Genomic DNA, 42,789 nt, shown 5'->3' with positions numbered 1-42,789 from the left:
GATGCTCAACATGGACCCGCCGGAGCACTCGCGGCTGCGCAACATCGTCAACAAGGGACTCGCTCGCTACGACGCGGTCGCCGCGCGACACGCCCCGCTGGCCGAACGGATCCGGCCGCTCTCGGTCGAGCTGCGCCAACACCTGACCGCCTTCGCCGCGGGCGCGTCGCACTCCGCGCCGCCACCCGGCGCCGCGCCGGAGGACCCCGCCGCCGCGGGCACCGCGATCGCCGACTGGGCGCAGCAGGCCTCCGACGAGCGGCTGACCGGACTGGACGCGGTCTCCCCCGAACTCGCCCGCACCCTGGCCGCCACCGCCGCGTGCCTGGCGGGCCACGCCCAACTGCTTCGGAGCGCATCGTGAGCACGTCGCGGCCGACCCCGTCCGGGTCCGCCACCCCCGAGGTCAAGGCGCTGCGCGACGCGCTGGACGCGGAGCACGCGGCCGTCTACGGCTACGGCGTGGCCGGCGGTCGGTTGACCGGTGCCACGCGCACCCAGGCCCGCACCGCGCTGGACACGCACCGGGCCCGCCGGGACGCGATCGCGCGGCTGGTCACCGATCGGGGCGGGGTCGCGCAGCCGGCGGCGCCCGCGTACACGATCCCGTTCGCGGTGGCCACGCCCGCCGACGCGACCCGGCTCGCGGTGTACCTGGAGGACGGAGTCACCCTGCATCTGGGCGAGTTGGTGGCCGCGGCCGGGGCGCCGTTGCGCAACGAAGCGGCGGGCTGGCTGCGCGAGAGCGCCGTGTGGGCGGTGCGTTGGCGGGGCGCGAGCACCGCGTTCCCGGGGCTGCCCGCGGCCGGCGACCCGGCGGCGCCGACGACCGGGAGCCGCGCGTGAGCGATCGGGTCGACATCCCGGAGCGATTGACTCGGACCGCACCTCGGTGGTGCGGCGAAGAGGTGGCCCGCCCGTGGCTGGCGGGGCTGCCGAACGCGGTCGTCGAGTACGCGCGGCGCTGGGACCTGACCGTGGAACGGGCCATCATTCCCGGCGGCGCACTCAGCCTGACCCTCCTGGTCCGGCTCGCGGACGGCACGCCGGCCACGCTCAAGCTCGGCCTGATCGACCGCTACACCGCGCACGAGGCGAGCGCGCTCGCGCTGTGGGACGGCGTCGGGGCGGTTCGCCTGCTCGACGCCGATCCCGAGCACGGCGCGCTGTTGCTGGAGCGGCTCCAGCCGGACGTGTCGCTGCGTTCGCTGGCCGAGGACCGGGCGATGCTGGAGGCCGCCGAGGTGGTCCGCAAGTTGTGGGTGGCCCCGCCCGCGGACTGCGCGATCGAGCCGGTCGCGGATCGGGCCGAGCACTGGGGCGAATCGATCCCTCGCCGGTACGCGGACCTGGCCGGCCCGTGTCCCGAGGCGCTGGTCGAGGAGGCGGTGGCGCTGTGCCGCGAGTTGGCGGCGTCGCAGCCGGAGGTCGTGGTCCTGCACACCGACTTCCACCACGGGAACGTGCTGGCCGGCGAGCGGGCGAAGTGGCTGGCGATCGATCCGCGCCCGATGCTCGGCGAACGGGCCTTCGACCTGGGCGCGCTGGTTCGGGACCGGATGGCCACGGTGGTCGCCGAGCCGCGCCCGCAGGCGCTGGTGCGGCGGCGGGTGACCTGGCTGGCGAACGCGTTGGATCTGGACGCCGAGCGGGTGCGCGGTTGGGCGCTGGTCCAGGCGTTGGCGCTGGGCCTGTGGTGCATGTCGGTGGAGGATCCGGCGGGCGAGGACCTGCTGTCCGTCGCGGAGTGGCTGTCCTGATCCGCGACCCGCGGCCGGGTCACCGGGTCACGTGAACGGCAGGATCGCGCCCATCACCGCATAGGGGCGGTTGTTGCCCGGGAACAGGACCGGGCGGGCCAGGTCCCGAAAGCCCAGTTTGTGGTACAGCCGTCGGGCCGGCGTCTGTTCGTCGATCGCGGACAGCAGGATGTGCGACCGGTCCTGACCCTGGCACAGCAGGGTGATCAGGGTGCGTCCGATGCCCTGTCCCTGCCAGCGCGGCAGCACGTGCAGTTCGCCCACCACGAACGAATCGTCCAGCCATGTCCGGTGTCCGGCCCGGGCCAGGTGCGGTTCGATCACCAGGCTCCACCACTGATCGGTGAGGTTGGGATAGCCGTAGCCGAATCCGACCAGCCGACCGCCGCCGTCGAACGCGCCCAGCGAGCGCACCCCGGTAAAGGTCGCGTGCCGCCGCATTATCCGCTGCCGCACCGCGATCTCCTCGTCGGCCAAACCGAACGCGCCGGCCTGGACGTCGACCGCCTCGTCCGCGTACTCGGCGAGATCGACGACCCGGCACGTCCACTCCATCAGCACACGTACTCCCTCGGGTCGGGTCGTCGTCGCCCGGATTTCGGGCGCATCAGAACAGCACGCTCATGAAGGCCCCGGTCTCGGCGAAGCCGACCCGCCGGTAGGCCGCGCGCGCGGGGCCGTTGTAGCTGTTCACGTACAGGCTGGCGATCGGGGCCACCTCGCTCAGCGCGTGCCGCAGTACGGCCGCCATGCCGATCTCGGACAGGCCCTCGCCGCGCCGCTCCGGCGCCACCCACACGCCCTGAATCTGGCACGCGTGCCGGGTGACCGCGCCGATCTCCGCCTTGAACACCACCCGGCCGTCCTCGATCCGGGCGAACGCCCGCCCGCCGGCGATGAGTTCGGCCACCCGGGCGCGGTACAGGGTGCCGCCGTCGCCGATCAGCGGCGAGACGCCGACCTCCTCGGTGAACATCGCCACGCACGCGGGCATCACCAGATCCAGCTCGTCCGGGCGTACCGGGCGCACCAGCGGATCCGGGGCCACCTCGTGCGAGGGTTGGTCGGCGACCATGAGCGGCTGCACCGGCCGAACGTCGCGGGCGGGTCCCCACACGGGTTCGAGCAGGCGCCACAGATCGGCGGCGGCCTCGGCCGGACCGACGATCGACGAGCAGCGCCGGCCCTGGCGGCGGGCCCGCTCGGCGAACGAGCGTATGGCGTCCGGTCCGGCCTCGACCGGAACCAGGTTCGCGCCCGCGTAGCACAGCGACGTGAGCCGACCACCCTCGTAGTAGCCCCACAGTTCGCCGCCGAGTCGCCACGGGTCGACGCCGGCGAGTCGGACTCGGGACGCGACGAAGACGTTCGTGACGGGGTCACGGTCGAGCAGCGCCTGGACGGCGGACAGGTCGGTCCCGTCCAGGACTTTGGTGGAAACCGAGCTCAGCACGTGCCTCACCATGCCATCAGGCGGACCTTGGGGAAATGCCAGTCTTGCGGCACCACCCTATGCAGGTCCGGGCCGCCTGTGCCGCCGGGGAGGCGGCGGAATCGGCGACCTGGCCCGGCGGGCCCTCGGCGGGCGGGTCAGTGGTGCGGGTGCACGATCTCCGATCGGCGCGGTTCCGGGTCGGTCGCGGCGGGGCCGTTGCACTCGATGTCGGTCGCGGGCAGGACGCCGTCGACCAGGTAGGCGGTGCCCCGGTCGTCGACGCACGGGCCCTCGACGAGGTAGTGCCCGTGGTTGCCGTTGCCGCGCACGGTGAGCAGCCGCGACGTGGGCAGCGCGGCGTGCAGGCGCAGAGCCCCTTCGTAGGGCGTCGCCGGATCGCCGACCGACTGGATGAGCAGGACGCCGGGCAGACCGGCCCCGTCGATCCGGGTCGGCGGCGCGGTATTGCTCTGCAGGTACAGGCACGCGCCGGGAGCGGCGATGGCCGCGCCCAGCGCGCCGTGGCGGGCCCGGAGCACGGCCATGTCGCGCTCGAACACCGACTCGTCGGCCGGGAAGGGGGCGTCCGCACAGGCGACGGTCTGGAACACCGACTCGAAGTTGACCTCGTCCGCGGTGGCCGGCTTGCGCCCGGCGAGCAGCGCGGCCGGATCGCCCGAGGCGTAGTCCGCGAGGGCGCCGGACAGACTCGACCAGTCCCGGTCGGTGTACAGCTTGCCGAGCGTGTACTGGTCGAGTTCGACGCCGCCGAACACGCCGGCCGCCGGGTGTGCGGCGAGCCCGATGCGCAGTCGGTCCCAGGTCGCCAGCACGGCCGTGGTGCTGCCGCCCAGGTGGAAGCGGTCGGCCCGGTCGGCCGTCCACGCGGCCCAGTCGTGGCGGCGCGCGTCGAACCCGCGGGCCTGGAGGAAACCGGTCCCGTACCAGACCTTCGTCGGGTCGACCAGGCTGTCGAGCAGCATCCGGTGCACCCGGTTCGGGAAGAGTTGCCCGTAGACCGCGCCCAGGTAGCTGCCGTAGGAGTAGCCCAGGATGGAGAGCCGGTCGGCGCCGAAAGCGGCCCGGACCAGGTCGAGGTCGCGCGCGATGTCCCGGGTGGTCAGGTGCGGCAACAGGTCGCCGGCGGACCTGCGGCAACCGTCGGCGAACGCGCGGGCCGCGGCCAGGTGCGCCGCCCGGCTGCCCGGCAGCGCCGGGTCGGGCCTGGGCACACGGCCGAAGGTCTGCGGGTCGGTGCACTCCACGCGCGTACTGGTACCGCGTCCGCGCAGGTCGAAGCCGATCAGGTCGTAGGCCCGGCGCAGCCGCTCGGGCAGGCCGCCGGCGAGTGCCGCCATCGAGCCGACGCCGGCGGCGCCCGGGCCGCCGAAGTTGACCATCAGGATGCCCTGGTATTCCGCCTTGCTCCCGGTGGCCGCGACCTTCGAGACGCCGACCCGAATGCGCGGGCCGGCCGGTCGTGCGTGGTCCAGCGGTGCCGCGATGGTGCCGCAGCGCTCCCCCGTCGCGGTGCCCGGCGGGCAGTCGCCCCACACGATCGGCTCGATGTCCGCCCGGGCCGGGCCGGCGGCGGTCAGCACGGCGGCGGTCAGCGCGCCCGCCAGCAGGACGCGGACGGCGCGAGTCACGATGCCTCACAGACGGTGTCGCGGCCCGGCGGGAGCGTGCCGTCGGTCAGATAGGCCGAGGCGGCCCGCAGGACGCATGGGTCGGGTTGGAACGCGAGGATCCCGTGGTCGCCCTCGTCGAGCACGGTGATCAGATGCGAGGAGGGCAGCGCCCGGTGCAGCGCGCTCGCCCCGGCGGGTGGGGTGGCCGGGTCCCGGGTGCCCTGCACGAGCAGCACCGGCGGCAGGTCGTGGCCGTCGACGGTCGGCGGCGTCCGGGCGGGCACCGGCCAGAACGCGCATGGTGCGTTCAACCACGTATTGGACCAGGTCACCAAGGGCGCGATCCGGTCCACGGCACGGGTGTCGCGGTCCCACACCGACCAGTCGCGCGGCCACGGGCCGTCGTGGCATTCGACGGCGGTGTAGATCGCGGTGCCGTTGACGTCGTGTGCGGTGGACGGCGCGTACAGCGCGGCCAGCGGGGCCGGGTCGCCTCGGTCGTGGGCGCGCAGCGCCTTGGCGAACCCCGGCCAGGTCTGCGAGTTGTACAGGACCCGGGTGGCGATGTCGCGCAGTTCGGCGGGGCCGACGGTGCCGCCGGCGGGCTCGGTCCGGACGCCGGCGAGCGAGCGGGCGAACAGGTCGTCCAGGTCGGCGCCTTCGGCCGCGACGAGGTCTCGCCAGCGGTCCTGGAAGGCGACGTCCTGGCGCAGGTTGGACCCGTACCAGACCTGGTCCGGGCGCGGGTCGACGACGCTGTCCAGAATCATCCGGTCGACCCGCTCGGGGAACAGGTGTCCGTAGACCGCGCCGAGGTAGGTGCCGTAGGACCAGCCGATGAAGGAGATCCGCGGTTCGCCGAGCGCGGCGCGGAGCAGGTCGAGGTCGCGCGCGTTCTCCAGGGTGCCCAGGTGCGGCAGCAGGTCGCCGGCCCGCTCGGCGCAGCCGCGCGCGTAGGTGCGGGCGCGCTCGATCAGCCGCTCCTCGTCCTGTGGCGTGGCGGGCACCGGGTCCGGCTTCGGGGCCCGCTCGAAGCTCGCGTCGACGCAGGAGATCGGGTCGCTGTGGTGGTTGCCGCGCGGGTCGACGCCGACGATGTCGTAGCTCTGCCGCACCCGTTCCGGCAGAGCGTGCCGCACCAGGTCGGCAAGCCACATGCCGCCGCCGCCCGGGCCTCCGGGGTTGACCACGATCGTGCCGCGCCGGGGCCGGCCGCCCGTGGCCGGTGCGAGCGAGACGCCCAGCATGGTGGTGGGCCCGTCGGCGCGCGCGTGGTCGACCGGGACGGCCAGCGTCCCGCAGCGCAGCCCGGGTGCGGCGACATCGGCGGGGCAGGCGCCCCATGCGATGCCGGGCGCCACCCGCGCGGCCGGCCGGTCGCCCGGGTCGGGTCCGCTCGCGGGAACCCCCGCGGTGCCCACGATCATGCCGGCGACGGCCAGTCCGGCCACGATGATGCGTCCCACGCACGACGCCCCTCCCCCGGGGGCGGCGCCCCGATCACGTGTCTCGATGATCGAGGTCGATTACCGGGGGTAGGGGTGCATCAACGATTTGTCACTCGGGTGGCGCAGTGGATTGATCCGGTCGGGCGGCGCTTCGGCCGGTCGGCGGGATCGGGCCGAGCAGATCGGGCCGAGCGAATCGGGCGAGCCGGAGGGGTCCGGGTGGGCTCGGCTCAGGCGATGTCGACGATCGGGTCGCCGCTGATCACGCCGTCCGCCTGCATCTGCTCGGCGAGCTTGAGGGCTTCCTCGATCAGGGTCTCCACGATCTTCGACTCGGGCACGGTCTTGATCACCTCGCCCTTGACGAAGATCTGGCCCTTGCCGTTGCCGGACGCCACGCCCAGGTCCGCCTCGCGAGCCTCGCCGGGACCGTTGACGACGCAGCCCATGACGGCCACCCGCAGCGGCACCTTGAGCCCGTCCAGGCCCGCGGTGACCTCCTCGGCCAGCTTGTACACGTCGACCTGGGCACGACCGCAGGACGGGCAGGAGACGATCTCCAGGCCGCGCTGCCGCAGACCCAGCGACTCCAGGATCTGGTTGCCGACCTTGATCTCCTCGACCGGCGGGGCGGAGAGGGAGACCCGGATGGTGTCGCCGATGCCCTGCGCGAGCAGCGCCCCGAACGCGACCGCGGACTTGATGGTGCCCTGGAAGGCGGGGCCGGCCTCGGTCACGCCCAGGTGCAGCGGGTAGTCGCAGCGCTCGGCGAGCAGCCGGTATGCCTCGATCATCACGACGGGGTCGTTGTGCTTGACCGAGATTTTGATGTCCCGGAAGTCGTGCTCCTCGAACAACGAGCACTCCCACAGCGCGGATTCGACCAGCGCCTCGGGGGTGGCCCTGCCGTGCTTGGCCAGCAGCCGCTTGTCCAGCGACCCGGCGTTGACGCCGATCCGGATCGGGGTGCCGGCGGCGGACGCGGCCTTGGCGATCTCGGCGATCTTGTCGTCGAACTGCTTGATGTTGCCGGGGTTCACCCGCACCGCGGCGCAGCCGGCGTCGATCGCGGCGAACACGTACTTCGGCTGGAAGTGGATGTCCGCGATGACCGGGATCTGCGACTTGCGGGCGATCGCGGGCAGCGCGTCGGCGTCGTCCTGGGAGGGCACCGCGACACGGACGATCTGGCAGCCGGAGGCGGTCAGCTCGGCGATCTGCTGAAGCGTGGCATTGACGTCGGAGGTCAGGGTGGTGGTCATGGACTGCACCGACACCGGGGCGTCTCCGCCGACGGCCACGTTGCCGACCATGATCTGCCGTGACTTGCGGCGCGGCGTGAGGGGCCGGGCAGGTACGGACGGCATTCCGAGCTGGATCGCGGTCATCTTCGCTTTAGTCCCGTGGGTTCGGCGTGGTGGGTCGCGCTCAACGCTACGCCACCGCACCCGGGTGCGGACGCGCCCGTGCCCCCGTGCCGACCCACCTGTTGCGTGATCGACACAAGCGGGTCGGCGCGGGAGTCGGACGGGACGGACGTATCGCGCTAAGTGAGCTTGACCGGGTTGATCAGGTCGGCGATCAACACCAAAACGGTGAAGGCGATGAAGACCGACGCCACCACGTAGGCCACCGGCATCAGCTTGGCCACGTCGAACGGACCCGGGTCGGGCTTCCTGCGCAGGCTCGCGATCCACCGGCGGACCGACTCCCACCACGCGCCGACCACGTGTCCGCCGTCCAGCGGGAGCAGCGGCAGCATGTTGAACAGGAACAGCGACAGATTGAAGCCCGCGATGATGAAGATCATCAGGCCGACCCGCTGGGACGCGGGCACGTCGAGCGCGGCGACCTCGCCGCCGACCCGGGCCGCGCCGACCACGCCCACCGGCGAGTCCTGGTCGCGCTCGTCGCCCTGGAAGGCCGCGCCCCACAGCGCGGGCACCTTCTGCGGGATGCGCAGCAGGCTGTGGAAGGCGTTGTCGACCATGTCGGTCATCACCGTCACGGACTCCGACGCGCTCTTGCGCTCGATGCCGGTGGCCGGGGAGATACCGAGGAATCCGGTCTCGACGTACTCGCCCTTGATCGGTCGGTGGTCGCCGTCGAGCTTGACCACCCGGTTCCGGGCCAGCACCGGCTTGAGCGTGACTTGCTTGCCGGCCCGGTCCACCACGAGGGTCACCTCGCCCGAGGACTTGCGGATCAGGTCCTGCAGCGTGTCGTAGTCGCGCACCTTCGTGTTGTTGAACGACACGATCTTGTCGCCCGGCAGGAGTCCGGCCGCCTTGCCGGGGGCGGCCGGGTCGTTCGGCGTGCACTTGTCGGTCTTGGCATCGGCCCGGACCACGCACTCGGACACCGTGGCGACGGTCGACGTGGTCGTGTTGATCCCGAAGCCCATCAGGAACACCGCGAACAGCGCGATGGCCAGGATCAGGTTCATGAACGGGCCGGCCAGCATGATGATCGTCCGCTGCCAGGGCTTGCGCTGGTAGAACAGCCTGTTCTCGTCGCCGGGACCGACCTCCTCGTAGGAGGCCTCCCGCGCGTCCTCGATCATGCTGCGCCAGGGCGAGGTGCTGCGCGCCTGGATCTTGCCGGTCGCGTCCGGCGGGAACATGCCGATCAGTCGGCAGTAGCCGCCGGCGGGCACTGCCTTGATGCCGTACTCGGTCTCACCGATCTTCTTCGACCACAACGTTTTGCCGAAGCCGACCATGTACTGCGGCACCCGCACGCCGAACATCTTGCCGGTGATCAGGTGGCCCGCCTCGTGCCAGGCGATGGAGAACAGCAGGCCCACGACAAAGACGACGATGCCGAGGATCGTCATGAACAAGGTCAACGGGGTTCTCCTTGGTGGGCGATGATCTCGCGTGCCCGTCGGCGCGCCCAGTCCTCCGCGTCGAGGACGTCCTCCAGCGTCAGCCGGTTGCCGTCCCCACGTACATCATGCTCGCTCAAGACGGCGGCGACCGTGTCGGTGATGCCGTTGAACTTCAGGTGTCTCGCGACGAACGCGTCCACACACTCCTCGTTGGCCGCGTTGAACACGGCCGGCGCGGTGCCGCCGGCGCGGCCTGCGGCGTATGCCAGGTCGACCGCCGGGAACGCCTCGTGGTCGAGTGGGAAGAACTCCCACGTGGCCGCCTTGGTCCAGTCGCAGCCGGCCGCGACGTTCGGCACCCGGTCGGGCCAGGACAGGCCGAGCGCGATCGGCAGTCGCATGTCCGGCGGCGATGCCTGGGCCAGGGTCGAGCCGTCCACGAACTCGACCATCGAGTGCACGATCGACTGCGGGTGTACGACGACGTCGATCCGGTCGAACGGGATGTCGTAGAGCAGGTGCGCTTCGATCACCTCCAGGCCCTTGTTGACCAGGGTCGCCGAGTTGATCGTGATGACCGGGCCCATGTCCCAGGTGGGGTGCGCCGCGGCCTCCTCGGGCGTGACGTCGACCAGGTCGGCGCGGCTGCGACCGCGGAACGGGCCGCCGCTGGCGGTCACCACGAGCCGCTCGACCTGATCGGCGCGACCGCCGCGCAGGGCCTGGATCAGCGCCGAGTGCTCGGAGTCGACCGGGACGATCTGGCCGGGCTTGGCGATCGCCTTGACCAGTGGGCCGCCGACGATCAGCGACTCCTTGTTGGCCAGCGCGAGGGTGCGGCCCGCAGTCAGCGCGGCGAGGGTGGGGGCCAGGCCGATCGAGCCGGTGATCCCGTTGAGGACCACGTCGCACGGGTGTGCGGCCAGCTCGGTGGCGGCGGTGGGTCCGGCCAGGATGCGCGGCAGCTTGTACTGCCCCTTGGCGTAGCCGCGGCGCTGCGCCTCGGCGTAGAAGGCCAGTTGCAGGTCCTGCGCGGCGGACGCCTTGGCCACCGCGACCACCTCGACCCCGAGTTCGAGCGCCTGTCGGGCCAGCTCGTCCACCCGGCCGCCGCCGGCGGACAGGCCGACGATCCGAAACAGCTCGGGGTGGGCGCGAACCACGTCGATGGTCTGGGTCCCGATCGACCCGGTGGAGCCGAGCAGGACGATGTCCCGTCGGGTGGTCGACTGGTCGGGGGCGGCGAAGGGCGCGTACGGATCGGCCAGGGAGTCCATCCGACCATTGTGGCCCGCGCCGGCCGGGCGCCGAGCGCAGGTCGACCGATTGCCCGCGGTGACCGGCCGCGGGCCGTGCGTGCCGGCGGGTGCGGCCGGCGGGGCGCTCCCGCCGGCCGCGCGTGACTCAGCCGACGGGCCGGTGCACGTTGTCCACCTTGGCCGGGCCGGGCGTCGCGTCGGCGATCCAGGGGCCCTCGGTGGACGGGTCGAGGACACCCTCCTCCAGCCACAGGTGCCGGCCCGCCAGTACGCCTTCGACGGCCTTGACGTCCAACGCGTCGGTGTTGGTCCACAACCGGCCGAACAGTTCGTCCACCCGGATCTGCGCCTGCCGGCAGAACAGGTCGGCGAGTTCGTACGCGGCCCGGCCCTGCTCCAGGTCGCGGCGGCGCAGCATGTCGGCGCGCACGCACACCGCGCTCATCGCGAACAGTTCGGCGCCGATGTCGACGATCCGGCCCAGGAAGCCCTGTTTGCGTTCCATCGCGCCCTGCCAGCGGGCCATTCCGTAGAAGGTGGAGCGGGCCAGCCGGCGGGAGGCGCGCTCGACGAAGCGCAGGTGCGCGGCCAGGCTCGGCGCGCCGACTGGGGCGAACTCGCGGTAGGACGTGGGCACGTGCCCCTTGCCGGTGACCAGCTTGGGCAGCCACTTGGCGTAGAAGACGCCCGCGTCGGCGGCGGCCTTGCCCTTGGCCTTCAGGTCCGCCTCGGGGTCGATGATGTCGCCGGCCACGGCCAGGTGGGCATCCACCGCCTCGCGCGCGATCAGCAGGTGCATGATCTCGGTCGAGCCCTCGAAGATCCGGTTGATCCGCATGTCCCGCAACATCTGCTCGGCGGGCACACCGCGTTCGCCGCGGGCGCGCAGCGAGGCGGCGGTCTCGTAGCCGCGACCCCCTCGGATCTGCACGAGTTCGTCGCTGACCGTCCAGCCCACCTCTGAGGCGTACAGCTTCGCCAGCGCCGCCTCGATCCGGATGTCGCGGCGGTCCTCGTCGGCCATCCGGGCGGTCAGCTCCAGGACCGCCTCCAGCGCGAAGGCACTGGCCGCGATGTAGGCGATCTTGCCCGCGACCGCCTCGTGGCCGGCGATCGGCCGACCCCACTGCTCGCGCTCGCCCGCCCACTCGCGGGCCACCTTGAGCGACCACTTGGCGGCGCCGGCACACATCGCGGGCAGCGAGAGTCGGCCGGTGTTGAGCGTGGTCAGCGCGATCTTCAGGCCCGCGCCCTCGGCGCCGATCCGGTTCGCGGCGGGCACCCGGACGTTGTGGAAGCGGGTCACCCCGTTCTCGATGCCGCGCAGGCCCATGAAGGCGTTGCGGTTCTCCACGGTGATCCCGGGGCTGTCCGCGTCCACCACGAACGCGGTGATCCCGCCGCGCCGGCCCTCGGCCTTCGGCACCCGGGCCATCACCACGAGCAGGCCGGCCACCACGCCGTTGGTGGTCCACAGCTTCACGCCGTCCAGGACATACGCCTCGCCGTCCTCGGTGGGCACCGCGGAGGTGGCCAGTCGGGCCGGGTCGGAGCCCACGTCCGGCTCGGTGAGCAGGAAGGCGCTGACCTCACGCACGCAGCGCGGCAGGAACTCGCGCTTCTGCTCGTCTGTGCCGAACATCTTGACCGGCTGCGGCACCCCGATCGACTGGTGCGCGGACAGCAGCGCGCCGAGCGCGGCGTTGACCGAGCCCACCAGGACCAGCGCCTTGTTGTAGTACAGCTGGCTCAGGCCCAGGCCGTCGTACTCGGTGTCGATCTTCATGCCCAGCGCGCCGATCTCGGCCAGGCCCTTGATCACCTCGTCCGGGATCCGCGCATCGCGCTCGATCACCGTGGGGTCCACCCGGGTGATGAGGAATTCGCGCAACACCGCGAGGAATTCCTCCCCCCGGCGGATCTCCTCCGGATCGGCCTCGGGGTGCGGGTGGACAAGGTCGAGCCGAAAGCGCCCGAGGAAGAGCTCCTTGGCGAAACTGGGCTTGTCCCAGTCCTGTTGCCGCGCTTCCTCGGCGACCTTGCGGGCTTCGCGTTCGCTGACAGGGGGCATGGCGGACTCCTCGCGGACTCGCAGCGGAACCGACGTTGTTACCGATCGGTGTTACCTGCCCGTGCACGTCCACTGAATGCCGAGTGACATCCATTTGTCCAGAGCTGCGCCCACTTGGCGGATCAGCGCCCCACGATGCCTCTCGGCGCCCGGGAACCACACCGCACCCGCGGCGGCGGTCGGCTCGGTGCGGCTGACCACCGCGTCCCGCGGGGCGCAGACCCGTCCGTCCGCACTGAGGAGTAACGCGTACAGATCCACGCGCGGCATCGCCTCGGCGGCCGGCCAGGTCAACACGAGGTCGGTGATCGCGTCCGGTGGCGGCGTACTCGCACCGGGTACCGAAGTGCTCATCCCGCCACCCTGCCGGGCCCGCACACCCGCCGACCTGCGAGTTCGCACATCTGCGGGCAACCCCTCGCGGCCGAACGGGGCACCGGGCACCGAAACGTACGAAAGGGCCCGGCGACACCACCCCAGGTGGCCGGGCCCTTCGTCGATGGGGTGTCTACAGGGCCAGGCCCGTGAGCACCATGACGCGCTCGTACGTGAAGTCGGTCATCGCGTACGTGACGCCCTCGCGGCCCACGCCGGAGTTCTTCGCGCCGCCGTAGGGCATCTGGTCGGCGCGGTAGGACGGGGCGTCGCCGATGATCACGCCGCCCACCTCCAGTTCGCGCTGGGCCCGGAAAGCGGTCTGGATGTCGTGCGTGAACACGCCGGCCTGGAGGCCGAACTCGGAGTCGTTGACCGCGGCGAACGCGGCGTCCGTGCCGTCCACCCGGGTCAGCGTGAGCACCGGGCCGAAGACCTCCTCGCAGGCGATGGTGACGCCGGCCGGGACCTCGCTGAGCACCGTCGGCGCGTAGGCGGCACCGTCGCGGGTGCCACCGGTGAGCACCTTGGCGCCGGCCTGCACGGCCTCGTCCACCCACGCCTGGACCCGCTCGGCGGCGGCGACGCTGACCAGCGGGCCGACGTCGACGCTGTCGTCCTCGGGGTCGCCGGTGACCTGTGCGGCCACCTTCGCCACGACCTTCTCGACCAGGCGGTCGTAGACGGTCGCGTCGGCGATCACCCGCTGCACCGAGATGCAGGACTGGCCGCCCTGGTAGTTGGAGAAGGTCGCGATCCGCTGCGCGGCCCACTCCAGGTCGGCCTCGGAGGACCAGTCGGCGAGCACGACGGCGGCGGCGTTGCCACCCAGTTCCAGGGTGACGTGCTTGCGCGGCACCGAGTCCATGATGCTCCAGCCCACCGGGCCCGAGCCGGTGAACGAGATGACCGGCAGCCGCTCGTCCTTCACCAGCGCCGGCATCCGGTCGTTGGGGACCGGCAGCACGCTCCACGAACCGGCGGGCAGGTCGGTCTCGGCCAGGATCTCGCCGAGCACGAGCGCGGACAGCGGGGTGGCCGGCGCGGGCTTGAGGATGATCGGCGCGCCGACCGCGATCGCCGGGGCGACCTTGTGCGCGACCAGGTTGAGCGGGAAGTTGAACGGCGCGATACCCAGCACCACGCCCTTGGGGATCCGGCGGACCAGCGCGTAGCGACCGGTGCCGCCCGCATCGGTGTCCAGGCGCATGCCCTCGCCGTTGAACCGGCGGGCCTCCTCGGCCGCCCAGCGGAACACCGACACCGCACGGCCGACCTCGCCGCGCGCCCACTTGATCGGCTTGCCGTTCTCGGCGGTGATCAGTCGGGCGATCTCCTCGGTGCGCTCGCCGAGCCGCTTGGCCACGTGGTCCAGGGCCGCGGCGCGCCGGTAGGCGGGCAGCGCGGCGAACTCGTGCCCGACGGCGTGGGCCGCGGCGACGGCCTCCTCTATCTGCGCGTCCGTGGGCTCGAAGACCCGACCGACGAGCCGCCCGTCGTACGAGCTCGTGACGTCGAAGGTCGTCTCGCCGGTGGCCTGTCGGCCCGCCAGCCAGAACGCGTGGGTGGTGGTGGTCACTGCTGCTCCTTCTCCGTCAACGGGTGCCGATGATCCCGGTGACTCAACCGTAGGCCGATCACACGCCCGCGTTGTTGTCCATGTCGGACAATCGCGCTCCGCCGGTACTACGACTTGTCCTCGCGGACCTCGCTCGGATCGCGCAACGCGAACCACAGTTCCGCGCGGGTGTCCGGGTCGTCCAGAGTACGACCGAGGATCTCCTCGGCTCGGCGGATGCGATAGCGCAGCGTGTGCCGGTGCACGCCCAGGTCGCCGGCCGCCGCGTCCCACTGCCCGTGCCGGGCCAACCACGCGCGCAGCGAGCCGATCAGGTCGCCCCGTCCGCCCGCGTCGTGCGCGCGCAGCGGTGCGAGCAGTTGCTCGGCCCACGCGTGCACGGCGTCGCCGTCCAGCAGCGGCAACAACCCGCCGGCATCCTGACCGTGCACGGTCAGCGCCTTCTCCGAGCGCAGGCCCACCGCGTGCGCCCCCAGAGCCTGCCGATAGCCGTCGGCGGCGGCGACCGGCTCCACCGGGCCGGACACACCCGCGATCAGCCCGGGCAGGTCCGCCGGCTCCACCGGCTCGACCGACTCCGGCAGCACCAGCACCGTCGCCCCGCCCAGCTCGCCGGCGAGCGCGGGTGCGCCGGCCCGGACCGCCCGCGCGCACAGCCGCTCCGCGAACGCCGCCACAGCCTGCTCGGGCCCGGTGGCCACCAGCACCCGCCACGGTCCCGGCGGCAGGTCGGCCGCGATGTCGTGGGCCAGTTCGGCCGGGGTCGCCCGCTCGCCGGTGAGCAACAGTCGCAGCAGCGCGGTGCGCATCCGGGCGGCCGCGTCGGCACTGACCCGGGACTGTTCCAGGGCCAGCGTGAGCAGCGAGGCCGCGGTGCCCAGGGTCTGCCGGTCGGCGGTGCGCGGCGGCCGGTCGGTGCCCACCGCCAGGAAGCCGCTGATCCGCCGCTCGGCGCCCAGCGACTGGACCACCACGCGCCCGCCCTCGATCCCCGGCAACGACGCGGAGGACGGCGCGGGCATCCCGCGCAGCTTCTCGATGTCGGCGCGCAGCCCGTCGGTGCGTGGCCGAGCCGTGGCGGGCGCGACCTGGCGCAGCGTGCCGTCCGCGTCGTAGAGCGCGGCCCAACCGTCCAGCCGGGCCGCGAGCCGGCGGATCAGCGTCGCGGGGCCCTCGCGCCCGGCGGCCGCCCGGGTCAGCTCCTGCTGGACCGCGAAGCCGGTGGTGACGGTCTCGTACTGCTCGGCCGCCAGCGCCGACGAGACCACCTTGCTGATCGCAATGAACGGGGTCGGGCGCGGCACCTCGAACACCGGGAAGCCGTGCACCTCGGCGACCTCGACGATCACCGCGGGCACCCGGTCCAGGGACAGGCCCACCCCGATCCCGAGCCCGGCCACCTCGGCCGCCGCGAGCCGCTCGACGTAGGCACGGCGCTCGGCGTTGCTGCGGCCGAGCTTCATCCCGGTGGTGAGCAGCAGTTCGCCGCCCTCCAGGTAGGGCGTGGGATCGGCGAGTTCGCTGGTGTGCACCCACCGCACCTCGCGCTCCAGTCCGCCCTTGCCCGCGAGCACCCGCAGGTCGAGGGCGGGTGCACGGACCAGGGACGCGAGGGTGGGCGGCATGTCGTTGTTGTCCAAACCGGAGTGGGAGAGGCTTCCAGTCTGACTCAGCGGCCGAGATCGATCAGCACGGGAGGGGTTCGCTCGCCCTTTCGGGTGGTCAGGCTGACGACGGCGTGCCGTGTGGGCAGATCGCCGGTGATCTCGGTCGGGGACCAGCGGTAGCGCTCGACGGTGCGGGTGGTCACCCGCTCGGACCGCCCACTCGCCTTCTCGCCGAACAGCGCGCCCAGCACCGAGTAGCGGATCCGCTTGACCAGGCCGCCCTCGGGCGTGCCCATGGTGATCGACTTCTCCTGTTCCTTGGTCATCCCCCAGTATTCGGCGAACAGCTTGGCATCGGTGCGGGACGCGCCCGGTACCACCGCCTTGCAGCCGGCCGCGGCGAACACGGTGTGCCGCAACGCGGGGTCGAGGTCGTCGAGCGAGCGCACCGACAGGACCAGGCCCGCCCGGCGATTGCGGGCCCACTGCAGGCCCTTGGCCGCGTACTCGTCCACCAGCCGCCCCGCGTCGTCGGCGACCAGGCACGCGAACACCTTGCGCGGCCCGCGCTCGCGCCGGGGCGTGGCCATCGCCTGGACGAACTGGGAGAGCACGAGCCGGCCGATAAGTCGGGCCGCCTCGGGGTGCGCGGCCTCGTTCAGCGCGATTCGCACCCGCAGCGGCCGGTCGATGTCGCCGGCCGCGAACTGCTCCCGATCGGATCGGAACAGCTCCGCGACGCCGGGTCGCTCCAGCACCGCGAGGCGCTGCACGAGCATCCGCGCATCGTCGTCGCCGCGCGCCAGCGCGCGCAGCGCCCGCTCGTGCTCGGCGTAGCGGTCGGCGGCCCGCAGCGCGCGCTCCAGTGCGGCGAGCGCGGCCTCGGTGCCGTCCAGCAGGTCGAGCAGCGTGCCCACCTCGGGATAGCGGCCGTGCCCGGCCACGTAGGCGCCGAGCACCTGGCGCAGCGCGTTGCTCGCGGCGTCGCCCAGCCCGATCGCGTTCGGCGGCAGCGCGGCGGCGGCGAGCCGGTCGGCGGCGTCCTCGGGTGAGGCCGCGCCGCCGTACAGGTCCAGACCCGAGGGCGAATCCGGATCGCCGACGATCACTTCGAGGTCGTAGCCGTTCGTGCGTTCGAACTCGTCGCCCTTGGCATCGATCACCACCAACGACGCGGCGCCGGTGAGCGCGCGCAGGCTCATCGTCTCGACCACCGGTTCGAGCAGTCGGCCCGGTTCGCCGGCCCGGGCCGCGCCGACCACGAGCATCGAGGCGCCGAGCACGTCCGGATCGAGGGCGAAGGCGGTGTCCCGGTACAGCGGCGGGTTCTTCGGGTGGTCGGTGCCCACGCCAATCCGCACCTGGCCGGCGAACAGGTCGTGTTCGGCTCGTCGGGGCCGCAGGTCGCGCTGCCCGGAGCGGTGCCGACAGGCGGCGGCACCGTGGTCGGTGATCTCGTCGGCCACGTCCGCGAGGTATTCGGGGTCCGATGCGCCGGCCTTGATCACCCGGCGCAGCCGCAGATAGTCCACGTCCCGCACCCGGCCCGCGGATACCTCGTGGTCGAGCACGTCGGCGGCCTCGTGCTGCCCCGCGTCGCGCAGTTCGGGCCACAGCTCCGCGTCGGCGACCTGCGCCTCCTCGGCCTCGGGCGCGGCCTGCTCGCCCGGGGTGCTTGCGTACGGCCTGATCACCACGTCCCAGCGGCCGAGTACCGCGCCCGCGTACAGAAAGCCGCCGTTGTACAGGAGCCGGACCAGCCACTGCCCGTCGTGCAACAGCCCACGCGGGAAGATCAGCAGCAGCAGCGCGACGAACGGCCGCATCAGCGCGATCCAGGCGACGAAGCCCAGTACCAGGAACAGTGCGGCACGGCGCCACTGTTCGGGACGCGGGCGCCCGTTCAGCTCGGCCCGCCGGTCCAGCCGCTGCCACCACGGGCGCAGGAACGGCCAAACGATCTCGTGCCAGCGGCCGAGGTAGCCGAACAGCACGAGCAGCACCACGTAGAGCAGGTTGTTGAACAGCAGCGGCCACATGAAGGTCGGGATGATCTTCCGGACCAGCCAGACATAGGCGACTATCACCCAGTTCAGGCTGAGTACCGCGATCATCAGCCAGAGCACCGCGCGCCGGACCAACGCCGCCTCGGGCCGGGTGCGCGCGTCGCGCTCGGCCGCCCGCAGTCTGATCTCCCGCTCGTCCCGGCCGTACCCGTACACACCCGGGGCCTCGCGGTGCCGCGGGCCGCGCAGCCACCCGCGCAGGTCGAAGCCGTCGGGATCGATGTCGCGGTCGGCCGCGGCCGGGGCCGGCACCCGCGTTCGGGCAGCCCGCGCGCGGCGGGTCGCAGGGGCGCCGCGGTCCGTCGGGTCGGCCCCGAAGACCTCGGCCTCGACAGCCGGCGACGCCGGGGAATCCGGCCGTTCCACGTCCACGTCTCGCCCTCCCGGAACCACACCCTGAACCGGAACTCAATCTAGGCGCCACACCCGCCGTCGTGATGATCATTCCGGCGCGAGTCCGCGATGTGTTCGGAGTTGTTCTGCCCGATCGGCATTTGTCCATCCCGGACACAAGCAACCGGGTGATTAACCGATGCGGCGCATGCGGCGAACGCGGCCCGGCGCCTAGCCTGCCGATAGGACCGCGGTGCCACCGCGAAACCCCGCCTCGACCCACAGGAGACCAGCATGGGCGCTTCGCAGCCCGGCGGGCCCTCGCTCCCGCAGGAGCGCCGGCTCGTCACCGCCATTCCCGGCCCGAAGTCGACCGAGCTGATGACACGCCGCAACGCGGCGGTCGCGCGCGGCGTCAGCACCACCCTGCCGGTCTTCGTGACCCAGGCGGGCGGCGGCGTGGTCGTCGACGTGGACGGCAACTCGCTGATCGACTTCGGCTCCGGCATCGCCGTGACCAGCGTCGGCAACTCGGCCGAGGGTGTCGTACGCCGCGCGTCCGAGCAGTTGCAGCGGTTCACCCACACATGCTTCATGGTGACCCCGTACGAGTCGTACGTGGCGGTCGCCGAGCAGCTCAACGAGCTGACTCCGGGTGACCACGAGAAGCGCACGGCGCTGTTCAACTCGGGCGCCGAGGCGGTGGAGAACGCGGTCAAGATCGCGCGCGCCCACACCAAGCGCCCCGCGGTGGTCGTGTTCGACCACGGCTACCACGGTCGCACCAACCTGACCATGGCGCTGACCGCGAAGAACATGCCGTACAAGGAGTCGTTCGGCCCGTTCGCCCCCGAGGTCTACCGGGTCCCGGTCGCCTACCCCTACCGCTGGCTGACCGGCGCGGAGAACTGCGCCGAGGAGGCCGCCGCGCAGGCGATCGACATGATCACCAAGCAGATCGGCGCGCACAACGTGGCCGCCGTGGTGATCGAGCCCCTCTTGGGCGAGGGCGGCTTCATCGAGCCGGCCAAGGGCTTCCTGCCCAGGATCGTCGAGTTCTGCAAGGCGAACGGCATCGTGTTCGTCGCGGACGAGATCCAGACCGGCTTCTGCCGCACCGGCCAGTGGTTCGCGTGCGACGACGAGGGCATCGTGCCGGACCTGATCACCACCGCCAAGGGCATCGCGGGCGGCCTGCCGCTGGCGGCCGTGACCGGACGCGCCGAGATCATGGACTCCGCCCATGCGGGTGGTCTCGGTGGTACGTACGGCGGCAACCCGGTCGCCTGCGCCGCGGCGCTCGGCGCGATCGAGACGATGCGCGGCCTCGACCTCAACGGCGCGGCCCGCCGGATCGGCGAGATCATGCTCGGCCGGTTGGGCACGATGAGCGAGAAGTTCGCCGAGATCGGCGAGGTCCGCGGTCGCGGCGCGATGATCGCCATCGAGCTGGTCAAGCCCGGCTCCAAGGAGCCGAACGCGGAGCTGGCCGGCGCGGTCGCCAAGGCGTGCCACGCGCAGGGTCTGCTGGTGCTGACCGCCGGCACCTACGGCAACGTGCTGCGTTTCCTGCCGCCGCTGGTGATCCCCGAGCACCTGCTCGTGGAGGGTCTGGACGTGCTCGAGCAGGCGTTCGCCGGCTCGGTCTGAGCCTGCCACGACACCACGAACCCCCGTCCGTCGGAATGCTCCGATGGACGGGGGTTCGGTGTCTCGGACGAGTGTGGTGTCCGCTGTGGACCGACCGGCGGCCGGCGCGATCAAGTGCCCGCTCAGAGCCGCGGTCGGCGCGGCGCCGGGGCGATCCGCTCGACCATGGTCAAGCCCGGGACGGCGTCCCACCCGCACAGTGCGAGCACCCGCAACATCTGCCGGCTCGCGCCGATCAGGACCATGTGTCCGCCACGCCGGGACAGCGCGCCGGCCTGGTCGACGAACACCCGCAGGCCCGCGACGTCGATGAAAGCGAGCTTGCCGACGTCCACCCGAACGTCGCCACCATCGCGGGACGCGGCGGCCAGCACGCGGCGCACCACGTCCACGTTCGCGAGGTCGATCTCACCTTCGAGTCGCAGGCCGCGCGGCCGTGTCGTGCGCACGACGCGAAGCTGGCGGTCGCTGGTCAGGACCACGCCTATCGCACCCGCGCCCCGACCCGGTCGGGGTTCCACCGAGGAATCGAACACGGCACCGCCCGCCTTGACGCCCTTGGAAACCACCGGAACCTCGGTCCGGCGAACGCGCCCGCTCCCCGCAGGGGCCGGGATGCACGGCACGCGGTATGTCGAGTAATCGGACTCTTCAACCACCTGGCCAACCCTACCTTTGCGTGCTGACAGCAGAGGGGCGATCGACGACATTGCGTCAATGCCACGTCACTCGAGCCACCGTCGATTTGCCCTGCTTACGGATGTTCTCCGCGTACTTGGACTCTCCCGGGTGGTCGGACTCACGCGACACGCGCTGTGACGCCGCTCACACCCTTCATTGTTCCAACGTACAGCGTGTATGTCTCGCCTTCCAGACCGTGGAGAACGTGTGCAGGCTTTGTGTGGAGCCGCGCGTCGGGAACCTGCCGACCTGTTCTCCGCGTATCTTCGAGTGAGATGCACAGACCTTCCACCGACGCCGGCCCTGAGCAAGCCGGCGGCCGCCCCGGGACAACGCCCCCCGTTCCGGGGCGGTGGTCTGTTCACTCACAGTACACGCGCGGCCTCGCAGTGCCGCTGATTCTCGCTTTCACGCTCGCGGCGCTCACCATCCAGGTAGTGGCCGAAAGCGGACCCTCGCTTGCGCTGGATCACACCGTCCGCACCGCGATGCGCGACCTGGCGGGCGCGTCCGGCGCGGCCTGGCTCGACGGCCCCATGCACGCCCTGGCCGACCTGGGTGGGCCGCTGCCCGCCGGGATCGCGCTCGCCGCCGCGGCGCTGTTCGCAACAGTACGAACGCGCCGCGCGTACCCGATCGCGATCGCGGCGGGCAGCGTGCTCGTGGTGATGATCGCGGTGATCGGCGGCAAGGATCTGATCGGCCGGCCGGGACCGAGCGAATCCCCGGTGCCCGCCGACGGGTGGGGCTTCTTTCCGTCCGGGCATACCGCGACCTCGACGGTCTGCTACGGGATCGCCGCACTCCTGCTCGGGCGTGTCGGCTCGGCGCGGGCGGGTCGGTACTGGGCTACGGGCGCGGCCGTGCTGTGCTTCCTGATCGGGTTCGCGCTGTTGTGGTGCGACTACCACTGGCTCGCGGACGTACTGGCTTCGTGGGCGCTGTGCGCGATCGTGCTCCGGGCGGCGGCGCGGGTGGCCGATGCCGGCGGGCTCAGACCTCGCCCGCCCGCCGCACCGCCGTCGCCATCGCCGCGCGGAACCCCGCCATCGTGTTCTCGATGATGGTGGCCACCGACACCACGTCGTGCACCAGGCCGACCGACTGACCCGCGGAGGCGAGCGACGCCTCCATCTCGCCGTCGAAGTACAAGCGGTTGATCGCGTCGAGCGAGCTGTGCGCCGGCCCGCCGGAGGCGGCGAGCGCGCGGGAGAACTCGGTGCCCAGGACCCGCATGGTCGGGCTGCCCGTGCGGTTGACCACCACGGTCCCGGTCTCGTCCGCAGCGAGCACCGCCTGCTTGTAGTGGGTGTGCACCGGACTCTCGGACGAGGCCAGGAACTGGATCACCGGATGCCGGGCGCCGGTGTGCGCGAGTACGCGGTTGACCATGGCCGGAGGCTATCTCGACAGGTGAACGGTGAGAAAACTTTTCCCGCAAGTAATCTGCGGATTACGTACCATCAGATGCCAGCTTAAAGCGCTATTCGATGAAATCTGGGTGTACTGGCTACGGAATCAGTTGCTAACGGGATCTTGACGGGTGATCAAACGGGCGTTTGTATTACGCCGCACCGTTCGGAAAGTGCGAACGGCTCACCATCCGTCCCGGAGGCGATATCCGCACCCCGCTGTCCCGCAGAGGTAGCGCACATGGCTGTTGAAACAACCCCACCGCCGTCCGGGACCCTGACTCCAGTCACTCTCGACGCCGGCGGCGCCCCCGCGCCGCTCAAGCGCTCCATCGGAGTCGTCGGCGGCACACTGCTCACGCTCTCGTGTCTGACTCCCGCGTCCTCGCTCTTCGTGATCGTTCCGGGGATGTTCGAGACCCTCGGTTCCGGCACCGCCTTGGCCTTGGTCGTGGCCGCCGTGCTGTGTGTCGGCGTCGCCTTCTGTTACTCCGAGTTGGGCACCCTGATCCCCAGCGCCGGCGGCGAGTACGCCATGGTCGGCACCCTCATGGGCCGCTTCATGGGCTGGCTGGTCTTCATCATCGCCACCATCGTGGTGATGATCGTGCCGCCGATCATCGCCCTGGGCACCGCCGAGTATCTGACCTCGATCGCGACGATCGACACGATGTGGGCCGGCGCCGCGGTGATGATCCTGGCCACCATCATGGGTCTGCTCGACCTGCGCGCGAACGCGTGGGTGACCGGCGTGTTCCTGGCCCTGGAGGTGATCGCCGCGGCGATCGTCGCCTTCCTCGGCTTCGCCAACGTGAACCAGGCCACCTCGACGCTGATCAAGCCCGAGGTCGTAGTGGACGCCGCGAGCAACACGACGGATCCGCTGAAGATGGGCTTGCTGATCGCGGGCATGGCCGGCGCGCTGTTCGCCCTCCAGGGCTTCTCCACCGCGGTCTACCTGGCCGAGGAGATGGAGAACCCGCGGCGCACGGTCTCTCGCACGGTGTTGTGGACCCTGGGCCTGGGCGCCGTGATCCTGATCGTGCCGACCATCGCGATCTCGCTCGGCGCTCCGGACCAGGCGACCCTGGCGGGCGGCGACATCCTCGGCCTGGTCGAGGGCTGGTCCAACCACGGCATGGCCACCTTCATCGGCCTGTGCATCGCGCTGGCGATCATCAACGCGGGCGTGGTCATGGTCATCCAGAACTCGCGCGTGGTCTACGCCTCGGCCCGCGACCGGGCCTGGCCCGAGCCGATCAACCGGGCCTTCGGCAAGGTGAACCGGTTCGGTTCGCCCTGGGTGTCCACGCTGGTGGTCGGGGTGCCCGGCGCGCTCCTGTGCTTCGTGCCCACGACGCTCCTCGGTGAGGTCACCGGCGTCGCGGTCGCCGCGCTCTACCTGGTGGTGGCGCTCGCCGTGCTGGTCGCCCGGAAGGGCGCGCACAAGAGCACGCAGGCCTGGCGGATGCCGCTGTGGCCCGCGATCCCGGTGGTCCTGATCGTGTCGATGATCTACGTGCTGACCGAACAGCCCACCCGCGCGTTGCTGATCACCGGTGGGGTGCTGCTCCTGGCCGCGCTGTACTGGGTGTTCTACCTGCGTCCGCGCCAGGAGACCCGCTGGAACATCAAGCTGATGGCCGACGACTCCTGATCGTCGGCCGACCGCGGCAACCGCCGCACGCCGTACCGACCCGAGGGCGGTGCCTCCTCCTGTGGGCACCGTCCTCGGGCGCGTCCGGACCCGGCTCAGTCCTCCAGCAGCGCCGTCCGCAGCCGGTCCAGCCGGTCCGCGTCCAGGCCCAGCCCCTGCTCCAGGTAGGCGTCGAAGCCGCCCCAGTGGGTGTCCATCACCTCGAAGGCGCCGCGCAGGTATTCCTCGCGCACCTCCAGGAACGGCTGGAAGAGCTCCAGCAGACCCGGCCGCATCGCGAGCTTGTCGGTATTCGGCTCGTAGCGGTTGCCCGGGTCATTGCTGACCAGGTAGTTCGCCACCGCGTCGTCGGCGCAGACGCCGACGATCCGCTGCACCAGGGCCGCCGCGATCCCGGCGCGGTCCTTGCCGGCCGAACAGTGCACCACGACCGGCAGGCCGTCCGCGTCGAGCATCGCGCGCAACATCCGCGCGTGCCGGTCGACCCGACTCACCACCTGGTCGCGGTAGTCCGCCGCGATCGACTTCTCCGCCCGCCCGTTGCCGAGCCGCTCGCGCAGCACACTCAGGTCGGCGCTGCGCAGATCGCTCCAGAAGTCCGAGTGTCGGGCCGGGTCGGACATCGGCAGGTTCAGCCACCGGGCCCCGGCGGGCAGCACGTCGGCGCCGTCCAGTTCGATGTCGGCCGGGCTGCGCAGGTCCACCACGAGCCGGATGCCCAGGTCGGCGAGGACGGCGCGGTCCGCGTTCGTGGGCTTGGCCAGGTGGCCGCTGCGGAAGTAGCGACCGGTCCGCACCCGCCGGCCGTCGGCGGTGGGCAGTCCACCGATGTCGCGGAAGTTGCGGACCCCTTCGAGGGCGAGTCCGGCATCCGCCTGATGCTGTGTCACGTGTCTCCTCGTGCTGGTCGGGCTGTAGGGAATCGGACTCAGGCGCCGCGAACCGGACGGGGCTCGCCGAACCGGGCCTCGAACCGGTCGTCGCTCATGTCGCGCATCTCCTCGATGGTCACCACGCCCAGCATGAGATCGGTGAGAAAGCGCGGTGCGGGCTTGGCGCGCATCGCGTCGGTGATCGGACCGGGCGCGGTGTGCGCCTCGGATTCGACCCGGCCGTCCGGGTGCAGCGTGAAGGTGCGATAGCCGGGGCCGTCGAAGCGATTGCCGGCGTAGTCGATGCTGTACGTGGTCGAGGGCGCCACGAACACCGGCACCCCGGCGAACTCGCCTTCGAGCGAGCCGTGCAGGTGGCCACCGGAGATGGCTCGGATGTGCCCGAAGTCGCGGAGCAACGCGCCGAGTCGGCCGGAGGGGTCCAAACGCGGGCAGATCTCGGCGAGCGGCGGCTGGTGGACGAACAGCAGCACGTGCTCGGCATCCGAACCGGCCAGGATCTCTCGGATCCGGGCGGCCTCGGGCGCGCTCAGCTCCGGCCCGTCGGCTCGGGTCATCCGGTCGTCGAGGTCGCGGTACACCCCGTCGCCCACGTGTTCGCGGCCGAGCGCGTTGGTGTCCACCATGAGCAGCAGCCATGACCCGATCCGCACCGCGGGTGCCCGGAGCGTCCCGGTAGTGCACGTCGGATATCTGGATCACGTGGATGGCGGTATCGCCGGGTGGGCTGTCTTCGATGGGCATGCGCCGTTCCCCTGTCACGTCCGTAGCGGCCGCCGACTGATCATCTGACGACCCGTCACGCATGCTGCCAGGGAAGGCGTGCGGAAGAAATGGCGAAGCGCCCGGGGTCCGTATCCGGGCCGCGGACGACGAAGCCCGCCCGACCACGTCATTGGGGTCGGGCGGGCTCGTGCGCGTGCTCGCCGAGGCGAGCGAACGTCAGTCGTTGGTCGGGAAGCCCAGGTTGATGCCGCCGTGGCTGGGGTCGAGCCAGCGCTGGGTGACGACCTTGCCGCGGGTGAAGAACTGCACGCCGTCGGCGCCGTACGCGTGCAGGTCGCCGAACAGCGAGTTCTTCCAGCCGCCGAACGAGTAGTAGGCGACCGGAACCGGGATCGGCACGTTGATGCCGATCATGCCGACCTCGACCTCGTTCTGGAACCTGCGGGCCGCGCCGCCGTCGTTGGTGAAGATCGCGGTGCCGTTGCCGTACGGGTTGGCGTTGATCAGCGCCAGGCCCTCGTCGTAGGACTCGACCCGGACGACCGACAACACCGGGCCGAAGATCTCGTCGGTGTAGATCGACATCTCGGGGGTGACGTTGTCGAACAGGGTCGGGCCGACCCAGTAGCCGTCGGCGGTGTCGGCGCCGTTGATCGGGTGCTCGCGGCCGTCCACCACGAGCGTCGCGCCCTGGTCCTCGCCGGCCTGAACGTAGGAGAGCACCTTGTCCGCGTGCTGGCGGGTGACCAGCGGGCCCATCTCGGAGGCGGCGTCGTTGCCCGCGCCGACCCGGAGCTTGGTCATCCGCTCCTTGATCCGGGCGATCAGCTCGTCGGCGATCGGCTCGACCGCGACCAGGGCCGAGATCGCCATGCAGCGCTCGCCGGCCGCGCCGAAGCCGGCGTTGACCGCGGCGTCGGCGACCAGGTCCAGGTCGGCGTCCGGGAGCACCAGCATGTGGTTCTTGGCGCCGCCGAGGGCCTGCACGCGCTTGCCGTAGCGGGTGCCGTTCTCGTACACGTACTTGGCGATGGGGGTCGAGCCGACGAAGGAGACGGACTTGATGTCCGGGTGCTCCAGGATGCGGTCCACGGCGACCTTGTCACCGTGCACGACGTTGAACACGCCGTCGGGCAGACCGGCCTGCTTCCACAGGTCGGCGAGGAAGTTCGCGGTCGACGGATCCTTCTCGCTCGGCTTGAGGATCACCGTGTTGCCGGTTGCGATCGCGATCGGGAAGAACCACATCGGGACCATCGCCGGGAAGTTGAACGGCGAGATGATCGCGACCGGGCCCAGCGGCTGGCGGATCGAGTAGACGTCGATGCCGGTCGACGCCTGCTCGGAGTGCCCGCCCTTCTGCAGGTGCGGAATGCCGCACGCGAGTTCCACGACCTCCTGGCCGCGGGCGATCTCGCCCAGCGCGTCCGAGTGCACCTTGCCGTGCTCGGCCACGATGATCGCGGCGAGCTCGTCCTTCTTGGCGTTGAGCAACTCACGGAAGTTGAAGAGCACCGAGGAGCGCTTGGCGAGCGAGGCGTTCTTCCAGGTGGCGAAGGCGCGGACGGCGACCGAGACGGCCTCGTCGACCTCGGCCACGGACGCGTAGTCGACCGTGCCGGTGATCTTGCCGGTGGCGGGGTTGTGGATGTCGCCCCGACGCTCGGAGACGCCTGTCCACTCCGCGTTGGCAATCCAGTGGGTTACGTGGTTCGTCACGGTCCGACCTTCCGGGGGGATGCGGTTTCGGCGAGGGGCCGCACAAGCCCCGTACGGTGGCCAGTCTTGCTGGCCTTCGTGGAGCGCTTCAAGCTTCATGGTGTCGGCGGTTGGGCCGTTCGCCTTACAGTCCGTCTCGGTCGGCATTGGTGCTGCCCACCCACATGGCCCGTTGCGTCTCGGACGAAGGCTGCGGATCCACCGCGGCGGGGCGCGCGAATCACGGCCCCGCGGCCTCCCCCGGGGCTGCGGGATGACACGCCGGAAGCCGGGTGAGGTGCATGCTCACCCGGCTGCCCGACGGCGCGTCAGCGCCCACGACTTGATCGCGTGTGGTGATCGACGAGCGCGCGAGGAGAGCGGCCGGAGGCCGCCACCGCGCGAAGCGCGTTTCTAACTGTCGAAGCCCATGCCGACCTTGTCGAGGGCCTTGAGCCACAGGTTGCGCTTGCCGGCGTTCTTGTCGGCGCGGTCCATCGACCACTTGGTCATCGTCACGCCCGCCCACTTGATCGGTTCCGGCGGGAACGGGAGGGGCTTGGTGCGGACCATCTCGAGTTCGGTGCGCTCGGTCGGGCGACCGTCGAGCTTGTCCAGCATCACCTCGGCGCCGAAGCGGGTCGCGCCCACGCCCAGACCGGTGAAGCCCAGCGCGTACGCGACCTTGCCCTTGTACGCCGTCCCGAAGAACGCCGAGAAGCGGCTGCACGTGTCGATCGCGCCACCCCACGTGTGGCTGAAGCGCAGACCTTCGAGCTGCGGGAACGTCTCGAAGAAGTGCTGCGCGAGCTTCGCGAACGTCTCCGGGCGCTGGTCCAGGTCCGAGGAGAGCTTGGAACCGTAGTGGTAGACGGCGTCGTAACCGCCCCACAGGATCCGGTTGTCCGCGCTGAGCCGGTAGTAGTGGAACTGGTTGTTCGTGTCGCCGATGCCCTGCCGGTTGTGCCAGCCGATCGCCGCGAGCTGCTCGGCACTCAGCGGCTCGGTCATCATCGCGTAGTCGTAGACCGGCACCACGAACGGCCGCAGCCGCTTGACCAACGACGGGAAGACGTTGGTGCCCAGCGCCACGTTGCCCGCGAAGACCCGACCGTACGCGGTCTTCAGCACCATCCCCGAGCCGTGCTCGCCCAGTTCGGTCACCTTGGTGCGCTCGTAAACGCGCACGCCCAGCGACTCGCACGCGGCCTTGAGGCCCCAGGCCAGTCGGGCCGGGTCGATGATCGCGCAGCCGGTCCTGTCCCAGACGCCGGCGAGGTAGGTGGGCGAGTCGACCTCCGCACGCACCTCGTCCCGGTCCAGGAAGGTCAGTTCGGTGCCGTAGCGCCGGGCGAGATCGATCTCCTCGCGCAGTTCCTCGACCTGGTGCGGCTGGGTCGCGACGCTGAGCTCGCCGGTGCGACGGAAGTCGCAGTCGATGCCGTAGCGCTTGATCGCCGCCTCGATCTCGTCGAGGTTGTGCTCACCGAGCCGCTCCAGTCGGGCGAGGTCGCTCTCCCAGCGGTCCAGCCCGTTGTAGAAGCCGTGGGTCAGGCTCGCGGCGCAGAATCCGCCGTTGCGGCCCGAGGCCGCCCAGCCGATCTCGTGCGCCTCGACCAGCACCACGTCGCGCGAGGGGTTGCGTTCCTTCGCGATCAGTGCGGTCCAAAGGCCCGAGTAGCCGCCGCCGACGATCGCCAGATCGCAGTGGTCGTCGCCGACCAGAGCCGCGCACGGCTCCGGTCGGTCGCTCCGGTCGAGCCAGAAGGGGGTCGGCGCGGCGTCCGCGAGCGAGCGGATCGCCTCGACCGAGGGAGCAGGATCCGACGTGTTCCGGGGACCCATGGGGTTTCACCACTTTCGCAGTGTCCGCCGGGGCCGCCTTGTCGGGCCCCGGCGGTTTCACCGCATAGCTACAGATCTGGGATTGATCATCATTTAACGGGCGAAACTACGCCCGCTGTTTGGCCCGCCGCGAGGCGCGGATCTGCCCGATCATCACGATCAGTACGGCGATCACGAACATCGCCGAACCGATCACGTTGATCTGCGGCGGCGTGCCGCGCTGGGCTGCGCCGTACACGAACATCGGGAAGGTGACCGTGTTGCCCGAGGTGAAGTTCGTGATCACGAAATCGTCGAAGCTCAGCGCGAAGGCGAGCATCGCGCCGGCCCCGATACCGGGTGCGGCGAGCGGCAGGGTCACCCGCAGGAACACCTGGACGGGTGACGCGTACAGGTCCTGAGCGGCCTCTTCGAGCTTGGGGTCCATGCCCAGCACGCGGGCCTTGACCGCGACCACGACGAAGCTCAGGCAGAACATGATGTGCGCGATCAGGATCGTCACGAAGCCGGTGTTGATCCGCATGTTCAGGAACAGCGTGCCGAGCGAGGCGCCCATCACCACCTCGGGCATGGACATCGGCAGGAACAGCAGCGTGTTGATCGCGCCGCGGGCCCGGAACCGGTAGCGGCCGAGCGCGAACGCGATCGCGGTGCCGAGCGCGGTGGCGATCAGGGTCGACAGGACCGCGATCTTCATGCTGACCGCGACCGAGTCGCAGATGCCCGCGACCCCGCACGGCTGCTCCCACGCATCGAGCGTGAAGCCGTTCCAGGTGTAGTTGAAGCGCCCGTTCGGGTCGTTGAACGAGAACATCAGCACGACGATGTTGGGCAGCGTCATGTAGCCGAGCGCGAGCAGACCGAACAGCACGATGACGTTGCGACGCAACCAGTTGACGACGGCCATCAGACCAGGTCCTCCGTCCCCGCCTTGCGGATGTACGCCGTCACCATGAGCACGATCAACAACATCAGGATGAACGACAGGGCGGCGGCGGTGGGGTAGTCCAGCACCCGCAGGAACTGGGTCTGGATCACGTTGCCCGCCATGCCGGTGTCCGGCGAGCCGAGCCACTGCGCGTTGACGTAGTCGCCGGACGCCGGGATGAAGGTGAGCAGCGTGCCGGAGACCACGCCCGGCAGCGACAGCGGGAAGGTGACCTTGGCGAAGGTGGTTCGCGGCGACGCGTACAGGTCGCCGGCGGCCTCGTGCAGGCGCGGATCGATCCGCTCCAGGCACGCGTACAGCGGCAGCACCATGAACGGCAGGAAGTTGTAGGTCAGTCCGCAGATCACCGCGAGCGGCGTGGCCAGCACCCGGTCGTCCTGGGTCAGGCCGAGGAACGCCGTGACGTTGGTGAAGTGCAGCTTGTTGAGCACGTCCACGACGATCCCGTTGTCCGCGAGGATCGTCTTCCAGGCCAGCGTGCGGACCAGGAAGCTGGTGAAGAACGGGGCGATCACCAGCACCAGCCACATGCCGCGCCACTTGCCGGCCTTGAACGCGATCGCGTAGGCGAGCGGGTAGCCGATCACCAGGCACATCACGGTCGCCGCGGCCGCGTACCCGAAGGAACGCAGGAACTGCGGGTAGTACTGGTCGAGCGCATCCCAGTAGGTGGCCCAGTGCCAGGTGAGGTCGTAGCCCTTGGTCAGGTTGCCGGTCTGCAGCGAGGTCGAGCCCTGAACCACCATCGGGATCGCGAAGAAGACCACCAGCCACAGCAGGCCGGGCGCCAGCAGCGCGTAGGGCACCCATCTGCCGCGCCGCTTGAGCTCCGTGGTCTTGGTGTCCGCACCTCCCGTCGTGCCCGCGCCGAGGGTGCCGAGCGCGCTCACGCGGCGTCCTCGCTCGCCTCGGCGATGCCCGCGGTCAGGTCGCCCGACTCCAGGCCGAAGCCGTGCTCCGGGTTCCAGTGCAGGATCACCGTCGCCCCGGGCACCAGACGCGGGTCGCGCTCCATGTTCTGTTCGAACACGGTGAACTCCTGACCCCACGGCATCCGCACCACGTACTGCGTGGAGACGCCGATGAACGCCGCGTCCACGATCACACCGCCGTCGAGGCGGTTGCGGTTGTCCGCGACCTTCGCGTCCGCCGCGTAGGCGATGGTGATCTTCTCCGGTCGGATGCCCATCACGATGCGATCGCCGTCGGCGGCCGAGCGGGCGGCGGGCAGCGCCAGCCGGTTGCCCTGCGCGTCCAGCAGCAGATCGCCGTCGGCGCGCCCGGTCACCTTGGCCTCGACCAGGTTGGACTGGCCCAGGAAGTTGGCCACGAACGTGGTGCGCGGCGCCTCGTACAGCTCGACCGGGGAGCCGAGTTGCTCTATTCGGCCGCCGTTCATCACGGCGATCGTGTCGGCCATCGTCATGGCCTCTTCCTGGTCGTGCGTCACGTGCACGAACGTGATGCCCACGTCGGTCTGGATGCGCTTGAGTTCGAGCTGCATCTGCCGGCGCAGCTTGAGGTCGAGCGCGCCCAGCGGCTCGTCCAGGAGCAGCACCTGCGGCGTGTTGATCAGCGCCCGGGCCACCGCGACCCGCTGCTGCTGACCGCCGGAGAGCTGGGTCGGCTTGCGCTTGGCCAGGTGCCCGAGCTCGACCAGGTCGAGCATGTCCTCGACCTGCTGCCGGGTGTCCTTGATGCCGCGCCGCTTGAGGCCGAAGCCGACGTTGTCGGCCACGCTCAGGTGCGGGAAGAGCGCGTAGTTCTGGAACACCGTGTTCACCGGGCGCTTGTACGGCGGAAGGGCCGTGACGTCGCGGTCGCCGATGCGGATGCTGCCGGTCGAGGGCTGCTCCAGTCCGGCGATCATCCGCAGCGTCGTGGTCTTGCCGCAGCCCGAGGCACCGAGGAGGGCGAAGAACGATCCCGCGGGGATCGTCAGGTCCATGGGTCGGACGGCCGTGAAGTCGCCGTAGTGCTTGCTCAGGCCCGCCAAGGAGACGTCGCCGGAGGCGCCGGCCCGCTGCTGCTCAGTCATGATTCCTCTCGCCGCGCCGCGGGCCCCGAACCCGCTCGCCGGCCGCAAGGGCGGCCGAGAGCTCGCGCTCTCGGCCGCCCGTTCGATGGGGTGCTTAACGATCTCCGAAGATCGTCCGGTGCCAGTCCTTGCGGGCGATTCCCGTGCCGTCGTACATCACGTGCTTGACCTGGGTGTACTCGTCGAAGGAGTACTGCGACATGTCCTTGCCGAAGCCGGAGGCCTTGTAGCCGCCGTGCGGCATGTCGCTGATGATCGGGATGTGGTCGTTGACCCACACGCAGCCGGCCTGGATCTCCCGGGTCGCGCGCAGCGAGCGGAAGATGTCCCGCGTCCAGGCGGAGGCGGCCAGGCCGTACGGGGTGTCGTTGGCGAGCCGGATGCCTTCCTCGTCGCTGTCGAAGGGCAGCACGACCAGGACCGGGCCGAAGATCTCGTCCTGCACGATCTCGCTGTCCTGGGCCACACCGGTGACCAGCGTCGGGCGGTAGAACGCGCCCTTGGCCAACTCGCCGCCGGGGATCTCGCCGCCGGTCACGATGGTCGCGCCGTAGCCGCGGGCGCGCTCGACGAAGCCGGCCACCGATTCCTGCTGGCGGTGCGAGACGAGCGGGCCGAGGTCGGTCGAGGGGTCCATCGTGTCGCCCAGGCGCACGCTCTCGTACAGTTCCGCGACGCCCGCCACGAACGCGTCGTAGAGCGGGCGCTGCACGTAGGCGCGGGTCGCGGCGGTGCAGTCCTGGCCCGAGTTGATCAGCGAGGCGGCGACCGCGCCGTTGATCGCGGCGTCGAGGTCGGCGTCGTCGAAGACCACGAACGGGGCCTTGCCGCCGAGTTCGAGGTGCAGTCGCTTGACGGTCTGCAGCGCCACCTCGCCGACCCGCTTGCCGACCCCGGTGGAGCCGGTGAACGAAACCATCGACACGTCCGCGTGGCCCATCAGGTATTCGCCGACGGTGCGGCCCTTGCCGGTGACCACGTTGACCACGCCGTCGGGGATGCCCGCGTCGACACACGCCTGGGCGAACATCAGCGAGGTCAGCGGGGTGATCTCGGCCGGCTTGAGCACGATGGTGTTGCCCGCGGCGATCGCCGGAAGGATCTTCCACGCGGCCATCTGGAGCGGATAGTTCCACGGCGCGATCGAGCCGACCACGCCGATCGCCTCGCGGCGCACCATCGAGGTGGAGCCGGCCGAGTACTCGCCGGCCGCCTTGCCCTCCAGGTTGCGGGCCGCGCCCGCGAAGAACGCGGTGTTGTCGATCGTGCCCGGCACGTCGAACTCGGTGGTGAGCCGGATCGGCTTGCCCGCCTGCGCGGTCTCGACCCGGGCGAACTCCTCGGCCCGCTCCTCCAGCAGCACCGACAGCCGGTTCAGCGCGGTCGCCCGCTCACCCGGGGTCGCCTGCGACCACTGCGGGAAGGCGCCCTTGGCGGCGGCTACCGCCGCGTCCACGTCCGCGGTGCCCGCGAGGGTGAGCGTCTCGACCTTCTCGCCGGTCGCCGGGTTGGTGACGTCGAAGGTCTCTCCGGACGAGCCCTGCCGCAGTTGTCCCCCGACGAACTGATGACCTTTGCCGAAGTCCTGCACAGGCATGGGAGCCCTCCAAGGGGGTTTTCGATGAGCCGACGGGGGCTGCGTGCGGTGGTTATGCGCGTGAGCCGCGTCAGCGTAGGACGATGCCGTTTCGACACGGGGTGCCGCAACAGGCACATCGACAGGTAGGGCGGTGTGGGCTTTACAGGTCGCCAATCGCCCGCCCGAACCCCGGGGTCGTGGGTCGAACCGGACAGCCACCTGTCACCATGGAAGTGTCGCCCGCCGAGCCTTTTACAGATTGCTCGCGAATTCCCGCTTCCTTCGGGAACCAACCGCCGTCACGGTCGGGTCGTTGTCAGCTCGCGGAGGTTTTCGGATGTTCCCCACGGTCGCCGAAGTACTGGCCCTCGACATCGTCCAGCGCGGCCGCCCGCAGGTGGTCGCGGGTGAACGCGGCCTGGCCCGGCCGGTGCGCTGGGTGCACATCAGCGAGCTGCCGGATGTGACCCGGCTGCTCAAGGGTGGCGAATTGGTGATGGCCACCGGCATCGCGCTCCCCGAGGAGCGCGAGGGCCTGCAACGCTACATCCGTGATCTCGCCGACGTGGACGCGGCCGGACTCGTGGTCGAACTGGGCCGGCGCTACACCGAGCAACTGCCGCGCGCGCTGGTCGCGGCGGCCGAGCAGGTCGGTCTGCCGGTGATCACGCTGCGCAACGAGACCCGGTTCATCGGCATCACCGAGGCCGTGCACGGGCTGATCATCGACGCCCAGTTGGCCGAGTTGCAGGCCTCCGAGGCGGTGCACCAGGCGTTCAACGAGCTTGCGGTCGAGGGCGCCGAACCCGCCGAGATCGTCCGGCAGGCGTCCCGGATGGCCGGGCGTCCGGTGATCCTGGAGAACCTGGCACATCAGGTGCTCGCCTACGACGCGGCCGGCATAGTCGCGGAGACCCTGCTGGAGAACTGGGAGGACCGCTCCCGGCAGCTGCGGCTGTCCACTCGGACCGCCTTCGACGAGCGCACCGGATGGCTGGTGACCACGGTGGGCGCACGCGGCCACGACTGGGGCCGACTGGTGCTGGTCGGCGACGGCACGCCGCCGCCCGCGCAGCAGACCATGCTCCTGGAGCGGGCCGCGTCCACGCTCGCGCTGAACCGACTGGTGGTGCGCGACCGGGAGAGCCTGGAGCGGCAGACCCACCGCACGCTGCTGTCCGGGATCCTGACCCACTCCTACACGGTGGCCGAGGTGACCCTGCGGGCCCGCGCGCTCGGTGTCCCGTTGGAGGGTCGGCGCCTGGTCGGCGTGGTGCTGCGGCTGCGCCGCAGCGTGACCCCGGCCGCACTGGAATCGCAGGCCCGGCTGCGCGACTTCACCGAGATCGCCGCCGCGGCGGTCCGCGAGCGCCGACTGGCCGCGCTGGTCGGCGGGCTGGACGACGAGAACGTCGGGCTGCTCGTCGCGCTCGCCTCGCAGGACACCGAGGACGGCGCGCTGGAGGGCTTCTCCGCCGCCATCCGCCGCCTCGCCCCGGACCTCGCGGACGACATCGTGGTAGCGGTCGGCTCCTCTGTGGGCGCGGTGCGCGATGCCCGCCGCTCGCTCCTGGAGGCCACCCAGGTCGCGGACGCCGCGCTGCACCAGGGCGGCAAGGCCGCCTTCTACCGGCTGCCCGACGTGCGGCTGCGCGGGCTGCTGCACCTGCTGCGCGACGACGCGCGGTTGCAGACCTACGTCGAGCGCGAGCTCGGCCCGCTGCTCGCCTACGACGCGCAGCAGGGCACCCAGTTGATCGCGATGCTCCAGGTCTATCTGGACCACGGCCGGAACAAGTCCGCGGCGGCCGACGCCGCGCACCTGTCCCGCCCGTCCTTCTACGAGCGGCTGCACCGGATCGAGCGGATCCTGGGCGTCGATCTGGACCAGGTGGAGAGTTGTCTGTCGCTGCACGTGGCGCTGCTCGGCCTGGAGGCGCTCCGCCGCTGAGCGCGGCGGCGCCCGGGCTTCGTACTCAGGCGGCGGGACGGCCGCCCGCGAGGGTGAAGGCGCTCACCGCGAGCGCGTGCAGGCCCGCGTCCCGGGCCCAATTCTGCTCGGTGCCGAATACATCCACCTCGATGTAGATGCCATCGACGATCACTGCGGCCAGTATGGCGCGCCGGGCAATGCCGGACTCGGTCCAGGTGTATTCCCAGACCACGCCCCTTCGGCCGTGAATGGCACGTTCCGCGAAGACCACCTTGTGATAGTCGCGAAAGACTTTCGAAGCGTTCTGTTCGTCGTCGCGCCACTGCTCCAACAAATCCGTGGTCTGTTGGAAAGCGGTTCGCCCGGTCAACACCCCGGCACCGGCCGGATCGCTGTAGACCACGCTCTGGTCCTGCTCCTTGCGGGTCCATCCCTGCGGGATCTGCCAGGTGAAGGTGTTCTCGTCCGCCACGCGGACCGGGATCGGTGCGGCGCCCGGGGTCGTACTCGGGTAGGGCGCGAGACCCGCGACCGGGTCGGCCGCGGGCGCGCCGGCCGTGTGGGAGGTCGTCGGCGGCAATGCGCCGGAACTGCTCCCGCTCTTGCCACCGTCCCCGCCGGACTTGCCACCGCCGTTCGCGAGCAGCAACGCCGCCACGATGGCGCCGGCCACCAGGAGCGTGACGAGAGGCAGCAGCACCGCCAGGAGCCGGCGGCGCGAGCGGGGCGGCCGGCGGGTGCGGGTCGGCATCGGGAAGGTCGGCGAGTGCGCGGGGCCGGCCGGGGTGTTCGGCCGTTGCTCCGGCGACGGTGCCGCGGGCACCCGCGGGAACGGGTCGAGCGGAGTGCCGTCGTCGGGGGCGATCCGGGCGGGCGGGAGCAGGTCGCGCAGCGGCGGCTGCGGGTGCGCGGTCGGCACCAGCGTCACATCGTCGTCGGCCTCGTCCGGCTCCCGCTCGTCGGGACCGCGCTCGGCCGGCCCGCGCTCGAGCACCCGGCCGAGCGCGGTGGGCGGGATCGGCCGGGTCACCTCGCCCGCGTGCCGGCGGCCCTCGGCCGTGAGCAGCGCGTCCAGTCGCGCCTCCACCTCGGCCGAGTCCGGGCGCCGCGCCGGGTCGCGCCGGAACAGATCGCGGATGAGCGGTTTCAGCGGACCGATCTCCTCGGGCACCTCGGGCTCGGCGATCACGATCGCGTGCATCGTGGCCACCGGGGTGGCGCGGCGGAACGGCGACGCGCCGGTGACCGCCGCGCACAACGTGACGCCCAGGGACCACAGGTCGGACGCGGGCCCGGGGTGCTCGCTCTCGATCCGCTCGGGTGCCATGAACTCGGGCGAGCCCAGGATCGCCCCGGTGCCGGTCAGTCCGCTCACGCCCTCCAGCGCGGCGATGCCGAAGTCGGTCAGCACGGCGTGTCCGTCCCGGGCGATCAGCACGTTGCCCGGCTTGACGTCGCGATGGATGACTCCGTGCGCGTGCACGACGCCGAGCGCGCGGGCGATCTGCACGGCCACCGCCGCGGCGGCGTGCGGGGTGAGCGGCCCGTCCTCTTCCAGGATGGTGTCCAGCGAGCGGGCGTCGAGCAGTTCCATCACGATCCACAGCCGGTCGTCGTCCTCGACGTAGTCGTAGACACGCACGACGTTCGGGTGGTTGATCCGCGCGGTCGCCTGCGCCTCGCGCAGGCTGCGTTCGCGAAAGGACCGGGACGCGCTGCGCCCCCACCCGGTGGTGACCACCTTCGCCGCCACGGGTCGATCCAGTACCCGGTCCCGGGCCCGCCACACGGTGCCCATGCCGCCGCTGCCGAGCACGCTCGACAACTCGTATCGGGCTCCGACCACGAAACCCGCCCAACCCTCTCCAGGCCCGCCCGACATCGGCTTTCCCCCAGGTCCCGCCGTTTTTCAAGATCAGACCATTGCCACTCTCGTGGGATTACCTGTGAAAGGCCCTGCGAAAGCTTAGGACGGACATGGTAGAACGAATCGTCACACATAGCGGGAGGGGGATACCGCATGTTCATCCCGAAAAAATTTCGATCAGAAAACGTCAGGCGAGCGGCCTTGATAATTTCTGTTCCGATCGGAATAGGAATGATCCTGAACGCCGGCCTGGCCGTCGCGGATACCCAGGGAAACGGAACCGCGCATCCATCCGGTGCCGGGCACACCCACACCCAAGGCCCCACCGGCACGCACAGTCCGACGGGCGAGGTCACCACGAAGCCGCCGACCGCGACGCACGGGCCGAGCAGCACGCCACCACCCACCACGACGCGGCCCTCGACGACCGGGCCCGGGACGACGCCGCCACCGACCACGACGCGGCCCTCGACGACGGGGCCCGGGACGACGCCGCCGCCCACCACGACGCGGCCGAGCACACCACCACCCGGCACGTCCGCGCCGCCGACCGTGCCACCCACGGCCAAGCCGTTCGCTGTCACCACGTCGACCCAGATCAGCTTCGACGCCAACGGTCGGGGCTCGATCGCGTTCACCGTCACCAACAACACCGACCAGGCCCAGCCGGCCCGCGACGTGTACGCCCGCAGCACGGGCGCCCTCCGAATCCTCTCGGTGCCCGGTTGTTCGGCGGCGCCCGCGCTCAAGGCACCGGGACCGGCCTGGACAACCACCTTCAAGTGCGCGCCGGGTGCGCTCGGGCCGCACGAGACCAAGCGCTGGTCGGCGGCGGTGGAATATCTGCCGGCCGTACAACAACCGCGCGCGGCCCGGGCCGAGGTGCGGCTTCCGCTCGCGCCGGAGGCGGACATCTCCACGTTCTGCGTGCTCGTGGTGCCCGAGGGCGCCACGGACACCTCCGTGGTGCTGGGTGTGGCCGGGCCGTTGACCTTGAGCAACAGGGCCAACAACAACGACCCGTCGTTCATCGGCTACACGGTCGATACGCCGGTACCGGGCGGCACCACCGGCGGCGGCTCGACGGGCGGGGGAACCACCGGCGGCACGACGACCAGCGGCGGCAGCACGGGTGGCACAACCACGGGCGGCACCACCGGCGGCGGGAGCACCGGCGGCACCGACCAGGCCACGCCGCCGACTTCGCTGCCCAAGACCGGCTCCGACGACGACACGCTGTCACTCGCGGGCGGCGCGCTCGGCCTGATGCTGGTGGGCAACGCGCTGTTCCAGGGCGCGCGTCTGCGGCGGATCCGTTCGGCCGAGGGCGACGACGAGCCGGACCGGGACTGAGTTCGGCAAACGACCACCGCCGGTCCGTAACCGGACCGTGAGCGTATGAGCACACCGAACCGGACGGCCCCGGACCCCGAGTACGGCGGGGCCGGGGCCGTCCGACGTCGTCAGTGCCCGGTCAACGCCAGCACCCGCCGGGCGGCGGGCCGCTCCAGCAGATCGGCGAACGTGGTCCGCCCCTGGACCACCTTGCGGAACACCCGCCAGCCCTGCGGCAGCGTGCTCACCGCGTGGTGCAACATCCCGGGGTGCCGCTCGAACACGCCGAGCAGGAGCCGTCCGGCGCGCATCTCACGGCCCAACACCGCATCGATGTCCGCGTGATAGCCGGCGCCGATCTTGTCCACCTCGGCGTCGGTGTCCACCTCGGCCACCAGCGCGGCCCGCTCCCCCGCCAGCCGGCCCGAGCGCAGCGCGTACGAGATGCCCTCGCGCGTCCAGGGCTCCAGCAGCCCGGCCGCGTCCCCGGCCACCAGCACCCGGCCGCGGGAGAGCGGCGCGCTCTCCTTGCGGCATCGGGTCAGGTGGCCCGACTCGACGGCCGGCCGGAACCCGGCCAGGCCGAGTCGGCCGATGAAGTCGCGCAGGTAGGTGCGGGTGGCCTCGCCCTCGCCCCGGGCACAGATCACGCCGACGGTCAACGTGTCGCCCTTGGGGAAGACCCAGCCGTACGAGCCCGGCAGCGGCCCCCAGTCGAGCAGGATCCGGCCGTGCCAGTGCGCGGCGACCTCCGGCGGGACCGGAATCTCCGCCTCCAGGCCCAGGTCGACCTGCTCGAAGGTGACCCCGACGTGGGCCGAGCTGCGCCCCGCGCTGCCGTCGGCGCCGACCACCGCGCGCGCCCGCAGCAGTTCGCCGCCGGCCAGGGTCAGCGTCACCAGGCCGTCCCGCTCGGCGATCCGGGAGACCGCGACGCCCTCGCGCAGCACCGCGCCCGCAGCCACCGCCGCCCGGGTCAGCGCCTCGTCGAAGCGGGCCCGGTCGACCAGGCCGATCAACGTGGTCCGGGCCGAGCGCACCCGCCGACGGCGGCCGCGCAGGGTGAACTCGACCTCGTGCACCAAGTCCTCGACCGGCGGCTCGAACCCGGGCGGAAGGGCACTCTTGGAGGGGCCGATGATGCCGCCGCCGCAGGTCTTGTAGCGCGGCAGCTCGGCCCGGTCCACGACCAGCACCCGGCGTCCCGCGCGCGCCGCGGCCAAAGCCGCGGACGCCCCGGCGGGGCCCGCTCCGATCACCACGACGTCCCAGGTCACGGGCTCCGCAGCGGGGTCGGTACCGGGGGCGGTGGGCAGTTCGACGGCGGGCACGGCGGCGGCCTCGGGAGAGCTGCTAGTCATGGATATCGACCCTAGTGCGTCCGTCCGGGTGGCTCTTCCCGGGAGGTCCGCCGCCGACCTGCGCGTGCGCCCGAATGGCTGCCGAATGCGCACTATGCTCCGCCTGGCGCCCCCGCGGTCGTGCTCGCGCTGTCGGTCCGGGCCGCGGACGAACTCGGCCTCGATGCCCTGCTCGGCGCGTTCGTCGTCGGGCCGACCATCCGACTGCCGCACTCCGACATGCCCGCCGAGGCGCGCGAGACGGCGCGCGCCTGTCGCGGTGCCGTCATCGCCGGCCCTGGTGGAGTACCGACCCCGCCGGCCCCACCGTCGACCGCTCGGCGCCGCTCGCGCGGCCCGCGACTCACAGGCCGATGATGTTCCCCCAGGCCTTCTCCCAGCGCCGTTCCTCGTCCTCGGTGGTCTCGCGCATCCCGTGCAGCTTCGCGGTCATCTCGGCGTCCGGGAAGATCAGCGGGTTGACCGCCGACTCGCGCATCTCCTGGTCCGAGGACTCGGCCAGCACCTGCTGCGCGGCCGGGACCGGACACACGTACGCCACGTAGTTCGCCAACTCGGCCGCGACCTCCGGGTCGTAGTAGAAGTCCATCAGCTTCTCGGCGTTCGTCTTGTGCGCGGCCTTGTTCGGCACCATCAGGTTCTCCGACCACAGTTCGGCACCCTCCTCGGGCACCACGAACTCGATGTCGGGGTTGTCCAGCTTGAGCTGCCCCACGTCGCCGGAGTACGCCTGGCAGGCCAGGATGTCGCCGCTGGCCAGGCCCGAGGTGTAGTCGTTGCCGGTGAAGCTGCGGATGTGGTCCTTGTCCACCAGCTTCTGCATCCGCTCCATCACCTTGTCCACGTCCGCGTCCGTGAAGGTCTTGATGTCCGCGCCCTCGCCGAGCATCAGCAGCGCGACGGCCTCCATGAAGCCCGCGAACACGGTGACCCGGCCCTTGAGTTCGGGCCGCCACAGGTCGTTCACGGACCGGATCTCGCGACCCACCAGCTTCTTGTTGTACGCGATGCCGGTCATCCCGCTCTGCCACGGCACGGTGTACTCGCGCTTGGGGTCGTACCCCGGGCTGCGCAGCGACTCGGCGAGGTTGGCGTCCACCTGCGGCAGGTTGGCCTTGTTCAGCTTCTGCACCCAGCCGAGCCGGACGAAGCGGGTGCACATCCAGTCCGAGATGACGATCGCGTCGCGTCCGGGTTCCTTGCCCGCCTGGATGGCCGGGTGGATCTTGCCGAAGAACTCGTCGTTGTCGTTGATCTCCTCCGAGTACCGGACCTTGATCCCGGTCTTGTCGGTGAAGGCGTCGAGCGTGGGGTGCTTCTGCTCGTCGTTCTCGTCGATGTCGATGTAGAGCGCCCAGTTGGAGAAGCGCACCACCTTCTCCTGGTCCGACCGGTCCCGTCCGCCGCGCTTGCTCTCCTGGACGTACGCGGAGGGCACACCGCACGCGGCGAGTGCGCCGACGGCCGCCGCCGCGCCGGTGCCGCGCAGGAACATCCGCCGGTCCACCCGGTGCCCGGCGATCCGCAACGGGGACTGGGCGCGAGTGCGGGCGCGGGTCATCGGCGACTCCTTGGCGAATGCGGGGGGGTGGGGCCTGCTCCGTGGGCGGGGGACCGCACTGTTGCGTACAAAATGGCCCATCGCATCGTGGCGTCCACCCGCCCCCGACGGCAACACGCACCCTGTCAACCCTCGCGGAGCGGAGTTGACAGGGTGCGTGCAGGTCGTGCCGACGCCGCGGGTGCGGCGGGGTGGATCAGGCGTCGTAGTTGGTCATCACGTGCTTGATCCGGGTGTAGTCCTCGAAGCCGTAGCCGGAGAGGTCCTTGCCGTAGCCGGAGTGCTTGAAGCCGCCGTGCGGCATCTCGGCGACCAACGGAATGTGCGTGTTGATCCACACGCAGCCGAAGTCGAGCCGCTTGGCCATCCGCATCGCCCGGCCGTGGTCCTTGGTCCACACCGAGGAGGCGAGCGCGTACTGCACGCCGTTGGCGTTGTTCAGCGCCTCCGCCTCGTCCTCGAACGACTGCACGGTGATGACCGGGCCGAACACCTCGTTCTGGATGATCTCGTCGTCCTGCTTGAGCCCGGAAACCACGGTCGGGGCGTAGAAGAAGCCCTTGTCGCCGACCTGGTGCCCGCCGGTCTCGACCTTCGCGTGCGCCGGGAGGCGCTCGATGAAGCCGCTGACCTGCTTGAGCTGGTTGACGTTGTTGACCGGGCCGAAGTACGCGTCCTCATGCGGACCCGTCGACAGGTCGCCGGCGGCAGCGGCCAGCGCGGCGACGAACTCGTCGCGGATCGAGGAGTGCACGAGCACCCGGGTGGCTGCGGTGCAGTCCTGGCCGGCGTTGAAGAGGCCGGCACCGGCGATGCCCTCGGCCGCGGCAGCGATGTCCGCGTCCTCGAAGACCACGACGGGCGCCTTGCCGCCGAGTTCGAGGTGCACCCGCTTGAGGTCCTTGGACGCGCTCTCGGCGACCGACATGCCGGCGCGTACCGAACCGGTGATCGAGGCCATCGCCGGGGTCTTGTGCTCGACCATCAGTCGGCCGGTGTCGCGGTCGCCGCAGATCACGTTGAACACGCCGGCGGGCAGGATCTCGCCCATGATCTCGGCGAGCAGCACGGTGGACGCGGGGGTGGTGTCGGATGGCTTGAGCACCACGGTGTTGCCCGCGGCGATGGCCGGCGCGAACTTCCACACGGCCATCATCATCGGGTAGTTCCACGGCGCCACCTGGGCACAGACACCGACCGGCTCACGGCG

Annotated in this window: 33 protein-coding genes and 1 pseudogene (1 of these 34 running past the window's edge); 8 read left to right on the top strand and 26 right to left on the bottom strand. The window is 71.1% G+C overall.

The window, feature by feature from the left end; translation table 11 throughout:
* The 3 genes and pseudogenes from ABZS54_RS06205 to ABZS54_RS06195 form a co-directional block, all read left to right on the top strand.
* Positions 1-364: pseudogene (locus ABZS54_RS06205) on the top strand (hypothetical protein); the annotation flags it as partial.
* The gene (locus ABZS54_RS06200; protein WP_355531589.1) at positions 361-846 is read left to right on the top strand and encodes a ferritin-like domain-containing protein; all 486 of its coding nucleotides are present in this window, start codon (positions 361-363) and stop codon (positions 844-846) included. The pseudogene ABZS54_RS06205 and the gene ABZS54_RS06200, both read left to right, overlap by 4 nt.
* Positions 843-1,760, top strand: coding sequence for an aminoglycoside phosphotransferase family protein (locus tag ABZS54_RS06195; protein ID WP_355531587.1), 918 nt, complete (start codon positions 843-845; stop codon positions 1,758-1,760). Before ABZS54_RS06200 ends, ABZS54_RS06195 begins: the two co-directional genes overlap by 4 nt.
* A gap of 27 nt (positions 1,761-1,787) precedes the next feature.
* Here the strand turns inward: ABZS54_RS06195 and ABZS54_RS06190 are convergent, their stop codons facing one another.
* From ABZS54_RS06190 to ABZS54_RS06135, 12 genes are all read right to left on the bottom strand, one after another.
* A complete protein-coding gene (locus tag ABZS54_RS06190) occupies positions 1,788-2,315 on the bottom strand; it encodes a GNAT family N-acetyltransferase (RefSeq protein WP_355531593.1) in 528 nt (175 codons plus the stop codon).
* 52 nt (positions 2,316-2,367) lie between these two features.
* A complete protein-coding gene (locus ABZS54_RS06185; RefSeq protein WP_355531585.1) occupies positions 2,368-3,213 on the bottom strand; it encodes a GNAT family N-acetyltransferase in 846 nt (281 codons plus the stop codon).
* A 137-nt stretch (positions 3,214-3,350) separates the two neighbouring features.
* On the bottom strand, positions 3,351-4,844 hold the full coding sequence (locus ABZS54_RS06180; protein ID WP_355531583.1) for an alpha/beta hydrolase: 1,494 nt from the start codon (positions 4,842-4,844) through the stop codon (positions 3,351-3,353).
* Positions 4,841-6,292: an alpha/beta fold hydrolase gene (locus ABZS54_RS06175; protein WP_355531581.1), complete on the bottom strand. Its 1,452-nt coding sequence runs from the start codon at positions 6,290-6,292 to the stop codon at positions 4,841-4,843. The genes ABZS54_RS06180 and ABZS54_RS06175 overlap by 4 nt, the downstream gene beginning before the upstream one ends.
* Positions 6,293-6,504: 212 nt before the next feature.
* A complete protein-coding gene (gene ispG / locus ABZS54_RS06170) occupies positions 6,505-7,662 on the bottom strand; it encodes a flavodoxin-dependent (E)-4-hydroxy-3-methylbut-2-enyl-diphosphate synthase (protein WP_020553108.1) in 1,158 nt (385 codons plus the stop codon).
* 158 nt (positions 7,663-7,820) lie between these two features.
* The gene (locus tag ABZS54_RS06165; RefSeq protein ID WP_355531578.1) at positions 7,821-9,122 is read right to left on the bottom strand and encodes a site-2 protease family protein; all 1,302 of its coding nucleotides are present in this window, start codon (positions 9,120-9,122) and stop codon (positions 7,821-7,823) included.
* Positions 9,119-10,381: a 1-deoxy-D-xylulose-5-phosphate reductoisomerase gene (gene dxr, locus ABZS54_RS06160; RefSeq protein WP_355531576.1), complete on the bottom strand. Its 1,263-nt coding sequence runs from the start codon at positions 10,379-10,381 to the stop codon at positions 9,119-9,121. Before dxr ends, ABZS54_RS06165 begins: the two co-directional genes overlap by 4 nt.
* 127 nt (positions 10,382-10,508) lie before the next feature.
* Entirely contained in the window at positions 10,509-12,434 is a 1,926-nt protein-coding gene (locus tag ABZS54_RS06155; RefSeq protein ID WP_355531574.1) for an acyl-CoA dehydrogenase family protein, read from the bottom strand.
* 51 nt (positions 12,435-12,485) lie between these two features.
* Entirely contained in the window at positions 12,486-12,788 is a 303-nt protein-coding gene (locus ABZS54_RS06150; RefSeq protein ID WP_355531572.1) for a hypothetical protein, read from the bottom strand.
* Positions 12,789-12,942: 154 nt separating this feature from the next.
* Positions 12,943-14,388, bottom strand: coding sequence for an aldehyde dehydrogenase family protein (locus tag ABZS54_RS06145; RefSeq protein WP_355531570.1), 1,446 nt, complete (start codon positions 14,386-14,388; stop codon positions 12,943-12,945).
* A 107-nt stretch (positions 14,389-14,495) separates the two neighbouring features.
* Complete coding sequence (locus ABZS54_RS06140) at positions 14,496-16,013, bottom strand: PucR family transcriptional regulator (RefSeq protein WP_355531568.1); 1,518 nt, start codon at positions 16,011-16,013, stop codon at positions 14,496-14,498.
* A 44-nt stretch (positions 16,014-16,057) separates the two neighbouring features.
* A complete protein-coding gene (locus ABZS54_RS06135) occupies positions 16,058-18,433 on the bottom strand; it encodes a hypothetical protein (RefSeq protein ID WP_355531566.1) in 2,376 nt (791 codons plus the stop codon).
* Positions 18,434-18,688: 255 nt separating this feature from the next.
* Here ABZS54_RS06135 and gabT point away from each other — a divergent pair, with 255 nt between their 5' ends.
* Positions 18,689-20,044 carry a 4-aminobutyrate--2-oxoglutarate transaminase gene (gene gabT / locus ABZS54_RS06130; protein WP_355531564.1) on the top strand — a complete coding sequence of 452 codons (1,356 nt, stop codon included), beginning with the start codon at positions 18,689-18,691 and terminating at the stop codon, positions 20,042-20,044.
* Between the two features lie 122 nt (positions 20,045-20,166).
* Here the strand turns inward: gabT and ABZS54_RS06125 are convergent, their stop codons facing one another.
* Positions 20,167-20,613 (bottom strand): anti-sigma factor antagonist, encoded by a 447-nt coding sequence (locus tag ABZS54_RS06125; protein ID WP_355531562.1) that lies wholly within the window; start codon positions 20,611-20,613, stop codon positions 20,167-20,169.
* 549 nt (positions 20,614-21,162) lie between these two features.
* On the opposite strand from ABZS54_RS06125, the gene ABZS54_RS06120 reads away from it, so the two are divergent.
* Entirely contained in the window at positions 21,163-21,789 is a 627-nt protein-coding gene (locus tag ABZS54_RS06120; protein ID WP_355531560.1) for a phosphatase PAP2 family protein, read from the top strand.
* On the opposite strand, the gene ABZS54_RS06115 is transcribed toward ABZS54_RS06120, so the two are convergent.
* Positions 21,719-22,117 (bottom strand): hypothetical protein, encoded by a 399-nt coding sequence (locus tag ABZS54_RS06115; RefSeq protein ID WP_355531558.1) that lies wholly within the window; start codon positions 22,115-22,117, stop codon positions 21,719-21,721. The two genes, ABZS54_RS06120 and ABZS54_RS06115, sit on opposite strands and share 71 nt — an antisense overlap.
* A gap of 261 nt (positions 22,118-22,378) precedes the next feature.
* Here ABZS54_RS06115 and ABZS54_RS06110 point away from each other — a divergent pair, with 261 nt between their 5' ends.
* Positions 22,379-23,794 (top strand): APC family permease, encoded by a 1,416-nt coding sequence (locus ABZS54_RS06110; protein ID WP_355531556.1) that lies wholly within the window; start codon positions 22,379-22,381, stop codon positions 23,792-23,794.
* 95 nt (positions 23,795-23,889) lie between these two features.
* On the opposite strand, the gene ABZS54_RS06105 is transcribed toward ABZS54_RS06110, so the two are convergent.
* From ABZS54_RS06105 to ABZS54_RS06070, 8 genes are all read right to left on the bottom strand, one after another.
* On the bottom strand, positions 23,890-24,684 hold the full coding sequence (locus tag ABZS54_RS06105; RefSeq protein ID WP_355531554.1) for a tyrosine-protein phosphatase: 795 nt from the start codon (positions 24,682-24,684) through the stop codon (positions 23,890-23,892).
* Between the two features lie 38 nt (positions 24,685-24,722).
* Entirely contained in the window at positions 24,723-25,340 is a 618-nt protein-coding gene (locus ABZS54_RS06100) for a hypothetical protein (protein WP_355531552.1), read from the bottom strand.
* 289 nt (positions 25,341-25,629) lie between these two features.
* On the bottom strand, positions 25,630-27,132 hold the full coding sequence (locus ABZS54_RS06095) for a CoA-acylating methylmalonate-semialdehyde dehydrogenase (RefSeq protein ID WP_355531550.1): 1,503 nt from the start codon (positions 27,130-27,132) through the stop codon (positions 25,630-25,632).
* Positions 27,133-27,525: 393 nt separating this feature from the next.
* The gene (locus ABZS54_RS06090) at positions 27,526-28,956 is read right to left on the bottom strand and encodes an FAD-dependent oxidoreductase (RefSeq protein ID WP_355531548.1); all 1,431 of its coding nucleotides are present in this window, start codon (positions 28,954-28,956) and stop codon (positions 27,526-27,528) included.
* Positions 28,957-29,062: 106 nt separating this feature from the next.
* Positions 29,063-29,863, bottom strand: coding sequence for an ABC transporter permease (locus ABZS54_RS06085; protein WP_355531546.1), 801 nt, complete (start codon positions 29,861-29,863; stop codon positions 29,063-29,065).
* Positions 29,863-30,795 carry an ABC transporter permease gene (locus tag ABZS54_RS06080; RefSeq protein WP_355531544.1) on the bottom strand — a complete coding sequence of 311 codons (933 nt, stop codon included), beginning with the start codon at positions 30,793-30,795 and terminating at the stop codon, positions 29,863-29,865. Before ABZS54_RS06080 ends, ABZS54_RS06085 begins: the two co-directional genes overlap by 1 nt.
* Positions 30,792-31,943 carry an ABC transporter ATP-binding protein gene (locus ABZS54_RS06075; RefSeq protein ID WP_355531542.1) on the bottom strand — a complete coding sequence of 384 codons (1,152 nt, stop codon included), beginning with the start codon at positions 31,941-31,943 and terminating at the stop codon, positions 30,792-30,794. The genes ABZS54_RS06080 and ABZS54_RS06075 overlap by 4 nt, the downstream gene beginning before the upstream one ends.
* A 94-nt stretch (positions 31,944-32,037) precedes the next feature.
* The gene (locus ABZS54_RS06070; protein ID WP_355531540.1) at positions 32,038-33,540 is read right to left on the bottom strand and encodes a gamma-aminobutyraldehyde dehydrogenase; all 1,503 of its coding nucleotides are present in this window, start codon (positions 33,538-33,540) and stop codon (positions 32,038-32,040) included.
* Positions 33,541-33,859: 319 nt separating this feature from the next.
* On the opposite strand from ABZS54_RS06070, the gene ABZS54_RS06065 reads away from it, so the two are divergent.
* Positions 33,860-35,473, top strand: coding sequence for a PucR family transcriptional regulator ligand-binding domain-containing protein (locus ABZS54_RS06065; protein ID WP_355531538.1), 1,614 nt, complete (start codon positions 33,860-33,862; stop codon positions 35,471-35,473).
* A 25-nt stretch (positions 35,474-35,498) separates the two neighbouring features.
* On the opposite strand, the gene ABZS54_RS06060 is transcribed toward ABZS54_RS06065, so the two are convergent.
* Complete coding sequence (locus ABZS54_RS06060; RefSeq protein ID WP_355531536.1) at positions 35,499-37,301, bottom strand: protein kinase; 1,803 nt, start codon at positions 37,299-37,301, stop codon at positions 35,499-35,501.
* 252 nt (positions 37,302-37,553) lie between these two features.
* Here ABZS54_RS06060 and ABZS54_RS06055 point away from each other — a divergent pair, with 252 nt between their 5' ends.
* Positions 37,554-38,675, top strand: a complete 1,122-nt coding sequence (locus ABZS54_RS06055; RefSeq protein ID WP_355531534.1) for a hypothetical protein — start codon at positions 37,554-37,556, stop codon at positions 38,673-38,675.
* Between the two features lie 110 nt (positions 38,676-38,785).
* Here ABZS54_RS06055 and ABZS54_RS06050 read toward each other — a convergent pair whose 3' ends face one another.
* The 3 genes from ABZS54_RS06050 to ABZS54_RS06040 all read right to left on the bottom strand — a co-directional run.
* A complete protein-coding gene (locus tag ABZS54_RS06050) occupies positions 38,786-40,018 on the bottom strand; it encodes a geranylgeranyl reductase family protein (protein WP_355531532.1) in 1,233 nt (410 codons plus the stop codon).
* A gap of 343 nt (positions 40,019-40,361) precedes the next feature.
* Complete coding sequence (locus ABZS54_RS06045) at positions 40,362-41,579, bottom strand: spermidine/putrescine ABC transporter substrate-binding protein (protein WP_355531530.1); 1,218 nt, start codon at positions 41,577-41,579, stop codon at positions 40,362-40,364.
* A 196-nt stretch (positions 41,580-41,775) separates the two neighbouring features.
* Positions 41,776-42,789: the 3' portion of a gamma-aminobutyraldehyde dehydrogenase gene (locus tag ABZS54_RS06040; RefSeq protein ID WP_355531528.1), read on the bottom strand. 417 nt of this gene lie beyond the right edge of the window; 1,014 of the gene's 1,431 nt are visible here — the last part of the coding sequence; the start codon falls outside the window, past its right edge — the gene reads right to left on this strand; it ends in the stop codon at positions 41,776-41,778.

Origin of the sequence: Embleya sp. NPDC005575 (assembly GCF_040605455.1) — a bacterium.
Classification (GTDB): domain Bacteria; phylum Actinomycetota; class Actinomycetes; order Streptomycetales; family Streptomycetaceae; genus Embleya.
The sequence above is the reverse complement of the archived record's forward strand: the minus strand, read 5'-3'. Positions and strand labels throughout refer to the sequence as shown.

Bases quoted from the DNA above. Each gene is read 5' to 3' on its own strand.
- ABZS54_RS06190 (WP_355531593.1), bottom strand. From the start codon at position 2,315: ATGGAGTGGACGTGCCGGGTCGTCGATCTCGCCGAGTACGCGGACGAG.
- ispG (WP_020553108.1), bottom strand. From the start codon at position 7,662: ATGACCGCGATCCAGCTCGGAATGCCGTCCGTACCTGCCCGGCCCCTC.
- dxr (WP_355531576.1), bottom strand. From the start codon at position 10,381: ATGGACTCCCTGGCCGATCCGTACGCGCCCTTCGCCGCCCCCGACCAG.
- ABZS54_RS06155 (WP_355531574.1), bottom strand. From the start codon at position 12,434: ATGCCCCCTGTCAGCGAACGCGAAGCCCGCAAGGTCGCCGAGGAAGCG.
- ABZS54_RS06150 (WP_355531572.1), bottom strand. From the start codon at position 12,788: ATGAGCACTTCGGTACCCGGTGCGAGTACGCCGCCACCGGACGCGATC.
- ABZS54_RS06140 (WP_355531568.1), bottom strand. From the start codon at position 16,013: ATGCCGCCCACCCTCGCGTCCCTGGTCCGTGCACCCGCCCTCGACCTG.
- gabT (WP_355531564.1), top strand. From the start codon at position 18,689: ATGGGCGCTTCGCAGCCCGGCGGGCCCTCGCTCCCGCAGGAGCGCCGG.
- ABZS54_RS06115 (WP_355531558.1), bottom strand. From the start codon at position 22,117: ATGGTCAACCGCGTACTCGCGCACACCGGCGCCCGGCATCCGGTGATC.
- ABZS54_RS06110 (WP_355531556.1), top strand. From the start codon at position 22,379: ATGGCTGTTGAAACAACCCCACCGCCGTCCGGGACCCTGACTCCAGTC.
- ABZS54_RS06090 (WP_355531548.1), bottom strand. From the start codon at position 28,956: ATGGGTCCCCGGAACACGTCGGATCCTGCTCCCTCGGTCGAGGCGATC.
- ABZS54_RS06085 (WP_355531546.1), bottom strand. From the start codon at position 29,863: ATGGCCGTCGTCAACTGGTTGCGTCGCAACGTCATCGTGCTGTTCGGT.
- ABZS54_RS06075 (WP_355531542.1), bottom strand. From the start codon at position 31,943: ATGACTGAGCAGCAGCGGGCCGGCGCCTCCGGCGACGTCTCCTTGGCG.
- ABZS54_RS06070 (WP_355531540.1), bottom strand. From the start codon at position 33,540: ATGCCTGTGCAGGACTTCGGCAAAGGTCATCAGTTCGTCGGGGGACAA.
- ABZS54_RS06065 (WP_355531538.1), top strand. From the start codon at position 33,860: ATGTTCCCCACGGTCGCCGAAGTACTGGCCCTCGACATCGTCCAGCGC.
- ABZS54_RS06055 (WP_355531534.1), top strand. From the start codon at position 37,554: ATGATCCTGAACGCCGGCCTGGCCGTCGCGGATACCCAGGGAAACGGA.
- ABZS54_RS06050 (WP_355531532.1), bottom strand. From the start codon at position 40,018: ATGACTAGCAGCTCTCCCGAGGCCGCCGCCGTGCCCGCCGTCGAACTG.
- ABZS54_RS06045 (WP_355531530.1), bottom strand. From the start codon at position 41,579: ATGACCCGCGCCCGCACTCGCGCCCAGTCCCCGTTGCGGATCGCCGGG.